46 protein-coding genes and 1 pseudogene (2 of these 47 running past the window's edge) are annotated in these 57671 nt (G+C 72.0%); 22 read left to right on the top strand and 25 right to left on the bottom strand.

Annotated elements, in window-relative coordinates; genetic code table 11:
• Positions 1-239: the 5' end (the start) of an ABC transporter substrate-binding protein gene (locus P3H78_RS04715; RefSeq protein WP_276107482.1), read on the bottom strand. Its footprint begins 715 nt before the window's first position; the window shows 239 of its 954 coding nt (coding positions 1-239); it begins with the start codon at positions 237-239; the stop codon falls past the left edge of the window.
• A gap of 553 nt (positions 240-792) precedes the next feature.
• Here P3H78_RS04715 and P3H78_RS04710 point away from each other — a divergent pair.
• From P3H78_RS04710 to P3H78_RS04695, 4 genes are all read left to right on the top strand, one after another.
• Positions 793-2016 (top strand): NAD(P)-dependent malic enzyme, encoded by a 1224-nt coding sequence (locus tag P3H78_RS04710; RefSeq protein WP_276107481.1) that lies wholly within the window; start codon positions 793-795, stop codon positions 2014-2016.
• 188 nt (positions 2017-2204) lie between these two features.
• The gene (locus P3H78_RS04705; protein ID WP_276107480.1) at positions 2205-3170 is read left to right on the top strand and encodes a zinc-binding dehydrogenase; all 966 of its coding nucleotides are present in this window, start codon (positions 2205-2207) and stop codon (positions 3168-3170) included.
• A 131-nt stretch (positions 3171-3301) separates the two neighbouring features.
• Entirely contained in the window at positions 3302-3511 is a 210-nt protein-coding gene (locus P3H78_RS04700; protein WP_276107479.1) for a helix-turn-helix domain-containing protein, read from the top strand.
• Positions 3511-4077: a Clp protease N-terminal domain-containing protein gene (locus tag P3H78_RS04695; RefSeq protein ID WP_276107478.1), complete on the top strand. Its 567-nt coding sequence runs from the start codon at positions 3511-3513 to the stop codon at positions 4075-4077. The genes P3H78_RS04700 and P3H78_RS04695 overlap by 1 nt, the downstream gene beginning before the upstream one ends.
• 30 nt (positions 4078-4107) lie before the next feature.
• Here the strand turns inward: P3H78_RS04695 and P3H78_RS04690 are convergent, their stop codons facing one another.
• From P3H78_RS04690 to P3H78_RS04660, 7 genes are all read right to left on the bottom strand, one after another.
• Entirely contained in the window at positions 4108-5178 is a 1071-nt protein-coding gene (locus P3H78_RS04690; RefSeq protein ID WP_276107477.1) for a PadR family transcriptional regulator, read from the bottom strand.
• Position 5179: 1 nt separating this feature from the next.
• Positions 5180-6043 carry a DUF4097 family beta strand repeat-containing protein gene (locus P3H78_RS04685; protein WP_276107476.1) on the bottom strand — a complete coding sequence of 288 codons (864 nt, stop codon included), beginning with the start codon at positions 6041-6043 and terminating at the stop codon, positions 5180-5182.
• A 275-nt stretch (positions 6044-6318) separates the two neighbouring features.
• Positions 6319-6507, bottom strand: coding sequence for a DUF6104 family protein (locus P3H78_RS04680; protein ID WP_030709801.1), 189 nt, complete (start codon positions 6505-6507; stop codon positions 6319-6321).
• A 160-nt stretch (positions 6508-6667) separates the two neighbouring features.
• Positions 6668-10480, bottom strand: a complete 3813-nt coding sequence (locus P3H78_RS04675; protein WP_276107475.1) for a multifunctional oxoglutarate decarboxylase/oxoglutarate dehydrogenase thiamine pyrophosphate-binding subunit/dihydrolipoyllysine-residue succinyltransferase subunit — start codon at positions 10478-10480, stop codon at positions 6668-6670.
• Between the two features lie 281 nt (positions 10481-10761).
• Entirely contained in the window at positions 10762-11871 is a 1110-nt protein-coding gene (locus P3H78_RS04670) for a HAMP domain-containing sensor histidine kinase (protein WP_276107474.1), read from the bottom strand.
• Complete coding sequence (locus P3H78_RS04665; RefSeq protein ID WP_276107473.1) at positions 11868-12605, bottom strand: response regulator transcription factor; 738 nt, start codon at positions 12603-12605, stop codon at positions 11868-11870. The genes P3H78_RS04670 and P3H78_RS04665 overlap by 4 nt, the downstream gene beginning before the upstream one ends.
• Before the next feature lie 112 nt (positions 12606-12717).
• Positions 12718-13446, bottom strand: coding sequence for a spermidine synthase family protein (locus P3H78_RS04660; RefSeq protein ID WP_276107472.1), 729 nt, complete (start codon positions 13444-13446; stop codon positions 12718-12720).
• 196 nt (positions 13447-13642) lie between these two features.
• Between P3H78_RS04660 and P3H78_RS04655 the strand changes: the two genes are divergently transcribed.
• Entirely contained in the window at positions 13643-14566 is a 924-nt protein-coding gene (locus P3H78_RS04655) for a rhomboid-like protein (RefSeq protein WP_313884382.1), read from the top strand.
• 174 nt (positions 14567-14740) lie between these two features.
• Complete coding sequence (gene lon / locus P3H78_RS04650) at positions 14741-17212, top strand: endopeptidase La (protein WP_276107471.1); 2472 nt, start codon at positions 14741-14743, stop codon at positions 17210-17212.
• A gap of 213 nt (positions 17213-17425) precedes the next feature.
• On the opposite strand, the gene P3H78_RS04645 is transcribed toward lon, so the two are convergent.
• Positions 17426-18244: a lysozyme gene (locus P3H78_RS04645; RefSeq protein WP_276107470.1), complete on the bottom strand. Its 819-nt coding sequence runs from the start codon at positions 18242-18244 to the stop codon at positions 17426-17428.
• Between the two features lie 264 nt (positions 18245-18508).
• On the opposite strand from P3H78_RS04645, the gene P3H78_RS04640 reads away from it, so the two are divergent.
• Entirely contained in the window at positions 18509-19000 is a 492-nt protein-coding gene (locus P3H78_RS04640; RefSeq protein ID WP_276107469.1) for a MarR family winged helix-turn-helix transcriptional regulator, read from the top strand.
• A gap of 171 nt (positions 19001-19171) precedes the next feature.
• Here the strand turns inward: P3H78_RS04640 and P3H78_RS04635 are convergent, their stop codons facing one another.
• The gene (locus P3H78_RS04635; protein WP_276107468.1) at positions 19172-19960 is read right to left on the bottom strand and encodes a protein phosphatase 2C domain-containing protein; all 789 of its coding nucleotides are present in this window, start codon (positions 19958-19960) and stop codon (positions 19172-19174) included.
• Between the two features lie 414 nt (positions 19961-20374).
• On the opposite strand from P3H78_RS04635, the gene P3H78_RS04630 reads away from it, so the two are divergent.
• The 5 genes from P3H78_RS04630 to P3H78_RS04610 are packed head-to-tail and all read left to right on the top strand — an operon-like array spanning position 20375 to position 26101.
• On the top strand, positions 20375-23263 hold the full coding sequence (locus tag P3H78_RS04630; RefSeq protein WP_276107467.1) for a sensor histidine kinase: 2889 nt from the start codon (positions 20375-20377) through the stop codon (positions 23261-23263).
• Complete coding sequence (locus P3H78_RS04625; RefSeq protein ID WP_276107466.1) at positions 23260-23763, top strand: roadblock/LC7 domain-containing protein; 504 nt, start codon at positions 23260-23262, stop codon at positions 23761-23763. Before P3H78_RS04630 ends, P3H78_RS04625 begins: the two co-directional genes overlap by 4 nt.
• A complete protein-coding gene (locus P3H78_RS04620; RefSeq protein ID WP_276107465.1) occupies positions 23760-24173 on the top strand; it encodes a DUF742 domain-containing protein in 414 nt (137 codons plus the stop codon). The genes P3H78_RS04625 and P3H78_RS04620 overlap by 4 nt, the downstream gene beginning before the upstream one ends.
• Entirely contained in the window at positions 24154-24795 is a 642-nt protein-coding gene (locus tag P3H78_RS04615) for a GTP-binding protein (protein ID WP_276107464.1), read from the top strand. Before P3H78_RS04620 ends, P3H78_RS04615 begins: the two co-directional genes overlap by 20 nt.
• A 40-nt stretch (positions 24796-24835) precedes the next feature.
• Positions 24836-26101, top strand: coding sequence for a styrene monooxygenase/indole monooxygenase family protein (locus tag P3H78_RS04610; RefSeq protein ID WP_276107463.1), 1266 nt, complete (start codon positions 24836-24838; stop codon positions 26099-26101).
• Here P3H78_RS04610 and P3H78_RS04605 read toward each other — a convergent pair.
• The 4 genes from P3H78_RS04605 to P3H78_RS04590 all read right to left on the bottom strand — a co-directional run bounded on the left by P3H78_RS04605 (position 26062) and on the right by P3H78_RS04590 (position 29524).
• Positions 26062-27396, bottom strand: a complete 1335-nt coding sequence (locus P3H78_RS04605) for a C40 family peptidase (RefSeq protein WP_276107462.1) — start codon at positions 27394-27396, stop codon at positions 26062-26064. The two genes, P3H78_RS04610 and P3H78_RS04605, sit on opposite strands and share 40 nt — an antisense overlap.
• A 112-nt stretch (positions 27397-27508) precedes the next feature.
• The gene (locus P3H78_RS04600) at positions 27509-27835 is read right to left on the bottom strand and encodes a DUF8847 domain-containing protein (RefSeq protein ID WP_276107461.1); all 327 of its coding nucleotides are present in this window, start codon (positions 27833-27835) and stop codon (positions 27509-27511) included.
• Between the two features lie 10 nt (positions 27836-27845).
• A complete protein-coding gene (locus P3H78_RS04595; RefSeq protein WP_276107460.1) occupies positions 27846-28502 on the bottom strand; it encodes a TetR/AcrR family transcriptional regulator in 657 nt (218 codons plus the stop codon).
• Positions 28503-28585: 83 nt separating this feature from the next.
• Positions 28586-29524, bottom strand: a complete 939-nt coding sequence (locus P3H78_RS04590; protein WP_276107459.1) for an AurF N-oxygenase family protein — start codon at positions 29522-29524, stop codon at positions 28586-28588.
• A gap of 124 nt (positions 29525-29648) precedes the next feature.
• Between P3H78_RS04590 and P3H78_RS04585 the strand changes: the two genes are divergently transcribed.
• Positions 29649-30755: a ferritin-like domain-containing protein gene (locus P3H78_RS04585; RefSeq protein ID WP_276107458.1), complete on the top strand. Its 1107-nt coding sequence runs from the start codon at positions 29649-29651 to the stop codon at positions 30753-30755.
• A gap of 38 nt (positions 30756-30793) precedes the next feature.
• Here the strand turns inward: P3H78_RS04585 and P3H78_RS04580 are convergent, their stop codons facing one another.
• The 5 genes from P3H78_RS04580 to P3H78_RS04560 all read right to left on the bottom strand — a co-directional run bounded on the left by P3H78_RS04580 (position 30794) and on the right by P3H78_RS04560 (position 36889).
• Positions 30794-32263, bottom strand: coding sequence for a penicillin-binding transpeptidase domain-containing protein (locus P3H78_RS04580; RefSeq protein WP_276107457.1), 1470 nt, complete (start codon positions 32261-32263; stop codon positions 30794-30796).
• Positions 32264-32282: 19 nt separating this feature from the next.
• Positions 32283-33644, bottom strand: a complete 1362-nt coding sequence (locus P3H78_RS04575) for an FtsW/RodA/SpoVE family cell cycle protein (protein ID WP_276107456.1) — start codon at positions 33642-33644, stop codon at positions 32283-32285.
• A 227-nt stretch (positions 33645-33871) separates the two neighbouring features.
• Positions 33872-35209, bottom strand: a complete 1338-nt coding sequence (locus P3H78_RS04570; protein ID WP_276107455.1) for an ATP-binding protein — start codon at positions 35207-35209, stop codon at positions 33872-33874.
• The gene (locus P3H78_RS04565) at positions 35206-36024 is read right to left on the bottom strand and encodes a hypothetical protein (protein ID WP_276107454.1); all 819 of its coding nucleotides are present in this window, start codon (positions 36022-36024) and stop codon (positions 35206-35208) included. The genes P3H78_RS04570 and P3H78_RS04565 overlap by 4 nt, the downstream gene beginning before the upstream one ends.
• Before the next feature lie 346 nt (positions 36025-36370).
• On the bottom strand, positions 36371-36889 hold the full coding sequence (locus P3H78_RS04560) for a protein-tyrosine phosphatase family protein (protein ID WP_276107453.1): 519 nt from the start codon (positions 36887-36889) through the stop codon (positions 36371-36373).
• Positions 36890-36985: 96 nt separating this feature from the next.
• Here P3H78_RS04560 and P3H78_RS04555 point away from each other — a divergent pair, with 96 nt between their 5' ends.
• Positions 36986-37789, top strand: a complete 804-nt coding sequence (locus P3H78_RS04555; protein WP_276107452.1) for a nuclease-related domain-containing protein — start codon at positions 36986-36988, stop codon at positions 37787-37789.
• Between the two features lie 32 nt (positions 37790-37821).
• Here the strand turns inward: P3H78_RS04555 and ligD are convergent, their stop codons facing one another.
• Complete coding sequence (ligD, locus tag P3H78_RS04550; protein WP_276107451.1) at positions 37822-38703, bottom strand: non-homologous end-joining DNA ligase; 882 nt, start codon at positions 38701-38703, stop codon at positions 37822-37824.
• Positions 38704-38774: 71 nt separating this feature from the next.
• Here ligD and ku point away from each other — a divergent pair, with 71 nt between their 5' ends.
• Positions 38775-39974 (top strand): non-homologous end joining protein Ku, encoded by a 1200-nt coding sequence (gene ku / locus P3H78_RS04545; protein ID WP_498073041.1) that lies wholly within the window; start codon positions 38775-38777, stop codon positions 39972-39974.
• Positions 39975-40390: 416 nt separating this feature from the next.
• On the opposite strand, the gene P3H78_RS04540 is transcribed toward ku, so the two are convergent.
• A complete protein-coding gene (locus P3H78_RS04540; protein ID WP_276107449.1) occupies positions 40391-42133 on the bottom strand; it encodes a beta-ketoacyl-[acyl-carrier-protein] synthase family protein in 1743 nt (580 codons plus the stop codon).
• A gap of 372 nt (positions 42134-42505) precedes the next feature.
• On the opposite strand from P3H78_RS04540, the gene P3H78_RS04535 reads away from it, so the two are divergent.
• The 5 genes from P3H78_RS04535 (at position 42506) to P3H78_RS04515 (ending at position 48153) form a co-directional block, all read left to right on the top strand.
• A complete protein-coding gene (locus tag P3H78_RS04535) occupies positions 42506-43237 on the top strand; it encodes a DUF7873 family protein (RefSeq protein WP_276107448.1) in 732 nt (243 codons plus the stop codon).
• 878 nt (positions 43238-44115) lie between these two features.
• Positions 44116-44289 (top strand): hypothetical protein, encoded by a 174-nt coding sequence (locus P3H78_RS04530; RefSeq protein WP_276107447.1) that lies wholly within the window; start codon positions 44116-44118, stop codon positions 44287-44289.
• A gap of 498 nt (positions 44290-44787) precedes the next feature.
• Positions 44788-44991 carry a cold-shock protein gene (locus P3H78_RS04525; RefSeq protein WP_007502648.1) on the top strand — a complete coding sequence of 68 codons (204 nt, stop codon included), beginning with the start codon at positions 44788-44790 and terminating at the stop codon, positions 44989-44991.
• A gap of 87 nt (positions 44992-45078) precedes the next feature.
• Positions 45079-46788, top strand: coding sequence for a DEAD/DEAH box helicase (locus P3H78_RS04520; RefSeq protein ID WP_276107446.1), 1710 nt, complete (start codon positions 45079-45081; stop codon positions 46786-46788).
• A gap of 684 nt (positions 46789-47472) precedes the next feature.
• Entirely contained in the window at positions 47473-48153 is a 681-nt protein-coding gene (locus P3H78_RS04515; RefSeq protein ID WP_276107445.1) for an LAETG motif-containing sortase-dependent surface protein, read from the top strand.
• Between the two features lie 1099 nt (positions 48154-49252).
• On the opposite strand, the gene P3H78_RS04510 is transcribed toward P3H78_RS04515, so the two are convergent.
• The 4 genes and pseudogenes from P3H78_RS04510 to P3H78_RS04495 form a co-directional block, all read right to left on the bottom strand.
• Positions 49253-49744 (bottom strand): DUF6023 family protein, encoded by a 492-nt coding sequence (locus P3H78_RS04510; RefSeq protein ID WP_276107444.1) that lies wholly within the window; start codon positions 49742-49744, stop codon positions 49253-49255.
• Between the two features lie 458 nt (positions 49745-50202).
• Positions 50203-50724: pseudogene (locus P3H78_RS04505) on the bottom strand (transposase family protein); the annotation flags it as partial.
• Positions 50725-50734: 10 nt separating this feature from the next.
• Complete coding sequence (locus P3H78_RS04500) at positions 50735-51832, bottom strand: hypothetical protein (RefSeq protein WP_276107443.1); 1098 nt, start codon at positions 51830-51832, stop codon at positions 50735-50737.
• 97 nt (positions 51833-51929) lie between these two features.
• The gene (locus tag P3H78_RS04495) at positions 51930-52391 is read right to left on the bottom strand and encodes an SUKH-4 family immunity protein (RefSeq protein WP_276107442.1); all 462 of its coding nucleotides are present in this window, start codon (positions 52389-52391) and stop codon (positions 51930-51932) included.
• A gap of 769 nt (positions 52392-53160) precedes the next feature.
• Between P3H78_RS04495 and P3H78_RS04490 the strand changes: the two genes are divergently transcribed.
• Both P3H78_RS04490 and P3H78_RS04485 read left to right on the top strand, forming a co-directional pair.
• Complete coding sequence (locus tag P3H78_RS04490) at positions 53161-56631, top strand: helicase-related protein (RefSeq protein WP_276107441.1); 3471 nt, start codon at positions 53161-53163, stop codon at positions 56629-56631.
• 80 nt (positions 56632-56711) lie between these two features.
• Positions 56712-57671 carry the start of a DUF1156 domain-containing protein gene (locus P3H78_RS04485; protein ID WP_276107440.1) on the top strand. It continues 1902 nt past the right edge of the window, so 960 of the gene's 2862 nt are visible here — the first part of the coding sequence; it begins with the start codon at positions 56712-56714; the stop codon falls past the right edge of the window.

The following is a 57671-nucleotide window of genomic DNA, read 5'->3' as shown; positions in this document are numbered from 1 at the left end:
TTGAACTCGACCGGGGCATAGGCGATGTCGGAGCCGACCCGGATGACGCCCTTCTCGCGGACCGACGCCGGGAGCTTGTCCGCGAGGGGGGCGCTGGACGAGCTGCCGGAGCCCGTGTCCTTGTCCTTCGTCTGGTCACCACAGCCGCTGAGCAGCAGGGCGCCGGCGACCGCGATCGCACCGACCGCGGCTGTCCGGGAGTGCGCGGCGGTCGTACGACGGGTGGAGCGTGCGGTCATGGTGGGTTCCTCCGGCGGATGGGTGGAGCTGCCGATGGGTCGACGAGAACACACACCTTCGGGTGTCGCGACCTCGTGTTATTGACCGCATCTTGCCATTGGGATTGCGCTGTTCAGGGGGCTCGCAATGTCAAAATCGGATAACGGGTGCATCCCGTGCGGTATGCAGCCGGTCCGTCAAGACCGCATCATCTGCGGGAATCTCTCCTTCCGGCCGGAAGACCTTCGGCGCCTCTCCCGGCGCGGCCTACGCGCCCGTCGCCTTCGGGGCCGCTTGAGCCCCTGTCGAGCGATCGACGAGGACTTGTCCCCATATTGGGCCAAGTGCCGGGCCGACGTCATGTGACCTTCGCGTTACCGACTCGTCGTCGGCCCCATCCGTCCGGTATGAAGGTTCTTTACACCCCTCATCCGGGGCTCAGGGCGCGTGTGCGGCGCGCCCGACGCGCAGGTGCCCGATCCGATCCCCGAAACCAGGTCCTGCGCGGTCCCGCCCACCCCTCAACCAGGAGTGGCCACCCTCAAACCATGAACAATTAAGGGGTAAAACCAAGTGGCAGCGGAGATCGTCAATCCTCGCAGCGACAACAGTGCGGACCAGGACGCCGGGGCCGAGCCCCTCGATTCCTTCGATCCGGCATTCGCGCTGCACCGCGGCGGCAAGATGGCCGTGCAGGCCACCGTGCCCGTCCGCGACAAGGACGACCTGTCCCTGGCGTACACGCCCGGCGTCGCGCGGGTGTGCACCGCCATCGCCGAGCAGCCGGACCTGGTCCACGACTACACGTGGAAGTCGTCCGTGGTCGCCGTCGTGACCGACGGCACGGCCGTGCTCGGCCTCGGTGACATCGGTCCCGAAGCCTCCCTTCCGGTGATGGAGGGGAAGGCGATTCTTTTCAAGCAGTTCGGCGGTGTCGACGCGGTGCCCATCGCGCTCGACTGCACGGACGTCGACGACATCGTCGAGACCGTGGTCCGGCTGGCCCCGTCCTTCGGCGGGGTGAACCTGGAGGACATCTCGGCACCGCGGTGCTTCGAGGTCGAGCGCCGGCTCCAGGAGCGGCTCGACATCCCGGTCTTCCACGACGACCAGCACGGCACCGCGGTCGTCACGCTGGCCGCGCTGCGCAACGCGGCGCGACTGAGCGGCAGGGCGCTCGGCGACCTGCGCGCGGTCATCTCCGGAGCGGGCGCGGCCGGTGTCGCCATCGCGAAGATGCTGGTCGAGGCCGGGATCGGCGATGTCGCGGTCGCGGACCGCAAGGGCATCGTCTCCGCCGACCGGACCGACCTGACCCGGGTCAAGCAGGAGCTGGCGTCCTTCACCAACAAGGCGGGCCTGGCCGGTTCGCTGGAGGAGGCGCTGGCCGGCGCCGACGTCTTCATCGGCGTCTCCGGCGGCACGGTCGCGGAGCCGGCGGTGGCGTCGATGGCCGAGGGCGCCTTCGTCTTCGCGATGGCCAACCCGAACCCCGAGGTGCACCCCGAGGTCGCGCACAAGTACGCGGCCGTCGTGGCCACCGGGCGCTCGGACTTCCCGAACCAGATCAACAACGTGCTGGCCTTCCCCGGGATCTTCGCCGGCGCGCTCCAGGTGCGGGCCTCCCGGATCACCGAGGGCATGAAGATCGCGGCGGCCGAGGCGCTGGCCGGGGTCGTCGGGGACGACCTCGCCGCGGACTACGTGATCCCGTCGCCGTTCGACGAGCGGGTCGCCCCCGCGGTGACGGCGGCGGTGGCCGCCGCCGCCCGTGCGGAGGGTGTCGCACGCCGCTGACGTGACACGGACGCGCCGCCCGGCGCGAGACCGACGGCCCCGCCCCTGAAGGGCGGGGCCGTTCGCGTGTGCGGGTGCCGGGGAGCGCCGGGCTTCGGGCCCCGCGGTCCGGACCCCGGGTCAAGAAGACGTGTGTCACAGAGGTCTGTGGTTCCGTCCGCCGGGGGTGCGCCCCTATCGTCAAGGTCATGTTCGCTGCCTACGCCGCCCGAATCGACCGCGACCGGCCGCTGAGCGGTCTGGAGTTGGGGGAGCGCCCGGCTCCCGAGGCCCGACCCGGCTGGAGCACGGTCACCGTCAGGGCCGCCTCCCTGAACCACCACGACCTCTGGTCGCTCCGCGGCGTGGGGCTGCCCGAGGACAAGCTGCCCATGATCCTCGGCTGCGACGCCGCCGGGATCGACGAGGACGGCAACGAGGTCGTCCTGCACTCCGTGATCGGCCAGAGCGGACACGGCGTCGGCCCGAAGGAGCCCCGGTCCATCCTGACCGAGCGCTACCAGGGCACCTTCGCCGAGCAGGTCGCCGTGCCGACCTGGAACGTCCTGCCGAAGCCGAAGGAGCTCTCCTTCGAGGAGGCCGCCTGCCTGCCCACGGCCTGGCTCACGGCGTACCGCATGCTCTTCACCAACGCCGGTGTGCGGCCGGGCGACTCGGTACTCGTCCAGGGCGCCGGCGGCGGGGTCGCGACGGCCGCGATCGTGCTCGGCCGGGCGGCCGGACTGCGGGTCTTCGCCACCAGCCGGGACGAGGCCCGGCGCAAGCGGGCGCTGGAGCTCGGTGCCGTGGAGGCGCTGGAGCCGGGGGCCCGGCTGCCGCAGCGGGTGGACGCCGTGATCGAGACGGTCGGCGCGGCCACCTGGTCGCACTCGGTGAAGTCGCTGCGGCCCGGAGGCACCCTGGTGATCTCGGGTGCGACCAGCGGCGACCGGCCCTCGCACGCCGAGCTGACCCGCATCTTCTTCCTGGAGCTCAAGGTCGTCGGCTCGACGATGGGCACCAAGGACGAACTGGAGGACCTGCTCTCCTTCTGCGCCGCCACCGGTGTGCGGCCCGTCATCGACGAGGTCCTGCCGCTCGACCGCGCCCGGGAGGGCTTCGAGCGCCTGGCCGCGGGTGACCAGTTCGGCAAGATCGTCCTCGTCAACTCCTGACCCGCACCTCCCTCTTCCTCCGCGACGGCGGGCCCGGTTCTCCGGGCCCGCCGTCGCGTGTCAGGGGCCCGGAGCGAATCGCCCTGTCAATCAAGGTTGACAGGGCGGCCGTGTCAACTTACGTTGACATCATGACCGACGCAACGGATCTGGCAGAGCGCGCGGGCGACCGCGATCCACGGATCGGGCTGCGGGCCGTCGCCGCGCTGCGCCGGCTGCTGGAGCAGCTGGAGGCGGTGCAGGTGCGCAGCGCACGCCGGCAGGGCTGGTCGTGGCAGGAGATCGCCGCCGAACTCGGCGTCAGCAGGCAGGCCGTCCACAAGAAGTACGGGAGGCAGTGATGTTCGAACGGTTCACCCGGGACGCCCGCGCCGTGGTGCGGGGAGCGGTCGAGCACGCCGAGCGCACCGGAGCGCGCTCCGTCGACGCCGGGCACCTGCTGCTCGCGCTGCTCGACCGGGACGCGGGCCGTGCCGCCTCCGCGCTGGCGGCTCTCGGACTGGACGGACGCCGCGAGGAGGTGCGGCGGGCGCTGGACGAGACGCGGCGGCACGCCGGGCTGTCCCGGGCCGACACCGACGCCCTCGCGGGCCTGGGCATCGACGTCCCCGACCTGGTCGCCCGGGTGGAGCGCGACCACGGGGTGGGCGCGCTCTCCGGCGACCGGGGCGGCGAGGGTGGCCGGGGCGCGGGCCGCCGGGGCCTCGACCGGGACGCCAAGGACACGCTGGAGAAGGCGCTGCGACTCGCGGTGGCCCGACGCGACGGGCACATCGGGGACGAGCACATCCTCCTCGCCCTGAGCATCCGCCCCGGAGTGCCCGGAGAGGTCCTCGCCGACCACGGTGTCACCCACGCCTCCCTGATGCGTGTGCTCCACGGGGACGGGCAGGCCCAGGCCGGCTGACCCGCCGCGCGGGCCGCCCGCAGGTCCCTCTCAGCTCTCCGGCCGGCGCAGGGCGGCTCCGATGCGGGCCGCCGCCGCCGACAGATGACGGCGGGCGTCTCGCAGCTGGTCGGACGTGACCCCGTGGTCGCGGGCCGCGTCGCGGATGTCGTCCCGGAAGCGGTCGAGCAGCCGGTCGAGGTCGCGGGACGGGTCGCCGGTGGGGGCCTCGTGGGCCCAGGCCGGCTCGTACGCGGCGGGGAAGTCCGCCGGGGTCCGCGTGTACTCGGGGCCGGTTGCGCCGGACCCGGAAGCACCGGCGGCCGGGCCGCCGGTGGGCGCGGTCCCGGAGGGCGCGCCCTTCGCGCCGCGCCCGAAGCCGAACTCCTTGCCGAAGTCGCCGAACTCCTTCGCCAGTTCGGTCAGGCCGTCGCGCACCCCGGACGGCCAGTCGCCCCGCGCGAAGTGGTCCTGCACCTGCTCCTGGACCCGCCGGGCGATGCGCTGCACCTCCTCCTGCGCCTGAGCCCGGGCCTGCTCCTGGGCCTCCTTGGCCTGGCGCCGGGCGCGCTGGGCCTCGTCCCGCGCCCGCCGGCTCTCGTCCTTGGCACGCCGGGCCTGCTCCTTCCACTCCTGCTTGACCCGGCGCATCTCCTCCTTGGCGGCCGCCCAGGCCTCCTTGTCGGAGGAGTCGCCGGAGCCGCCCCGGCCCGCGGCGCCCGCTCCCGCGCCCTGCCCCGCCCGGGAGGCCGCCGCCCGCATCTCACGCCGCAGGTCGCCCGCCGCGCCCCGCACATCGGCCCGGATCTCGGCCGCCAGCTCGGCGACCGACTCGCGGATCTCCAGCTCCAGGTCGGCCAGTTCGCCGCTGCGGGCGGCCAGCTCGGCGCGGCCGGCGTCGGTGATCGCGTACACCTTGCGGCCGCCCTCGGTGGTGTGGGTGACCAGGCCCTCGGCCTCCAGCTTGGCCAGTCGCGGGTAGACGGTGCCGGCCGAGGGCGCGTACAGCCCCTGGAAGCGCTCCTCCAGCAGGCGGATCACCTCGTAGCCGTGGCGCGGTGCCTCGTCGAGCAGCTTGAGCAGGTACAGCCGCAGGCGGCCGTGGGCGAAGACGGGAGGCATGTCAGAGCACCTTCTTGTCGGTCGTCGTGCCGTCGGCCGGGGCGCCGCGGCCGTCCTCCGACGGCGGGCGCCGCAGCAGGGCGATGGAGCCGGAGACCGTCGTGGCCCTGAGACTGCCGTTGCCCGCGCCGAGGCGGCCGGTGATGCGCTTGGCGCCCCACTGCCCGCTGACCCGGAGGTCCTCGAAGGCGTTGGACACCCGCCCGCTCGCCGTGTTCGCCTCGACCTCCGCGTCCGCGGGGTGGGGCAGGCGGATCGCGATCTCCCCGGACACGTTGGTGAGACGGACGTCGGTCGGGCGGTCCGCCGGTCCGAGGTCCACGATCATCGACCCGCTCACCGAGTCGGCCTTCACTGAGGAGCCGGCGCACTCGACCACGGTCAGGTCGCCGGAGACGGAGTGGAACCGGAGGTCGCCCCGGAGGGCCTGCGCCTCCACGCTCCCCGAGACGGTGTGCGCGTGGACCGGGCCGGAGAGCGCCACCAGGGTCGTGTCGCCGGTGACCCCCCGCACCTCCGCGGGGCCGTCGATCCCGGAGACCACGGCCGCCGCACCGACCACCCCGACCTCGACGTGTGTGCCCGCGGGGACGGCCAGGGACACCACGGCGCTGCGCCGCCAGCCCTTGTGGTCGAGCCACTTGAGGAAGCCCTTCCAGGGGAGGTCCTCGTACGCCACCGTCAGGGTGCCGCCCTCCTGGGTGACGATCAGGGGCGGGCCCTCGATCTCGGACACCTCCAGGCGCGCGGGGCCCTCGTCGGTGCCCACCACGTTGACCGTGCCGTTGACGATGCGGACCTGGAGCGCGGACACGGGGGCGTCGAAGGTGAGCTTGCTGGGCTCGCCGACGGACCACTCGGACATGGGGCTGACCTCCTGGGACGGACCGGGCCGTGCGCACGCGCGGGACCGGGGACGAGGGCCGGACGGGAACACGACACGTCATATCGCGTCCTGTGTCATTCACGATATATCGCGGCCCGGGAAAGTCAAGACACCCGATGCGGTGACGGCGCCGCCACGCAGACTGCCCGGCCCCCGGTCGGGTCCGGGGCCGGGCAGTGACGTCCTGGAGGGCCGGGGCGCGCGTCCTGGAGGGCCGGGCGCGCCGGTCGCGGCCGGCCGCCGGCGGGCCCGGCCTACTCGTCCGCGTCGTCGTCCTCGTCGTCCAGGCGGGCCAGCCACGTGGCCAGGCGCTCCACCGGCACCTCGAAGTCCGGGTTCAGGTCGACGAAGGTCCGCAGCTGCTCGGCGAGCCACTCGAAGGTGACCTCCTCCTCGCCGCGCCGCTTCTCGAGTTCCTCGATGCCTCGGTCGGTGAAGTACACGGGTGCGCTCCTGGTGCTGGGCCGATCGGCCGCGGGACGTGACCCCTCCAGGTTATGCGGCACCGGGCAGGCCCCCGTACACGCCGAAGGGCCCGGCCCCGAGCGGGAAGCTCGGGGCCGGGCCCTGCCGTCGGACGGCCCTCGCGCGCGGCGCGGGGACTCAGGCGTCGAACACCTCGTGCACCAGCTGCTCCTGCTCCGCCTGGTGCCGCTTGGCGGACCCCACGGCGGGGGACGAGCCGTGCGGACGCGAGATGCGGCGCAGGCGCTCGCCGGCCGGGATGTCCGCGCCGACCGCCAGGTCCAGGTGGTCGATGAGGTTCAGGGCGATGAACGGCCACGCGCCCTGGTTCGCGGGCTCCTCCTGGGCCCACAGGTACTTCTCGGCGTTCGGGTACTTCTTGATCTCCGCCTGGAGCTCGGCACCCGGGAGGGGGTAGAGGCGCTCGATGCGGATGATCGCCGTGTCCGTGACGCCGCGCTTCTGCCGCTCGGCCTCCAGGTCGTAGTAGACCTTGCCGGCGCAGAAGACGACCTTGCGGACCGCGGCCGGGTCCACCGAGGAGTCGCCGATGACGGGGCGGAACTGACCGCTGGTGAACTCCTCCGCCGTCGAGGCGGCGGCCTTCAGGCGCAGCATCGACTTCGGGGTGAACACCACCAGCGGCTTGTGGTGCGGGTTGTGCACCTGCCACCGCAGGAGGTGGAAGTAGTTCGCCGGGGAGGTCGGCATCGCGACCGTCATGTTGTTCTGCGCGCAGAGCTGCAGGAAGCGCTCCGGGCGGGCCGAGGAGTGGTCCGGGCCCTGGCCCTCGTAGCCGTGCGGGAGGAGCAGGGTGACGCCGGACGTCTGGCCCCACTTCTGCTCGGCGGAGGAGATGAACTCGTCCACGACCGTCTGGGCGCCGTTGACGAAGTCGCCGAACTGCGCCTCCCACATCACCAGCGCGTCCGGGCGGGCGAGCGAGTAGCCGTACTCGAAGCCCATCGCCGCGTACTCGCTGAGCAGCGAGTCGTAGACGTTGTAGCGGGCCTGGTCCTCGGACAGGTACAGCAGCGGGGTGAAGTCCTCGCCCGTCTCACGGTCGATGATCACCGCGTGCCGCTGGCCGAAGGTGCCGCGGCGGGAGTCCTGGCCGGACAGCCGGACCGGGACGCCCTCCAGCAGCAGCGAGCCGATGGCCAGCGTCTCGCCCATGCCCCAGTCGATGGTGCCGTCCTCGACCATGGCCGCCCGGCGCTGCAGCTGCGGCAGCAGACGCGGGTGGACGGTGATGTGGTCGGGGATGTTGACCTGGGACTCGGCGATCCGCTTCACGACCTCCGCGGAGACGGAGGTCGGGACGGTGACCGGGAAGCCGTCCAGCGGCTGCTGGGCGTCCGAGGCGGCCGGCTGCGAGGTGGCCTCGCGGACCTCGGTGAAGACCTTCTCGAGCTGGCCCTGGTAGTCCTGCAGCGCCTGCTCGGCCTCTTCCAGGGTGATGTCGCCGCGACCGATGAGGGACTCGGTGTACAGCTTGCGCACCGAGCGCTTCTTGTCGATCAGGTCGTACATCAGCGGCTGGGTGAAGGCCGGGTTGTCCGACTCGTTGTGACCGCGGCGGCGGTAGCAGATGAGGTCGATCACCACGTCCTTGTTGAACGCCTGGCGGAACTCGAAGGCGAGCCGCGCGACGCGCACGACGGCCTCCGGGTCGTCGCCGTTCACGTGGAAGATCGGGGCCTCGATCATCCGCGCCACGTCCGTCGCGTACATCGACGAGCGGGACGACTCCGGGGCGGCGGTGAAGCCGACCTGGTTGTTGATGACGATGTGGACCGAGCCGCCGGTGCGGTAGCCGCGCAGCTGCGACATGTTCAGGGTCTCGGCCACCACGCCCTGGCCCGCGAAGGCCGCGTCGCCGTGGATCGCCACCGGCAGGACCGTGAAGTCCGTGCCGCCCTTGTTGATGATGTCCTGCTTGGCGCGGGCGACGCCCTCCAGGACCGGGTCCACCGCCTCCAGGTGGGACGGGTTCGCGACCAGGGAGACCTTGATCTGCTCGCCGTCGAGGCCGGTGAAGGTGCCCTCGGCGCCCAGGTGGTACTTCACGTCGCCGGAGCCGTGCATCGACTTCGGGTCGAGGTTGCCCTCGAACTCGCGGAAGATCTGCGCGTACGACTTGCCGACGATGTTGGCGAGGACGTTCAGGCGGCCGCGGTGGGCCATGCCGATGACGACCTCGTCCAGGCGCGACTCGGCCGCGGAGTCGATGACCGCGTCGAGCAGCGGGATGACGGACTCGCCGCCCTCCAGGGAGAAGCGCTTCTGGCCGACGTACTTCGTCTGCAGGAAGGTCTCGAAGGCCTCCGCGGCGTTCAGCCGGCGCAGGATGCGCAGCTGCTCCTCGCGCTCCGGCTTGGAGTGCGGGCGCTCCACCCGGTCCTGGATCCACTTGCGCTGCTTGGGGTCCTGGATGTGCATGTACTCGATGCCGGTGGTGCGGCAGTACGAGTCGCGCAGCACGCCGAGGATGTCGCGCAGCTTCATCATCGACTTGCCGGCGAAGCCGCCGACGGCGAACTCGCGCTCCAGGTCCCACAGGGTGAGGCCGTGCTCGGTGATGTCCAGGTCGGGGTGCTTGCGCTGCTGGTACTCCAGCGGGTCGGTGTCGGCCATGACGTGGCCGCGGACCCGGTAGGAGTGGATCAGCTCGAAGACGCGCGCGGCCTTCGTGACGTCGTCGTCGTGGGACGCGTCGATGTCCTTGAGCCAGCGGACCGGCTCGTAGGGGATGCGCAGCGCCTCGAAGATGTCGTCGTAGAAGCCGTTCTCGCCGAGCAGCAGGGTGGCGACCTGGCGGAGGAACTCGCCGGAGGCGGCGCCCTGGATCACCCGGTGGTCGTAGGTCGACGTGAGCGTCATGACCTTGGAGACACCGAGCTTGTTGAGCGTGTCCTGGCTGGTGCCCTGGAACTCGGCCGGGTAGTCCATGGAGCCGACGCCCATGATCACCGACTGGCCGGGCATCAGGCGGGGCACGGAGTGGACCGTGCCGAGGCCGCCCGGGTTCGTCAGGGAGACGGTGACGCCGGTGAAGTCGTCCATCGTCAGCTTGCCGTCGCGGGCGCGGCGGACGATGTCCTCGTAGGCCTGCCAGAACTCGAAGAAGTTCAGGGTCTCGGCCTTCTTGATCGCCGCGACGACGAGCTGGCGGTCGCCGTTGGGCTTGACCAGGTCGATCGCGAGACCGAGGTTCACGTGCGGCGGCTTGACGAGGGTCGGCTTGCCGTCCTTCTCGCCGAACGCCCAGTTCATCGACGGCATCGCCTTGATGGCCTGGACCATCGCGTAGCCGATGAGGTGGGTGAAGGAGATCTTCCCGCCGCGGGCCCGCTTGAGGTGGTTGTTGATCACGATGCGGTTGTCGAACAGCAGCTTCACCGGGACCGCGCGCACGGACGTGGCCGTGGGCAGCTCCAGGGAGGCGTTCATGTTCTTGGCGACCGCGGCGGACGGACCGCGCAGCGTGATGAACTCCGGGCCCTCGGGGGACGCGGCGGCGGGTGCGGCCTTGGCCTGCGGCTTGGCGGCCGCGGCGGCGGGCTTGGCGGCCGCAGGGGCCTGCGCGGCGGGCTTCGCCGGAGCCGGGGCGGCCTGGGCCGGAGCCGGCGCGGATGGCGCGGGCTGCGCGGCGGCCGGGGCCTGCGTGGCGGGCTTCGCCGGGGCGGCGGGCGCCGCCGGAGCCGTGGGGGTGGTCTCTGCGGCCCCCGCGGCCACAGTGCCCGCCGGAGCCGGCGAGGCAGCGGCCCCCGGCTTGTAGTCGGCAAAGAAGTCCCACCAGGCGCGGTCTACCGAATTCGGGTCCTGGAGGTACTGCTGATAGATCTCGTCGACGAGCCACTCGTTGGGACCGAACGCGGCCGCGGGGTTCTTCCCGGCTTGGTCGGTGTCGGTCGAGATGCTCGAGTTACTGGGGGACTGTGGCGACACGGCGGCAACCGCCCTCTTCCGCTTCACAAGGTGATGGACAGCGGAAATAAAGGCTACGCCCCCGGGACGGTGAAGGTCAGGTCGGGCCGGTTCATCGTCGCGTAAGTCACATCGAAAGCTGTGTTTCGGGGCTTGAAATGGCGGGAAACAACCGTGGTTCCGCTGCATCCGGGAAGGCGGTACCCGGGCCCGACCCGGGACAGGTGCGGCCCCCCGCCTGATCACACGGGTCCGCCTGCGGGGACCTTCGTCGATCTTGTGGTTCCGGGTCGAACTTTACGTCAACTTGGCACGGAGTCGAGCCCCGGAAGGGTGACCTGGATCCGGCAACCCCGCTCGGATTCGGCCACACCGATCCGGCCTCCGTGCAGGTCGACCGCCCAGCGGGCGATGGCCAGCCCCAGGCCGGTGCCGCCGTCGCTGCCGGGGCCGTGCGGACGGCTCACGGCTCCGCGGTTGAAGCGCTCGAAGACGCGGTGCCACTCGGACCGGGGGATGCCGGGCCCCTCGTCGAGGACCTCCAGCTCCAGGGACTCCGGGAGGGTCCCGCGCCGGGCCCGCACCGTCACGCGGCCGTGCGGCGGGCTGTGCTTGACGGCGTTGTCGATGAGATTCGCCACGACCTGGTGGATGCGCTCGGGGTCCGCGTGCGCGGTCAGCTCCGGCGGAGAGACGTCGAGGTGCAGGTGGACGTCCGTGCGGGTGTGGCTGCCGGAGCCCGAGGCGATGCCGGCGCGTGCCGAGGCGACCATGTTGGCCTCCTTCAGGACGCCCGACAGGTACGGCCACACCTCGAACCGGCGGCGTTTGAGCGGGACCACGCCGTTGTCCAGGCGGGAGAGGTCCAGCAGCGTCTCCACCAGCCGGCCCAGCCGCTCGGTCTGCTTCAGCGCCGTGCGCATGGTCTCGGGGTCGGCCTCGGTGACCCCGTCCACGATGTTCTCCAGCACGGCGCGCAGCCCGGCGATGGGTGTGCGCAGCTCGTGCGAGACGTTGGCCACCAGCTCCTTGCGCTGGTGGTCCTGCGCCTCGAGCTCGTCGGCCATCCGGTTGATCGTCTGGGCCAGGCCGCCCAGCTCGTCCCGGCGGTTCTCCCGCACCCGGCGGGTGTAGTCGCCCTGCGAGATCGACCGCGCCACCGTGTTCATCTCGTCCAGCGGTGCGGTGAGCGAATGCGCCACGAACTGCGTAATGAGCAGTGTGGCGATCATCGAGAACACCATGATGAAGCGCAGCTCGGTCTTGGTCTGCACCGCGATCATCGACAGCCCCGTCGTGATCAGCACGGAGATCACGACGAGTGCGCCCAGCTTGGTCTTGACCGAGAACGGCCGCACGCCGCCCCAGGGCTCCCGCCGGGGGCTCCTCCGCGCGGCCGGCCCGTCGCTCATGGGGTCGGCGTCTCCAGCGCGTAGCCCACGCCGTGCACCGTGCGGATGCGCTCGGCGCCGATCTTCCGGCGCAGCGCCTTGATGTGGCTGTCGACGGTCCGGGTGCCGGAGGCGTCCGCCCAGTCCCACACCTCGGCGAGCAGCTGCTCGCGCGAGAGGACGGCGCGGGGGGTGTTCGCCAGGCAGACCAGCAGGTCGAACTCGGTGGGGGTGAGGTGCACGTCCTCGCTGCGCACCCGCACCCGGCGCTGCGCGTGGTCGATCTCCAGCTCGCCGAGGCGCAGGATGCCCGAGCGCGGCGTGGAGGCGGCCACCGCCGCGCGCTCCACCCGGCGCAGCAGCACGTGCACGCGCGCGGCCAGCTCCCGCATCGAGAAGGGCTTGGTCATGTAGTCGTCGGCGCCGACCCCGAGCCCGACCAGCATGTCGGTCTCGTCGTCGCGCGCGGTGAGCATCAGCACCGGCACCGGCCGCTGGGCCTGCACGCGGCGGCAGACCTCCAGGCCGTCGAAGCCGGGCAGCATGATGTCGAGGATCAGCAGGTCCGGCTGCCAGGCCTCGGCGGTGTCGACGGCCGACGGCCCGTCGCCCGCCGTCTGCACGACGAACCCCTCGGCGCGCAGGCGGGTGGCGATGGCGTCCATGATGGTCGTGTCGTCCTCGACCACCAGAACCCGGCGCTGTGCGCCCGGGGTCGCCGCCGTGCCGTTGTGCGCGGTGTGTGTCTGCTCCATCGCCCGCCCCTGAGGTGTGCTTCCCGGATCCGTGGGGTGATCCCATGACTGCGATTGACGCTTGAATGATCGGCGTCAGGAAAGCAGCGTACGGGGAGTCACCTCGCCTTTGCTATCCAGGGCGGATGCCGAGGTGCACGACGTCGGGAACGCCCCGGGCAACGGGGATCTCTTCGGTGCGCACCTGTTGGAATCCGACATTCCGCATGCTTCCTTCAAATTCCGGAGACGGCTGGGCGGACCACACCGCGAGGACCCCTCCGGGCCTCAAAACCCTTGCGCAGCCTGCCAGTCCGGCTGTCGCGTACAGGTCGCCGTTGCCGTCGGTGACCGTCCAGCCGGGGCCGTTGTCGATGTCGAGGCACAGCGCGTCGAACGTGGCGGATGTCTCATTGACGTAGTGCACCAGGTCACTTTCGACGATCGCCGTGCGGGGATCCGCGAGCGCCCGCGCGGTCAGCGCCGAGAGCGGGCCGCCGCGGTGCCACTCCACGACGGCGGGCTCCCGCTCGACGACCGTGATCCTGCCCCACCGGGCGTCGGCCGCCGCGTGGGCCAGTGAGAAGCCCACGCCCAGGCCGCCGATCAGCACCTCCGGCCCCGGCCGCCCGTCCAGCGCGGCGAGGGCGGCGTCGACCAGGAGCCGCTCGGAGCGGCCGTCGGAGGTGTCCATCAGGAAGCACCCGTTGGCGATGATCTGGAGCAGCGTGCCGTGCCGGCGCAGCACGACCTCGCCGTGGGCGCCCTCCCGCCGGTCCAGCACCACCGGCGGCTCGTACGGATCCTGCGCGCCGGGCGCGCCCGTGCCGTACGGGGTGGTGGTGCCGTGCGGGGCGGTCATGGGGACATCCTGCCCCAACGGCCCCTTTCCGCCACCTGAATTACGGGTGAAGTGCGGGGCCGGCGCGCGCCTCCCGGGCGGTCGGACGCCCGCGGAAGGTCAGAAGTTGCTGTGAATCGGCTCCCGGGTGGCGTCGGTCATAGACAGCGGCCGGTGCGCCGCCAAGGGTGGGGCGGGACGGAAGGAGCGCTCCCCCTTGGAACGGACTGCGACGGCCGACGCCGCGGCGCCCCCGGGCGCTCCCCTTCCGCCGGCGGACACCGGCCCGGCGTCCGCCGGCTCCGCGCTCACGGACGTCTCCGACCTGCTGGACGGCATGCCCCAGCAGCGTGGCGCCGCGACGGACGCGCCCCCCGGCGGACCGTCCGGCCCGGACGACGGCGTGACCTGGGCGGTCGCCGCCCCACGGCTCTCCAGCGCCGCGTTCCTCCGCTCCGCCGCGGCGCGCGCCGCCCGACTGCTGCCCGCTCCCGGCGGTACCCCCTTCACCTTCGGCTACGCGGGGGTGCTGGCCGGCACCTCGCTGATCGCCCTGTACGCGCCGGAGGGGCCGGTCGACGCCCTCCTCCAGGGCTCCAGCACCGATGTCGCCCACCTCGTGCACACCCCCCTGCTGGTGCTCACGTCCAGTGCCCTGTGGGTCGCCGGCGGGATCGCCTCGCCGTACATGGTGCTCTTCCTCCTCGTGCTCACCGCGCTGGAGCGCCGGCTGGGCGGTCTGCGTGCGGCCGGGGTCTTCCTCTTCGGGCACGTGACCGCCACCCTCGCCACCGAGGCCACCGTCGGGGTCGCGGTGCTCGCGGGCCGGCTGCCCGACACCTCGCTGCACCGCCTCGACTACGGCATCAGCTTCGGGGTCGCCGCCGGCGTGGGCGCCCTGTCCGGCCTGCTCCCGCCCTGGCTGCGCTGGCCTCTGCTCGGCGGCTTCCTCACGCTCGTGCTCCAGGACCTCCTCGCCTACACCGACCCCATGACGAGCTGGGGCCACCTGCTGTCCGTCGCCCTCGGCACGGCGATCTGGCCGCTGGTCCGCCGCTGGCACCGGGAACGCCGGGAGCAGCGGGAGCGCCGGGCGTGCGGCGCCGGAATCGAACGTCCCGCTCCGGTCGTTGTGGGCTGAGGGCGCTCCCCACCGGGCCGTTCCCGGCCTCGGGTCCCGTGCAGGGGCTGCCCGTTGCGGCCGTTCCCCGGCCGTCCTCCCATGATCGCTCAGAGCGAACAGCGGACCGGGAACATCCGGGGACTCGGCAGCATTGAGTCGGCATAGCTCAACTTGACTGCCGAAGGGGAGATCATGGCTGCTGAGTCCACGGCGTTCACACCGCTCGTCCTGCCCGTGCTGCCGCTCGACGACGAGGTCGTGCTGCCCGGCATGGTGGTCCCGCTGGACCTGAGCGACGCCGAGGTGCGGGCCGCGGTGGAGGCCGCCCAGGCCGCCGCCCGGTCGGAGCCCGGGAAGCCCAGGGTCCTGCTGGTGCCGCGGATCGAGGGGACGTACGCCCGGACCGGCGTGCTGGGTGCGGTCGAGCAGGTCGGCCGGCTCGCCGACGGGGATCCGGGCGCCCTGATCCGCGGTGTCGTCCGGATCCGGATCGGCGCCGGGACCACCGGCCCCGGCGCGGCCCTGTGGGTCGAGGGGACACGGGTCGAGGAGAGCGTGCCGGACGCCTCCCCGAGTTCCCCGTCCCGTTCGAACGGGGGAGACTCCTACCCCGGTCAGGTCGCCGAACTGGTCACCGAGTACAAGGCGCTGGCCACCAGCTGGCTGCGCAAGCGCGCCGCCTGGCAGGTCGTGGACCGGGTCCAGGCCATCGACGACGTCTCCGCCCTTGCCGACAACTCCGGCTACTCGCCCTTCCTCACCACCGCGCAGAGGGTCGAGCTGCTGGAGACCGCCGACCCGGTGGAACGCCTCCGCCTCGCCACCCGGCAGCTGCGCGACCACCTCGCCGAGCAGGACGTGGCCGAGACCATCGCCAAGGACGTCCAGGAGGGCGTCGACCGGCAGCAGCGCGAGTTCCTGCTCCGCCGTCAGCTGGAGGCGGTCCGCAAGGAGCTGCGCGAGCTGAACGGCGAGGAGGGCAAGGACGCCGCCGAGGAGTCCGACGACTACCGCGCCCGGGTCGAGTCCGCCGGGCTGCCGGAGAAGGTGCGCGAGGCGGCCCTGAAGGAGGTCGACAAGCTGGAGCGGTCCTCCGACCAGTCGCCCGAGGGCTCCTGGATCCGCACCTGGCTCGACACCGTGCTCGAGATGCCGTGGAACGAGCGGACCGAGGACGCCTACGACATCCGGGGTGCCCGGGCCGTCCTGGACGCCGAGCACGCCGGTCTGGACGACGTCAAGGAGCGCATCACCGAGTACCTGGCGGTGCGCAAGCGGCGCGGGGACCGCGGCCTCGGCGTGGTCGGCGGACGGCGCGGCGGCGCCGTGCTCGCGCTGGTCGGGCCGCCCGGCGTCGGCAAGACCTCGCTCGGCGAGTCGGTCGCGCACGCCATGGGCCGCACGTTCGTCCGCGTCGCCCTCGGCGGCGTCCGCGACGAGGCCGAGATCCGCGGCCACCGGCGCACCTACGTCGGCGCGCTGCCCGGCCGGATCGTGCGCGCGATCAAGGAGGCCGGCTCGATGAACCCGGTCGTCCTGCTCGACGAGATCGACAAGGTCGGCTCCGACTTCCGCGGCGACCCGGCCGCGGCGCTCCTGGAGGTCCTGGACCCGGCGCAGAACCACACCTTCCGCGACCACTACCTGGAGGTCGAACTCGACCTGTCCGACGTGGTGTTCCTGGCCACGGCGAACGTCCTGGAGGCCGTCCCGGAGGCGCTGGCCGACCGCATGGACGTCGTCCGCCTGGACGGCTACACCGAGGACGAGAAGGTCGTCATCGCCCGCGACCACCTGCTCCCGCGCCAGCTGGAGCGGGCGGGCCTGCGCGCGGACGAGGTCGTGATCGAGGAGGGCGCGCTGCGCCGGCTGGCGGGCGAGTACACCCGCGAGGCCGGGGTCCGCACCCTGGAGCGGACCCTCGCGCGGCTGCTGCGCAGGATCGCGGCCCAGCACGAACTGGGCGAGCGGGAGCTGCCGTTCACGGTCACCGACGGCGATCTGCACGGCCTGGTCGGACGGCCGCGCCATGTGCCGGAGTCCGCCCAGGACCCGGCCGAGCGGCGCACGGCGGTGCCGGGCGTGGCGACCGGCCTCGCGGTGACCGGAGCGGGCGGTGACGTGCTGTTCGTCGAGGCGTCCCTGGCCGACCCGGAGACGGGAGCGGCGGGGCTGACGCTGACCGGCCAGCTGGGCGACGTGATGAAGGAGTCGGCGCAGATCGCCCTGAGCTTCCTGCGCAGCCACGGCGCCGAGCTGGAGCTGCCGGTGGCGGACCTGAAGGACCGGGGCGTGCACATCCACTTCCCGGCGGGCGCGGTCCCCAAGGACGGCCCGAGCGCGGGCGTCACCATGACGACGGCACTCGCCTCGCTGCTGTCCGGCCGCCCGGTCCGCACCGACGTGGCGATGACCGGCGAGGTGTCGCTGACCGGCCGGGTCCTGCCGATCGGCGGGGTCAAGCAGAAGCTGCTCGCCGCGCAGCGCGCCGGGGTGACGACGGTCGTCGTCCCCAAGCGCAACGAGGCCGATCTGGACGACGTCCCGGCCGAGGTGCTGGAGCGGCTCGACGTGCACGCCGTCACCGACGTCCGCCAGGTCCTGGAGCTGGCGCTCGCGCCCGCGACGAGCGGCGCGGCGCCGGAGGTGCCCGCGGCGGCGTGACGGACGCCGTGGGCGGGGCAGGGCCCGGGTTCCGTGAGGGAGACCCGGGCCCCGGTCCTGTCCGGGATGCGGGCCCGGGCCCCGGTCCGCCGCCGGGCCCGGGTCCTCCGCCTCCGCCGGGCCGGAGCCGCCGAGGGGGCCGAGGGGCGGCCCGACGGGCGGTCCGGGGTCCGTCGGCCACGGACCCGCGTCCGGCCGCCGGCGAGCGGCCGGTCAGCCGTTGGCCAGCGCCTGGACCCGGTCCAGGGCCCCGTTGAACCGGTCGTGGTCGCCGACGGTCGGGCCCGTCGAGGTGTACTGCCACATCGTGTAGTAGCCCCAGCCGGCCGGCAGCGTGCCCGGATCGGCGGCATAGCGGGCGATCCACAGGGGGCTGGCGGAGGCGAAGCCGGCGTGGTCGCCGGTGCACTGGGTCCACCAGCTGGTGGCCGTGTAGATGACCGCGTCCCGGCCGGTGCGCGCCCGGTAGGTGGCGAGGAAGTCGGCGATCCAGCCGGTCATCGCGCTCGCCGTCATGCCGTAGCAGGCGTCCCCGTACGGGTTCCACTCGACGTCGAGCACGCCGGGCAGGGTCCTGCCGTCCGCGGACCAGCCGCCGCCGTGGTCCACGAAGTAGTTCGCCTGCGCCGCACCGGTGGTGGTGTCCGGGGTGGCGAAGTGGTAGGCGCCGCGGATCATGCCGACGCCGTAACTGCCGTCGTACTGCTGGCCGAAGGACGGATTCGTGTAGTAAGTCCCTTCGGTGGCCTTCGTGTAGGCCCACCGGACTCCGCTGTTCCACAGCGTCGTCCAGTCGACGCTGCCCTGGTAGCTCGCGACGTCGACGCCCTCGGTCTGGACGGCCGCCGTGGCCGCGGGCGCCCCGCCCCGGCCGTCGTGCGCGGCGACGCCCATGCCCATCCAGGCGGAGCCGCGGGCGGGTGCGGCCGAGGCCGGGGAGGGCAGGGCGAGCAGGAGCGCGAGGGCGGTGAGCAGGATCCCCGCGGCGGGCAGCCGCCGGGGTCGGGCCGTACCGGGTCTGCGCACGGGCACGACGTGCCTCCGGGAATCGGTGGTGCACGGTGGGGGAACCACGGGGCAGGCCACCGGACGGGGAGCGCGGACCCGCCGGAGTCGCCAGTCTGGCGTGGGCATGCCATTCCGGGCCCGTGGGAGAAGCTACGCACGTAGACCGAACGGGGGGAAGGGGTCCGGCGGCTGCCGTTGGTCTACGCCTGCGAAATACTGACGGAGCTGCGGATACGGCGGCGCCGGGCGGAAACTCTCACCACCCGGAAAACCGAGGCAGGGACTGACGTGCACGAAGAGGCAGAGGGAGACGCGCGCCGGGGCGCACCCGACGCGGTACCGACCGGCGCGGACCGTGAATTCCTCTCCCTGGAAAGGGAGCTGACGGTCCTTCTGCGCAGGGCCCGCGCCAACCAGGGGGAGATGGCCCGTGAGGTCCACCCGGACCTGGAGCCGGCCGCGTACGGGCTGCTGGTCCGCCTCGACGAGTGCGGCGGCCGCCGCGCCACCGACCTCGCGGCGTACATCGGCGTCGGCAAGGCCACCATGTCCCGCCAGCTGCGCGCCCTGGAGGAACTCGGCCTGGTCGCCAGGGAGCCGGACCCCGCGGACGGACGCGCCTGGCTGGTGGCCCTCACCGACGAGGGCCGCCGCCGCGTCGGCCGCGTCCGTGACGCCCGGCGCGCCCGCTACGTCAGCCAGCTCGCCCACTGGGACCGCAGCGAGGTGTCCGAGCTGGCCCGGCTGCTGCACGAGCTGAACGACGTCATGGAGAAGTAGGCACTGTCCCGTCGTCCCCGGCGGGCGCACGACGACGGCCACGGCACCTCGCCGCGCCGACGGATCGTCCGGACACGCCCGGTGCGCGAACGTCCCCCCGGCCTGCGGCGCATCCGGCGCGGCGCGCCGATCCACGGTGGACGACGGGACGCCCCCCGGGCCCGCCGCGGCTCACAGCTCCGCGAAGACCACCGTCGCGTCGTCGTGGGTCTTGCTGCGCCGCAGGTACGCGCGCTCCTCCCGGTCGGCCTCCTCCAGGGCCCGCACGCGGTGCACGAGGGACCGGGCGCCCTCCTTGCGGACCAGGCCCACGCAGTCGGTCCAGTCGCCCTCACCGAACTTCTCCACCCAGCGCGCCGCCCCGTCCGTCAGCGCGGTCAGGGACCGGATCCCGGCGCGCGGCAGGGTGCCCGAGACGGCGCGGTCGGCCACAGACGGGTCCGCGGCCGCGGTGAAGAAGCCGCCCTCCTTGTTGCGCACGGTGGCGTCGATGAGGGCGTCCGTCGCGAGGGAGGCCCGGGGCAGGCGCGCGAGCCGGTCGTCGAGGACGGCCGTGACCGTCCCGTCCGCGCCCTCCACCAGGAGCGCGGAGTCGGACAGGACCAGGTACTCCACGGTCTGCGGCGACCAGCGGGCGAGGACGACGGTTGCCTGCGGCGTGCGCGAGTGAGAAAGGTCACAGGTCCCGGCGTGTGCGTCCGCGGTGCGCCGCAGTGCGCGGGCCAGGATGCCGGACAGCGTCATATCTCGGCCGGAAACGGTCAGTTCGGTCAGAGCGCCGCCCAGACGGGCGGTGAACCAGGGGACCGAGTGCACGCATCCCGTCTCCGTCCGCGGTGGTGTCACCCCGTCCAGGACCACCAGGCAACCGCCCTGACCATGGGCCGGGAGCCCGACGGCCGCGAAATCCTCGGTGGGGCGGTCCGCGAGGGCGGGCTCCGAGACGACTTCAGTTCGCATCCGGCCAGTCTGCACGACCCCTTCACAAGGTTTGCGAAAGGCTGTCATTCGCCCGGAGATTGATGCAGCGCACCAGGTCACACGCCTGTTTTGGGTTGGAATGGATCACTCCGGGAAAGCGTGGTGGCGAATACTGCCAAAGCCTGACCCGGACGTCCAACCGGCCCACCGCGGAGGGCTGTCACGGCCCCGCGGAGAACTTGCCCGCCAACTCCCCTCCGATGTTCACTCCTTCGGGTGGCCGGCCGGACGATGCGGGACCACTGCCCACCGGCACTGGGAGGGTCGGGAACCGACGCAGGTCCCCCCTGGTCGAGCGGAATCGAGAGCTCGGAGAGGGTGTACGTACCGTCAAGCGGTTGACGGGCCGCCACCCGGGCCCATGAGTACACGAGTACAGGAATGCGAGCACCGGTGCAGAAGACGCGGACTCGGCGCACAGGCAAGCGGAAGGCCTCCGCAGGAGGTCCGGAGCAGTCGCCCGCGACGCCCCCCGTCGGCAGGGGCCGCCCCACCCACGTACGCAATCGGCTGATCGCCGCGGTGGCCGTCGTGGCCGCGGCGGTGGCCGGAGCCGGCGCACCCTCGGTGGTCGCCGCCTCCGGGCAGCTGAGCGACGCGCAGGGCCTGGTCACCCTCTCCGGGCAGACCCAGGACGCCCTCGCGCTCGCGCACGCGCTCGCGGACGAACGGGACGAGGTCACCTCCTACGTCGCCGCCGGGCGGCCCCAGGACAAGGCGCCCTCCGAACAGCGCAGCACCCGTGTCGACCGGCAGGTCGACGAGCTGCGCGCCGAGCCGGGCCTCCCGTCCTGGCTGCGCACCGACCTCGACGGCATCGCCGCCGTGCGCCGGGCCGCGCTCACCGGGCAGAGCACCGCGCTCCAGGCCCACCAGGCCTACTCGGCCGCCATCACCGAGCTGCACCGGCTCGCCGAGGAGCTCGCCGACCGGATGCCGCCCGGCACCGACACCGGCACCCACGCCCTGGCCGCCCTGGACACCGCGGTGCAGCAGGCCGCGTCCGCCCGGGGCCTCCTCCTCGCGGCGCTCAGCGTGCCGCGCGCCACGCAGACGGCCGTCGACCCGGCCACCGGGCTGCCCACGACCGCCGGCTCCGGCGAGACCGAGCAGCGCGACGCCCTCAGCGCCGCCGCCCAGCAGGCCCGGCTGCGTTCCGACGCCGCCCTCGCCGACTTCCGCGACACCGCCCCCGACGCGGCCCGCGGCTCCTACGACTCCACCGTCACCGGGCCCGAGGTCAACTCCGCCGTCAAGTACCTGGCGGCGCTGACCGGCCAGCCGACGTTCTCCGAGCACGACCTGAACATCAGCCTCAAGAAGGCCGACGCGGCGCTCAGCGCGCGGGTGGACCTGATGCGCGGCGCGGAGTCCTCCCTCTACGACCACCGCACCAAGGACCTGGCCAGGCTCCGCGACGACGACGTCACCGCGCTGGAGCTGCGGATCGCCCTGCTCGGCGCCCTGCTCGTGGTGGCCCTGGGCGTCGCCACCGCCCTGGCGCGCACACTCACCCGTCCCCTCGCCGTGCTCCGCCTGGGCTCCGCGCGCCTGGCCGGCGCCGAGGACCCCGCGGCCGAGGACGTGCTGAAGTTCACCGGCCGAAACGACGAGTTCGCGCAGGTCGTGCGCTCCGTCAACGCGCTGCACACCCGGGCCGCCGCCCTCGGCGAGCGCGTCGCCACCCTGGAGACCGACCGCAAGCACCTGGTCGGCCAGCGCCAGCGGATGGCCGACGCCCGCGAGGAGCTGCGCGCGGAGCTGACCGCGTCCGCCGCCCAGATGGAGCGGCTGCGGACCAGCATCGGCGGCACCTTCGTCAGCCTGGCGCTGCGCACCCTGGGCCTCGTCGAGCGGCAGCTCGCCGTCATCGAGAGCCTGGAGGAGCGGGAGCAGGACCCCGAGCGCCTGGCCACCCTCTTCAAGCTCGACCACTTCGCCACGGTCATGCGCCGGCACAGCGAGAACCTCCTGGTCCTCGCCGGCACCGAGCACCTCCAGCAGAGCGCCGGGCCGGTCCCGCTCGTCGACGTGGTCCGCGCCGCGGTCAGCGAGATCGAGCGCTACGAGCGGGTGCGCATCTCGGCGCTTCCGCCGCACGCGCACGTGGCCGGCTTCGCCGCGGACGACCTCAGTCACCTGCTGGCCGAGCTGATGGAGAACGCGACCGCCTTCTCCCCGCCCGACCAGCCGGTCGAGGTCTCCGGCTGGCTCCTGGAGAACGGCGAGGTCATGCTCTCCGTCCAGGACGAGGGCATCGGCATGACCGGACAGCGGATGAACCGTCTCAACACCCGCCTCTCCACGTTCGACCCGGAGGCCCCCTACGACCAGGAGTCCGACGACGGACTCGGTCTCGGCCTCTACGTGGTGGCCCGCCTCGCCCAGCGGCACGGTGTGCGGGTGCAGCTGCGCGAGCAGAAGCAGGGCGGCATCGCCGCCGTGGTCGTGGTGCCGCAGTCGCTGCTGGCGGCCGCCCCGGCCGCCGCCGTCGCCGCGCCCGGACCGGTCACCGAGGGCGCCCAGGGCTTCTCCCTGCCGGGAGCGGCCGCCGAGGTCAACTCCAACGTGCTGTACGGCCGTGCCCAGGACGGCGACCCGCTGGTGGCGCTGGCGGAGAAGGCGGTCCGGCGCTCGGAGGAGGCCGGCGACGCCCGGTCCGGGCAGCCCGCCAGGCACGCGGCACCGCAGCATGCGGCACCGACCCCCCCGGCCGCCGCACCGTCGGTGCCCGCGCAGTCCACGCCCCTGCACGCGGCGCACGAGAGCCCGGCCGAGAGCACCATGGAGCTGCGGCTCCCCAACCCGGCGTCGGAGCCGGACCCGCAGGCCTTCCGCCGCACCCCCGAGGCGGACCCGGCCCACGCGCGTCCCGCTGCCCGCACCCCGGCCGAGGCGCCGTCCGCCCCGCACGGGCCGACCGCGTACGGCCAGGGGACCCACACCGACGGCACCGGCGGACCCCACGCGGGAACCGCCGGCGACGGCGGCCCGGAGCACGGGCGGGTCCCGGACGAGGCCGAGGACTCGGTCACCGCCAAGGGCCTGCCCAAGCGCACCCCGAAGATCACCGCACCGGCCCAGGCCCCGCGCCAGCGGACCGGGTCGGTGGACGCCGAGGCACTCCGCCGCCGCCTCGGCGGCTTCCGCAGCGGCGCGCAGGCGGGCTACCGCGAGGTCGAGGCGGAGATCGCCGAGCACACGTCGCAGAGCCGCCGGCCGGCCGCGGACGCACATGCCGAAGAAGCCACGGGGGGCACCGTCGAGGAGGCAAGCAGTTGACCGCGCCCAGTACCTTCGGGCTGAGCAGTGAAGCCCGCAACCTGCATTGGCTGCTGACCAACCTCGTCGAGGAGGTGCCCGGCATCCTCTCCGTCGCGGTGGTCTCCTCCGACGGTCTGCTGCTGCTCTCGTCCGATCCCGGTCGCAACGACGAGGCCCGCGAGGGCCTCGGCGCCCGGCGCGCGGGCCCCCGCGGATCCTCGGCGGACCTCGCCACGATCGTCTCGGGCATCGGAAGCCTCACCATCGGCACCGCCAAGCTCATGCGCTTCGGCGGGGTCAAGCACACGATGGTCGCGATGGACGAGGGAAGCCTCTTCGTCATGTCGATCAGCGACGGCTCGCTGCTCGGCGTCCACGGCAACGCGGCGTGCGACATGAGCGTGGTGGCCTACCACATGGCGCTCTTCGTCGGCCGCGCCGGACACGTCCTGACGCCCGAACTCCGCAGCGAGCTCAGGAAATCCCTGGAGTCCCAGTCGGCGGGGAGCGCCCGATGACCAGTCCGTCCAAGCACCACCTCCCGGTCCGCGGCGGGGGTCGCAAGCCCGCCCGGGTCCGGCCCTACTCGCTCACCGGCGGCCGCACCCGCTTCGGCCACGTCCTCCTCGTGGAGACCTTCGTGGCCGCGCTGGAGGCCCCGCCGGAACGCAAGGAACTGACGAACGGCTCGCTCACCACCCGGGTCATGCCGGAGATGCAGGCCATCGTCGAACTGTGCCGCCGGATGCGTACGGTGGCCGAGATCGCCGCGCTGCTGAAGATGCCGCTCGGTGTGGTCCGCGTGCTCCTCAGCGACCTCGCGGACCAGGGAAAGATCCGTGTGTACGGAACCGGAACGGGCCACGGTGTGGGCCGCCCGGACCGCGCTCTGCTGGAAAGGGTGCTGAGTGGACTCCGCCGTCTCTGACGCCGCCTCCTTCGGTGTCTCCCCGCTCCTCGACGAAGAGGACCACCCGCAGTCCTGGCAGACGGACCGCAACCGCGCCCCCATCGCCACGAAGATCGTGGTGGCGGGCGGGTTCGGCGTCGGCAAGACGACGCTGGTCACCTCCGTCTCCGAGATCACGCCTCTGCAGACCGAGGCGCTGATGACCGAGGCGAGTGAGGAGACCGACGACCTCACGGCCACGCCGGACAAGTCGACCACCACGGTGGCCATGGACTTCGGCCGCATCACGCTCGACGACGACCTGGTGCTCTACCTGTTCGGCACGCCGGGCCAGCAGCGGTTCTGGTTCATGTGGGACGACCTGGTGCGCGGTGCGATCGGGGCCGTGGTGCTGGCCGACACCCGCCGCCTGAAGGACTGCTTCCCCGCGCTCGACTACTTCGAGAGTTGCGGGCTCCCCTACGTCGTCGCGGTCAACCACTTCGACGGCACCGAGATGTTCGAGCCCGAGGATGTGCGCGAGGCTCTCACGATTCCCCCGCACATACCTGTCATGATCATGGACGCGCGGCGCAGGATTTCGGCCATCGAATCCCTGCTCGCCCTCGTGGCTCACGCACTCGAGCACACACCCGCGTAATCCGCGAGTAGCCCAGCAAGACATAGGAGACACCACCCGCATGCGGAAGATACTCGTCGTGGGGGCCGGCCAGTCCGGCCTCCAGCTCGCCCTCGGCCTCCAGTCGCACGGGTACGAGGTCACCCTGATGTCCAACCGGACCGCGGACGAGATCCGCGCCGGCCGGGTCATGTCCACGCAGTGCATGTTCGACACCGCGCTGCAGCACGAGCGCGACCTCCAGCTCAACTTCTGGGAGTCCCAGGCCCCGAGGATCGAGGGGCTCGGCGTCTCCGTCGCCGCCCCCGGCTCCTTCGACCCGGGCCCCTCGCAGCGCGCCATCGACTGGGTGGGCCGGCTCGACGGGTACGCCCAGTCGGTCGACCAGCGCGTCAAGATGGCCGGCTGGATGGAGACCTTCGCCCAGCGCGGCGGCCAGCTCGTCATCCACGGCGCGGCCGTCGGCGACCTGGACTACTTCTCCCGGACCTACGACCTCGTCCTCGTCTCGGCGGGCAAGGGCGAGCTGGTCTCCATGTTCGAGCGGGACGCCTCCCGCTCCCCGTACACCGACCCGCAGCGCGCCCTCGCGGTGGCCTACGTGCACGGCCTGGGCCCGCGACCGGAGCACCCGGAGTTCGACGCGGTCCGCTGCAACCTGGTGCCCGGCGTCGGCGAGCTGTTCGTCATGCCGACGCTCACCGTCTCCGGCCGCGCCGACATCCTCTTCTGGGAGGGCATCCCCGGCGGTCCGCTGGACGTCTTCAACGGCGTCAAGGACCCCTCGGAGCACCTCTCCCTGACGCTGGAGCTCATGGAGAAGTTCCTGCCCTGGGAGTACGCGCGGGCCACCAAGGTGGAGCTGACCGACGCCGGCGCCACGCTGGCCGGCCGCTACGCCCCGACCGTGCGCAACCCGATCGGCCGGCTGCCCGGCGGCGGTCTGGTGCTCGGTGTCGCCGACGTCGTCGTCGCCAACGACCCGATCACCGGTCAGGGTTCGAACTCGGCGTCCAAGTGCGCCGCCGCGTACCTCGCCTCCATCACCGAGCACGGCGACCGGCCGTTCGACGAGGCCTGGATGCAGCAGACCTTCGACCGCTACTGGAACACGGCGCAGCACGTGACCAAGTGGACGAACGCCATGCTCGCCCCGCCGCCGGAGCACATCCTGAACCTGATCGGCGCCGCCGGCCAGCTCCAGCCGGTCGCCGACCGCTTTGCCAACGCCTTCAACGACCCGGCCGACTTCGAGAACTTCTTCTACGAGCCGGCCAGGACCGAGGCCTACCTGGCCGAGGTGGCGGGCGCCGCGGGCGCCGCGTAGAACCCCGCGTCCGGCCCGCCCGGCGCATCCGGGGGGAGCACCGGCGGCGTGTACCGCCGCAGGGGCTCCCCGCCCGGGTCGGGCCGCACCGCGCCCAGCACCGGGTTGGCCGCTACCGGTGAGACCTTCACGCGGGTGCCGGGCCGCGGTGCCTGCACGACCAGCCCGCCGCCGAGGTAGAGGGCGACGTGCGTGGCCTCGTGGAAGTACACGACGAGGTCGCCGGGCCGCAGGTCGCTGAGCGCGACGCGCGGCAGCCGCGCCCACTGCTGCTGGCTGGTCCGGGGGATCGGGGTGCCGGCGTACCCCCAGGCCTGCGAGGTCAGCCCCGAGCAGTCGTACGCCTGCGGACCCTGGGCGCCCCACTGGTAGGGCTTGCCGAGCTGCCGCACCGCCCAGCGCACGGCCCGCGCGCCCGCCTCGCTCGGCGCCCGCCCCCCGGCCGCTCCGGGCACGCCCGGCGCACCCGGAGCAAGCGGCGCACCGCCGCCCGCCAGTGTCCCCGCACCGCCGGACGCCACGGCCGCGGCCGACGGCCCGGCGGCGACCCCGGGCGCACCCCCCGCACCCGCGGATACCGAAACCCCGGGTCCCGAAGCCCCGGGCGCCTGCGGTGCCCCGGTGAGGCCGAGGGCGCCCGAGGCGAGGAACTCCCGCTGGGCGTCGGCGATCCCGCGCTGCTCGAGCGCGGCCAGCGCCGCCAGTTGCGCGGGGGTGAGCGAGGACAGCAGCCGCTCCACGCCGGACAGCCGGCCGCGCACGTCGTCGCGCGCCGTGCGCTGCCTGGCCGCCAGCCGGGTCCGCGCGTCCAGTGCCGCACGCGCCCGCCGGGCCAGCCCGTCCGCCGCCCGCTCCCGTCCGGCCAGCCGCCCGACCGTCTCCGCCTGCTCCCGCGCCAGCTGCCCGATGAGGTGCCCCTCCTCCAGGGCGTGCTGCGGATCGCGCGCCAGTAGCAGCCGGACGTAGGGGGAGAGGCCGGTGCTGCCCTGGTACTGCCGGCGGGCGAGCCGTCCGGCCGCGCTGCGGCTGTCGCGCAGGGCGGCCCGCGCCCGGGTCAGCTCGGCCTCCAGCAGGGCCGCCTCGGCGCGCTGCTTCGTCAGCCGCTCCGCGGTGGCGTCGTAGGCCTCGGTGGCCCGCTCGGCCTGCCGGTAGCGCTGCTGGAGGTCCTTCAGCAGGCCTGCCACGGAGCGCTGGGCCGGCGGCGGCGCGGGCGCGGCCGCCGCGGACACCGGGGCGAGAGCGGCCTGCGCCGCCACCGCCGCCGTACACACCAGACGGAGCACCCGTCCCGCCACGTCATCACCTCCGGTGCCGAGCGGTCTCTCCGCTCCGCACCGCGAGCATGGAACGCGGCGGACCTATCAGATGAATTTCGGCACCCGGTGTGCGCCGTCCGGCGCAGCGAGGTCACCCCTGGGTGCCGTCCGGGCTGCCGTCCGGGGCCGCGACGGCCCCCGTCCCGCCGGCACGCTCCGGCCGCGACCAGGGCCACCGCAGCCCGCCGCCCCGCTTCCCCTCCGGGTCGAACAGGTACTTCCAGCCGGTCGGCACCCCCAGCCGACGGCTGTGGCCGCGGGGGACCCGGCGGTAGACCAGCACGGTGGGCGGGCCGCCCGCGGCGTCCGGGACCGGGATGCGGTACGTCTTCGGGGGATGGCCGGTGGGCCCGAGCAGCACGGGCAGCACCCGGCCGTCCAACGGGCCGCCCTCGAACGGGGTGTCCTGACTCTTCACGGCACCAGTGTCAGCCATCCGCCGGGGGCAGCGCGGCCAGCACGGCCGCCGTCTGGGCGTCCCGCCCCGCGGTCACGCCCAGCACCGCCACGAACTGCTCGACCAGCCAGTCCCGCAGCTCCTCGGCGGGCGGCTGCTTGTCCTCGTCCAGCCAGATCAGCGAGGCCGCCTCGACCGCGGTGATCCACATGCGCACGGTCATCCGCAGCCGGGGGCCGGGGTCCTCGACCCGCAGATGGCTGAGGATGTGCTCCGCCGCGGCCCGCCGGACGCCGTCCACGATGGCGGTCGTCCGCGAGGTCTCCACCACGCTGCCACCCTGGAGGAGCGCGGTGAAGCCGGCGTCGTGCTGGTCCACGAAGGCGAGGTAGCGGTCCAGGGCGCGGGCGAGCCGGGGCAGCAGCGGGCCCTCGCGGGGCTCGTCGAAGCAGTGCCGGAGCTCCTCGGCGGCGGACCGGAGCGCGGCCTCGTACAGCTGCTGCTTGCCGCCGGGGAAGTACCGGTACACCAGCGGGCGGGAGACCCCGGCCGCCTCCGCCACGTCGTCCAGCGACACCTCCTCGGGCGCCCGGTGCGCGAACAGCGACAGCGCCGCGTCGAGCAGCTGGGCCCGGCGTTCCTCGACGCTGAGTCTCCGGTAGGCGGGAGTGGGGGCCTGGGGGGTCATGACCGGCAGCGTAATCGCTGATCCGGCGGCCCGGCGGGTACGCCCGGCGCCGGCTGCGGGCGCCACCGGTGCCGGGCGCGCGATCAGGCCAGCAGGCCGGAGGACTTCCACAGCCGCCGTCCCACCCCGCGCAGCACGCCGATGTCGTCGAGGAAGTCGGTCAGCCGCTTGGCGCCCGTCTGCATCACCTCGCGCCGGTGGCCGCTGGCCTTGACCTGCGCCAGGGCCTCCCGCTTGTCCAGGCCGACGTTCGTGTAGACCTCGGGGTTGACGAAGGCGACCGAGAAGACGCGGGCGAACTCGCCGGAGGTGACCCGGGTGAACTCCTGCGACCAGCGCGGCGCCGTCACCATCTGCCGCCGCAGCTCCTCGCGGGCGTAGCGCACGTGCCGGGCCTCCTCCACGACGTGGATCCGCGTGACGCCGCGGATCAGCGGCTGCACCCGCTCGTCCGGGAAGGTCAGCCGCTGCATCCAGTCCAGGACCTCCTCGCCGAGCAGGGTCGCGGTGAAGGACCCGGGGGTCGTCGAGATCGTCTTGAACAGCCGCCCGAGGTTCTGGTGGGCGCGGCTCACCGGGTACCAGGGCGTGCCGCCGCGCTCGATCACCCGCGCGAACATCTTCGAGTGCCGGCACTCGTCCTCGATCTCCGTCAGGGCGTACCGCACGTGCGCGCTCGTGGCGGCCTTGTCGTAGATGTGCCGGACCAGGAGCTGCATGAGGATCAGCTCGAACCAGATGCCGAGGGAGGCCAGCGCGGCGGCCTCGTGCTGGGAGAGCTGGATCCGCTGCTCCTCGCCCATCCGCTTCCACAGCGGCGTGCCGTACAGCGACACCAGCTCGGGCGGCCAGAACCACTTGCCCTCCTCGAAGGGCGCGTCCCAGTCCAGCTCCTTGTCCGGGTCGAAGGAGTGCTTGGCGGACGAGTCGAGGAGCCGCTCGGCCACCTGCTCGCGGTCCTTGAGCAGGCCGAGCGCGTCCCGCAGTCCCGCGAGCGCGTCGGCTTCCGTCACGGTCGTCATGGCTGTCCCACCTCGTTGCCCGGGGTCACGTGTCCTGGAGTCTTATGAGACTGCTTGTCAGCAAGAGCGTCAATCCCTTGCACATGACTTGTTGACCCGGCGTCTACGTGTGAGCCTGCGGAGTATGCCGACCTACGACCTGTACGCGAAGGATCCGGGCGAGTCCCGGTGGCAGGTGCCCGCGAGCGGCTCCGCGCGCTTCAGCTGGGAGTACGACGACGGCCGCGACCGGCTGCTCGCCCTGTACCAGAAGGGCAAGGACAAGCAGTGGGACGGGCAGAAGCGCATCGACTGGGACCTGGAGGTCGACCCCTACGACGCGCTCGGCACCCCGGAGGAGTCCATGACCCTCTACGGGACCCCGTACTGGGACAGGATGAACGAGCGGGAGAAGGGCGAACTGCGACGGCACTACGCCTCCTGGCAGTTCAGCCAGTTCCTGCACGGCGAACAGGGCGCGATGATCTGCGCGGCGCGCATCGTGGAGTCGGTGCCCGACCTGGACGCCAAGTTCTACTCCGCCACCCAGACCATGGACGAGGCCCGGCACGCCGAGATCTACGGGCGCTTCCTGCACGAGAAGATCGGGATGCTCTACCCGATCAACGACGACCTCCAGGCCCTGCTCGGCGACACCCTCCGCGACAGCCGCTGGGACATGCCCTACCTCGGCATGCAGGTCCTCATCGAGGGCCTCGCCCTGGCCGCCTTCGGCATGATCCGGGACACCACCACCAAGCCGCTGCCCCGGCAGATCCTCGCCTACGTCATGCAGGACGAGGCCCGGCACGTGGCCTTCGGCCGCCTGGCGCTGCGCGACCACTACCGGCAGCTCACCGACGCCGAACGGCGCGAGCGCGAGGAGTTCGTCATCGAGGGCTGCTACCTCATGCGCGACCGGCTGCGCGGCGTGGAGGTCCTGGAGAACTTCGGCATCCCGCGGGCCGAGGCCGAGGAGCTGAGCGAGCGGTCGGAGTTCCTCCAGCTCTTCCGCCGGCTGCTGTTCAGCCGCATCGTCCCGTGCGTCAAGGACATCGGCCTGTGGGGGAAGCGGCTCCAGCAGGCCTACGTCGACATGGGCGTCCTGGAGCTGGGGGACTCCAGCCTCGACCGGCTCATGAACGAGGACGAGGAGATCGCCGAACGCCTCGACGCCGAACGCTTCGCCGCCGAGGAGAAGGCCCGGGTGGCGGAGGTGGCCGAGGCGGTCGAGGAGGGTGCGACGGGCTGAGCCGCCGCACGCTCCCCGGGCCGCCGCCCGGGGCTCCCTCAGCGGGCCGGCGGCGTGTGCAGCACCGCCTCCATCACCGACTTGGCGATCGGCGCCGCCGTCCCGCCGCCGCTGATGTCCCCGCGCCGCGCGGAGGCGTCCTCGACCACCACGGCCACTGCCACCCGCGGTGCCGTGTCCCCGCGGCCCTGCGCCCAGGAGACGAACCAGGCGTACGGCATGCCGGTGTTGCCCACGCCGTGCTGGGCGGTGCCGGTCTTGCCGCCGACCGTCGCACCCCGGATCGCCGCGCTCCGGCCGGTGCCCTCGGTGACCACGTCCGTCATCAGCTCCTGGAGCCGCTCCGCGGTCGACGGGTGCATCACCTGCCGCGCCGACCGCGACCCGGCCGTCGCCACCGGGTCACCGCCGCTGCGGGTGGTCCGCTCCACCAGGTACGGCGTCCGCACCTGCCCGCCGTCGGCCACCGCCGCCGCCACCATCGCCATCTGCAACGGGGTGGCCCGCGTGTTGTACTGCCCGATCGACGACAGCGCGAGCTGCCCCCGGTCCACCGTCGTGTCGAAACTGCTCGGCGCCACCGAGAACGGGATCCGCAGCCCCCGGTCGTTGAAGCCGAAGTCCTGCGCCGCCGCCCGCATCCCCGCCACGCCCACGTCCACGCCCAGCTTCGCGAACACCGTGTTGCAGGAGAACTCGAACGCATAGCGCAGGGGGGCGTCCTCGCAGTCCTCGGCCTCGTTCGCCAGGCGCGTGGTCGTCCCGGGCAGGGTGTAGGGGTCGGGGGAGTCGGTCGGCTCGTCCAGGTCCGTCACCACCCCGCTGTCCAGCGCGGCCGCCGCGGTGACCACCTTGAACGTGGAGCCCGGCGGATACGTCTGCCGCACCGCCCGGTTGAGCATCGGCTGCGCCGGATCGGAGTTCAGCCGGTTCCAGGCCCGCGTCACCGCGGGCCCGTTGCCGGACAGCTCCGCCGGGTCGTACGACGGGGCCGACACCAGCGCCAGGATCCGGCCCGTCGTCGGCTCGATCGCGGCGACCGCGCCCCGGCGCGCGCCCAGCCCCGTGTAGGCGGCCCGCTGGGCGGCCGGATCGAGTGTGGTGACCACGTCGCCGCCCGGGTTCTGCGCCCGGGTGAAGTCGTTCCACAGCGGGAACGCCGACAGCATCGGATCGGTGCCGGACAGCACCCGGTCCTCGGCGTGCTCCAGCAGCGTCGTCCCGTACCGCTGCGAGGCGAAACCGGTGACCGGCGCGTACAACGGCCCCTGCGTGTAGGTCCGTTCGTAGCGCAGCTGCTCGCCGGTGTCCCGGGAGCCGGTGACCGCGCGGCCCCCGACCAGGATCCGGCCGCGCGGCTGCTCGTACCGGGCGATGGTGGGCCGCCGGTTGGCCGGATTGCCCCCGTACGACGGACCCTGCAGCACCTGCAGCCAGGCCGTGTGCACCAGGAGCGCGGTGAGCAGCACCACGCCGAAGGCGGTGGCGTGCCGGATGTACCGGGTCACGACGGAGTCCCCTCACCGGTCACGGCGCCACCGTCCCGTCGTACTGACGGCGCGCCACATCGCTCACCCGGATCAGCAGCGCGACGATCGCCCAGTTGGTGACGACCGACGAGCCGCCCTGCGCGAGGAACGGCATCGCCATCCCGGTCAGCGGGATCAGGCCGGTCACCCCGCCCGCGATCACGAACACCTGCAGGGCCACGATCGAGGCGAGTCCGACGGCGAGCAGCCGGCCGAACGGGTCGCGCAGCGCCAGGCCCGCACGGTAGCCCCGCTCCACGAGCAGCCCGTACAGCAGGAACACCGCGGACAGCCCGGCCAGGCCCAGCTCCTCGCCCGCGGTGGCCAGCACGAAGTCCGACTTGGCCGCGAAGCCGATGAGGATCGAGTGGCCGAGGCCCAGTCCGGTGCCGAGCACCCCGCCCGCCGCGAAGGAGAACAGCGACTGGGCGACCTGGCCCGGGCCCTGGCCCGCCCGGATGGAGGCGAAGGGGTCCAGCCAGTCCTGCACCCGGCTGTGCACATGCGGCTCCAGCCAGCCGACCGCGACCGCCCCGGCACTCGCCAGCAGCAGCCCGACCGCGATCCAGCCGATGCGTCCGGTGGCGACGTACAGCAGGACCACGAACAGCCCGAAGAACAGCAGCGAGGTGCCCAAGTCCCGCTCCAGCACCAGCACCCCGACGCTCAGCAGCCAGATCGCCACCACCGGTCCGAGCACCCGGCCGGTGGGCAGTTGCAGCGGCCCCAGACGGCGGCCGGTGAAGGCCAGCGCACTGCGGTTCGCGGCCAGGTACGCGGCGAAGAACACCGCCAGCAGCACCTTCGCGAACTCGCCCGGCTGGATGGAGAACCCGCCGACGCGGATCCAGATGCGGGCGCCGTTGACCGCCGGGAAGGCGATCGGCAGGGTCAGCAGGGCCAGCGCGGCGACCACGCACACGTAGGCGTAGCGCTGGAGCCAGCGGTGGTCCCGCAGTACCAGCACCACGAGGATGAACAGCGCCACACCCAGCGTCGACCACACCAGCTGGATCGGCGCCGCCCGCTCGCCCGGGGTCTCCAGGTCCAGGCGGTAGATCAGCACCAGACCCAGGCCGTTGAGCAGCACGCCGATGGGAAGCAGCAGCGGATCGGCGTAGGGGGCCCGCAGCCGGACCGCGCCGTGCGCGAGCAGCGCGAGCACGGCGAGCCCGGCGCCGTAGACGGCCGCGCCGGGCGGGAGGGTGCCGTGCTTGGCCAGGCCCACCGCGCAGTAGCCGTACACCGACAGCAGGACGGCCAGGACGATCAGGGACAGCTCGACGCCGCGGCGCCGGGCCAGCCGGACGGCGGGCGCCGGGGGCTGCGCCGTGGACACGGCGGTTCCGGCCTCGGTCATGTCCGGAACCTGCTCATGGGTGACACCTCGTCCGCTGGGGGAGTCAGCGCCGGCGCGGCGCGGATCCGGCGGAGGGTGCGACGGCTGGGGCGGGGGCCGTCACCGCCGGCCGGGTGCGGCGGGAGCGCAGGGGCATGGGAGTACCTCCACCTGGGGCGGCGAGGCCCGCCCGCAGCGGGCGGAACTGACGTACCGCCACCCTAGGAGCGCGGCCCGCCGCCCGCCCGTCACGCTGCGCCATCGGGGACGGCGCCCCCGGGCGGCGGCTCCGCGGCCTCCGCGGCCTCCGCGGGCGGCAGCTGGGGCAGCGTCAGCCGCGCCAGCGCCCCGCCCCCGGCCGCGTTGGCGAACTCCAGCCGCGCGCCCAGCACCTCCGCCTGGCCCAGCGCGATGGTCAGCCCGAGCCCGTGCCCGCGTGCCCCGCCCTCCGTGCGGAAACGCTGCGGCCCGTGCGTCACGAGGTACTCCGGATAGCCGTCGCCGTGGTCCCGCACCGTCACGACCGGCCCGTCCACGGTCAGCACCACCGGCGGCCGCCCGTGCCGCCGGGCGTTGGCCACCAGGTTGCCCAGCACCCGCTCCAGCCGCCGCCGGTCCGTCTCCACGTACACGTCCCGCACCACGTGCACCGTGGCGTCGGCCGTCCGCCCGGCGCCGTCCTCGGCCCCGGCCGCCGACGCCCGCAGCACCCGCTCCGCCAGCGCGCCGAGGTGATCGGTGTCGAGGTCCAGCCGCTCCCGACCGGTGTCCAGGCGGGAGATCTCCAGCAGGTCCTCGGTGAGCGTGCGCAGGGCCGCCACCCGGTCGCGCACCAGTTCCGTCGGGCGGCCCGGAGGCAGCAGCTCCGCGGCCATGTGCAGGCCGGTCAGCGGGGTGCGCAGCTCGTGCGCCACGTCCGCGGTGAACCGCTGCTCGGCCAGCAGTTTGCCCTGGAGCGACGCCGCCATCGAGTCCAGTGCGGCGGCGACCGCGGCCACCTCGTCCTGCGGACGCGTCCCGTCCTTCGCCAGTGGGTCGTCCACCCGGGCGTCCAGATCGCCCGTGCTGATCCGCCGGGCCACCCGCGCGGTCGTGTGCAGCCGCCGGGTCACCCGCGTCACCGCGAAGGAACCCACCAGCAGCGTCGCTCCGATCGCCAGCCCCGACGACCACAGGATCGCCCGGTCCAGGCCCGCGATGGTCCGCGCGCTCTGCAGGTAGTCGACCTCCACCGCCAGCGCCCGCCCGTGGTCGGCCGGCCCGGCCGCCCACATCGTCGGCCGGCCGCGGTGCTGGGCCACCATCGTGCCGCGCTCGCCCGCCGCCGCGAGCCGCCGCAGCGAGCCGGGCAGCCCCGGGGGATCGACACCGGCCCCCGGCAGCAGCGTGTCCCCGGCCTCGAACGCGCTCGTGGCGTCCCGCAGCCGGGCCAGCGCGAGCGCCCGGGCCTGGCCGACGGTCTGGTCGGTCACCGACACGTGCACCAGCACGCCCAGCATGGCGGCCAGCCCGCAGCACATCACCGTGATGAACGCGGCCGACTTCGCGGCGAGCGTTCCGGCCCACCAGGGCAGCGGGAACCTCATCGCAGGCTCGCCGAGGGGGTGGCGGACGGCCGCGGCGAGGGCGCGGCGGAGCCGGTCGGCCCGGCGGGGGAGGGCTCCGGGGAGAACAGTTGCGGGGCCGGCGACGGGGAGCCGGAGGGGTCCTTGGTGCGCGCGTGGGTCGGCTTGTGCTGGCCGGTGCGCAGGAACTCGTCCCGCGAGAACACCATGGCCCGCTGCTCGGGGTCCCACGCCCACGTCGTGCGGTACTCGTAGCCGGCGATCCCCGCGGGCGAGCGGATGATCACCGACCGCCCGGCCAGCTCCACGCCGATCACCGCGTCGTCGTTGGCGAAGACCTGGACGAGCCGGTGCTGCTCGAAGGTGTAGACGCGGACAGCGGTCTGGTTGGTCGGGGAGAGCCGGAAGCCGAGCGTCATGTCCTCGCGCCCGTCACCGGTGAGATCGCGGTAGTACGCCTGCAGCACCGGGCACCGGCTGCGGTCGCGGCCCGGCGCGCAGTCCGCCAGCCGCGCGGACACGTCCCGGTAGGGGGCCTTGGCGCCGCGGTAGTCGTCCGGATGCGCGGCGATCTCCGCCCGCACGACGGCCGCCGGATCGACCCTGCGGATGTCGTCGCCGGGCGCCGTGACACCCTTCACCGTCTCGATCTGGACCTCGTCGTAGGGCCAGGCCGGGCTCGCCGCGGGCTTCAGCGACGGCCACAGCCGGGCCGGGCTGACCGCGGTGGGTGTCGCGCCGGCGCCGCGCAGCCCTCCGGCGTCGTCGCAGGCCGCCACCGTCGCCGTCAGCAGGGCGACGAGGGCGGTGGCGAGGACGGGACGTCTTCGGATCACTGCTCTCCGGTCGGGTGCGGGGCCGTGTGCCTCGTACACCTTATTCGTACGGAAGTCCTTTTTGTTCACCGGCCGGATTACGCCAGACGATGTCCGGCACACCTTACGCACCGCCGGGCGAAACGATTGGCCGGTTGCCCGGAAGGGCCGGTGACGCATCCCGCCGGGCGGTCCCGGCGACATACGCCGCCGCGTCGGGCGGGACGGTTCGGGCAGCGGAACGGCGGTCCTGTGGCGGGCCGTGCCGTGGCGGGCGGACCGACTGCCACGGTCCCGCGGCGCGCGGGCCGGCGCGCGGGCCGGCCGCGGGCGTCCGCACCACCCGGGCCCGGTCCGCCGTCGGCGTCTACTCCGCGGGCTCCTCCGTCAACTCCTCCAGCAGGCGGGCCGTCGGCAGCCCCGTCCGCAGGTACGCCACGAACAGCTCGTTGTGCAGCGCCCAGGGGGAGCGGCGGGCGCGGATCAGCCGGATCGCCTCGTCGGCCCCGCGCCCCCGGCCGACCAGGGCCTGCGCGACGACCAGGCCCGAGCGGTTGTACCCGTGATGGCAGCGGACGAGGACCCGGCGCCCCCGGTCCAGCGCCTCGCCGGCCGCCCGCGCCAGCCGGATCACCCCGGCCAGCTGCGTCCCGTCCAGCGGCCCGTCGGGAATCGGCCACACCTGGTGCTCGACCCCGGGGCCGGGCCCGTGGCCGGACCGCCTGACCAGGGACTGGACCAGGTCGAACTCGTCGCCGACGACGGCGTCCTCCGGCCGCCCCGAGGGGCCCGCGAACTCGTGCCCGCCCATCCACAGGCCCGGCACGACCTCGCTCCACGGACGGTCCGGAACCGGCACGCCCGGCTGCTCTCCGCGGATCCGCAACGCCGCCTCCCTCGCCCTCCCCGGTGCCGTCAAAGGTAGCCAGGTTCTTGCCCCCGGAGCACCCCTCCTGTTCCCTTGGACATGGGGTGATGGTGCATGAGCGGACTGCGCGTCGTACCGGCCGGGCGCCACGGACAGGAGCGGCTCTACGTCTGCCACGCGGACGGCACGAGCGTCGCCTGGTACGACCGTGAGGCGGGCCGGGTCAACCTGCTCGGCGAGGACCGCAGGGAGGACGTGCTGGAGGCCCTCGGGCCCTTCCTCACCGGCCCGGTGACCGTGGGCCCGCCCCCGGTCCCCACGCCCGCGGAGCTGGCCCGGCTCGCCCTCCACCCCGACGACGACCTGGCGCCCAACCGCCCCGGCGAGGCACTGCTGGTCGCCCTCGACCGGGACCCCGGCCCCGCGCACCGGCTGCGCCCCGACCCGCGGCGCAGGGCGCTCACCGCCGAGCAGACCGTCGGGGAGGCCCTGGACCGCCTGGACGGCTCCGGCTGGCACGCCCTGCACTCGCTCCCGCTGCCCGGCGGCGACCGCATCCACCACCTCGTCATCGGCCCCGGCGGCCTCTTCGCCGTCCACGCCCTGCCCGCCCGCAAGCAGCGGGTGCACGTCGCCGACCCCCTGGTCGCCCTCGGCCGCCGCGATCCGGAGCCCCTGCTCCGCCGGCTGCGCGCCGCCGCCGACCGGGCCTCCCACGCCCTCACGGCCGAGGTCCTCCCCGTGCTCGTGGCGGTCGGTGCCGCCGAGGTCCGCGTCACCGCCCCGCCCCGCGGGCTGCGCGTCCTGCAGGAGGCGGACCTGCCGGGCCTGGCACGGCTCGGGGGCGTCCTGAAGCCCGCGGACGTGGAGGGCCTGCACGCCATGGCCCGGGACCGGAACACCTGGCGCCGGGCCTGAGCCGACGTGGCCGACGGCCGTCCCACCGCAGGTCAGGGCAGCGGGCGGGCGTGTTCGGGGTCCAGTAGCGGCGCCAGCAGGTCCCCGTGCTCCCGCACCCGGGGCGGCACGTCCCCGGCCCGGAACTCCAGCCGCTCCGGCTCCCGGCACCGCTCCACCTCCGCCCAGGTGACCGGCGCCGACACCAGCGGCTCGGTCCGGGCGCGCAGGGTGTAGGGCGCCGCGGTCGTCTTCCGCCCCGCGTTCTGGCTCCAGTCGACGAACACCTTCCCCGGGCGCAGACTCCGCGTCATCCGGTGCAGCACCAGATCGGGCATCGCCTGCTCGGCCTCCACCGCCAGCCCCTTGGCGTACGCGGACGTCCGCCCGCTCGACGCGTCCCGCACCGCGGCCAGCAGGTGCAGCCCCTTCGAACCGGAGGTCTTCGCGTAGGCCTCGATCCCGTCCCGCGCGAGCCGCTCCCGCAGCCACAGCGCCACCCGGCAGCAGTCGGCCACGGTGGCGGGCGGCCCCGGGTCCAGGTCGAGGACCAGCCGGTCCGCCCGCTCCGGCGCCTGCACGACCCACTGCGGCGTGTGGAACTCGGTCACCAGGTTCGCCGCCCACATCAGGCTCGGCAGGTCCTGCACCAGCACCATCCGCGCCGGGCCGTCCGACCGCGGCACCTCGGCGGTGGTGACCCATCCGGGGGTGCCCGGGGGCACGTTCTTGGCGAAGAAGACCTCGCCGTCCGGCCCGTCCGGATACCGCAGGAAGGACACCGGCCGGTCGTGCAGATGGGGCAGCAGCACCCCGGCGACGGTCGCGTAGTAGTGCAGCATCTCGCCCTTGGTGAACCCGGCCGCCGGATACAGCACCTTGTCCAGGTTGCTGAGCGCGAGCCGTCGTCCCTCCACCTCCGTGATCGGCGCCATACGATAAGAAAAACATTGATATCGGCTCTATCGCCACGAAACGCCGCACAATGATCCGGAGGATGCTGCCCGTGCGATCCATTTGGAACGGCGCCATCTCGTTCGGCCTGGTCAGCATCCCGATCAAGCTGGTGAACGCCACCGAGAGCCACACCATCTCCTTCCGCCAGATCCACACCGAGGACGGCGGCCGCATCCGCTACCGCAAGGTCTGCGAACTGGAGGACCGCGAGGTCACCCAGGCCGAGATCGGCAAGGGCTACGAGGACGCGGACGGCACGGTCGTCCCCATCACCGAGGAGGACCTGGCCCACCTGCCGCTCCCGACCGCGCGGACGATCGACATCGTGGCCTTCGTCCCGGCCGAACGGATCGACCCGCTCCAGATGGAGCACGCGTACTACCTGGCCGCGAGCGGCGCCCCCGCCGCCAAGCCCTACACCCTGCTCCGCGAGGCCCTCAAGCGCAGCCGGAAGGTCGCCATCGCGAAGTTCGCGCTGCGCGGCCGCGAGCGTCTGGGGATGCTGCGCGTGGTCGGCGACGTCATCGCCATGCACGGCCTGCTGTGGCCCGACGAGATTCGCGCCCCCGAGGGGGTGGCCCCCGACACCGAGGTCCAGGTCCGCGACAAGGAGCTGGACCTCGCGGACGCGCTGATGGACACGCTCGGCGAGGTCGACCTGGACGACCTGCACGACGAGTACCGGGAGGCCCTGGAGGAGGTCATCGCCGCGAAGGCCGCCGGCGGGACGCCTCCCGAGACCCCGGAGCCGGCCGGCGGCGGCAAGGTACTGGACCTGATGGCGGCCCTGGAGAAGAGCGTCCGGGCGGCCAAGGAGTCCCGCGGCGAGCCGGAGGAGACCGCGGGGGAGGCCGAGACGGCGGAGCCGTCCGGACGCGCGCGACGCACCGGCGGCTCGCGGGCGGGCGCGAAGGCCGAGGTCACCCGCCTGCCCGGGGCCACGTCGTCCCGCACGGCCCCGAAGGACACCTCGGGCAAGAAGTCGACGTCGACGGCGAGGAAGGCCACGGCGAAGAAGACGGCGAGCGGCTCCGGCTCCCCGAAGAAGTCGACGTCGAGGGCGACCGGGGGCAAGGAAGGCAGCACGGCCACCGCCGACGGCACGGCGTCGGCCTCCTCCACGTCCTCCCGCACCGGCCGGAACGGTACGAAGAAGACGGCGAAGAAGACGACGAAGACGACGAAGACGACGAAGACGACGAAGACGACGGCGAAGGCGAAGGCAGTGGCGCGCAAGCGCACGGCCTGACCCGCCGCGGCGCCCCGGACGGCCTTGCCGCGCCCGGCTCCCGTCCCGGGGTCGGTGCGCCTCGGGCCGCCCCCTGTCACGGCCTCCGTGCGTCCACCCGGACGGGGCCGCCCGGGTACGGACCGGTCGACGCGGCACCGGAGCGCGCGGACGGGAACCGTCCCGACCCGGCGACCCGCACCCCGCGGGGGCCGGGCCTCGCGGGTGCGTGGGCCGGCCCGTACGCCTGCGGGTGTCGAGCCGTACGCCTGCGGGGCCGGCCGGTGTGTCTGCGTGCAGGGGCCGGCCCCTACGCCTGCGCGGGCCGAGTCGCCCGCCTGCGGGGGCCGACCCGTACGTCCTGTGTGGGCCGGGAGGGGGCCGCACCCGCGCGGCCCGTCCCCGCCCGGGCGGGGCAAGGGCGGCCGCGCCGCCCCCTACCGCACCCTTCGCAGCGCCAGCACCGCGTTGTGCCCGCCGAAGCCGAAGGAGTTGCTGAGCACGAGGTCCCCGTCCTCGGGCAGGGCGCGGGGCGCGCCCGTGACCACGTCCAGCGCGATCTCCTCGTCGACCTCGGTGCAGCCCACCGTCGGCGGCACCAGCGCATGGTGCAGGGTGAGCGCGGCCGCGACCGCCTCCACGCCCCCGGCGGCCCCCTGGAGGTGCCCGAGGTGGCCCTTGAGCGCCGTCACCGGCACCCCGCGCCGCCCCAGCACGGCCCGCAGTGCGCCGGCCTCGGCGAGATCGCCCTCCACGGTGGCGGTGGCGTGCGCGTTGACGTGCACGACGTCGACGACGTGTCCGCCCGCGTCCCGCAGCGCCCGGCGCAGTGCCAGTGCGACCCCGTCGCCGCTGGGGTCGGGGGCGGCCATGTGGTGGGCGTCGGCGGACAGCCCCCAGCCGGCTGCCTCGCAGTAGATCCGTGCCCCGCGGGCGCGGGCGTGCTCCTCGGACTCCAGGACGAGCAGTCCCGCGCCCTCCCCGTTGACGAATCCGGCACGGTCCGCGGCGAAGGGGCGCGAGGGCGACGTCCCGCCGTCGAGTCCCAGCCCGGACAGGGCCCGCATCGCGGCGAAGGACGCCATGATCGCCGGGGTGACCACGGCCTCCGCGCCACCGGCGAGGGCGACGTCCACGCGTCCGTACCGTATGCGGTCGATGGCCTGCCCGATCGCCTCGGTCCCGGAGGCGCAGGCGCTCGTGACGGTCCGGGCCTCGCCCGTGATGTGCAGGTCGAGCGAGATCTGCGAGGAGGCCTGCGAGGGCACGGTCATGGGCGTGGTGAGCGGGGAGACCCCCCGGGGCCCCTTCTCCCGCAGCCTGCGGTCCCCGCCGACGAGCACGGAGGCGTCCCCGAGGATCGCACCGAGGCTGACCCCGACCCGTTCCGGGTCGAGCCCGCTCTCACGGGTGCCGCCCTCGGCGAAACCGGCGTCCGCCCAGGCCTCGCGGGCGGCGAGCACGGCGAACTGGGCGGCCCGGTTCATCCGGCGGGCCTCGGCCCGCGGCAGCAGCCCGGCCGGGTCCACCGGCACCACGCCGGCCACCCGCACCGGCAGGTCCGCGAACTCCTCGTCCACCAGCTCCCGTATCCCGTGACGGCCGTCGAGCAGCCCCTGCCACAGCTCGCCGACGCCGACGCCGAGCGGCGTCACGGCCCCGAGCCCGGTCACGACCACCCGGCGCACCCCGGCCCCCGAGGGCTCGCGTTTCGGGCGCGTGCGGTGCCGTACGACGTAGCCCGCGTGGTCGGCGTCGGCCGCCCAGGCCCGTACGTCGGCGTCGGTGGCGACCTCGGTGCTGCCACCGTCGAGGTCCCGGTGCCACACGCCCCAGCGCCGCTCGTACGTCACCTCGACGCCCGCCGGGTCGACCGCCCGCAGCCGGCTCACCCGGTCCCCGTCGCGGAACACGATCCGGTCCAGCGGCGGCGAGGACACGGCCGGCACGCCCGCCACGTCCACCCGCCGCGAGGCGACGACCACCTCCTGCAGCCGCGCCAGCACCGCCTCGCGGTCGACGCCGCCGAGCGGCGGCCGCAGGGTGAGGCGGATCGACTCCGGTGTCTCGGGCAGGGTGTGCATCACGACACACCACCGCTGCCGTTCGGCGTCCTCGGAGGACAGGGCGACCAGGTCGCCGGGGACGACCTCGGCGGCGGTCACCGCGTGGGGCTGCATGGGGACTTCCGGAATATCGGACGAGTGGCGCATATCCGTACTGCTTCCTGTGACCCGAAGTGGTGTAGGGCGGACCATCCCGAGTGAAAGGGACGAAGGGTCGAAAGACCATGGGGGTAGATAAGGGTCCCAAACAGGACGGATGTACGAATACCCGCAACGGGCGCACACGGGCCACGAGTTGAGGCGAAATTGCGCGCCGGTGTGCCCTACCTCACGAACAAAAAGGACATTTAGCTACATAGCGACATCATTGGGTATGGCTCCAACTGACCGTCCCCGGGCGGCCGCTCCCGCCCGCCGGTCGAAAAAAACCGGGCGACTCCCGCGCTCCCGGTCGGCTACGTTCGACGCGTTCGAAGGGGGAAGGACGTGGCGAAGCTCAATCAGATCATCGCCGTGGAAAAGGGTGTCAAGAGCAAGTCGTTCCAGGACACCACCGCGGCACACCAGCGGATCCAGAAGCCCGCACTGCTGGCCGGCATCTCGCGCACCTACCAGCCGAAGGACGAGGAGGGCGAGCACCTGCCGCCGGAGTCCACGCGGGTGCAGGTCAAGGCCGAGGACGTGCTGCGGGAGACCGCCGCGTCCCTGACCCGGCTGTTCGACGTCACCGCCACCAAGGACTGGGCGAACTGCACGGCCCGCGCCGACGTCGTGGTCGACGGCCGCACCATCGTCGCCGAAGTCCCGGTCGGGCACCTGCTGTTCCTCGAGAAGCAGCTCACGGACCTGCACGCCTTCGTGAAGAAGCTCCCCGTCCTCGACGCAGCCGAGTCCTGGTCGCTGGACCCCTCGACGGACTGGTGGAAGACCGACGCGGTGCGCACGATCCGTACGAAGAAGGTCCCGCGCAACCACGTCAAGGCCGAGGCGACCGACAAGCACCCGGCGCAGGTCGAGGTGTACTACGAGGACGTCCCCGTCGGTTACTGGACCACGGTGAAGTTCTCCGGCGCCCTCCCCGCACGCCGGGTGAACGAACTGCTGGACCGCGTCGAGAAGCTCCAGCAGGCCGTCAAGTACGCCCGCGAGGAGGCCAACAGCGCCGAGGTCGGCGACCAGCGGGTCGGCGACGCGGTGTTCGGCTACCTGTTCGGCTGAGCCGGATACACCCCATGAACGCCCCCGCGCGCGAACGCGGGGGTGCGCCCCAGGGCGCTGACCGGATTGAGGCCCGGCCCGCGCCACGAGCGCAAGCTGAAACTGACGTTCAGCCTGAATACCCGCGGTCACGGTGAAGGTTCGAGTCCTTCCCCCGGCACCACGTGCCGGGGTGGCCCAACCGGCAGAGGCAGCCGCGGTCAATCTCAGACTCTCGCTCAAGCTTCAGCATTCGCCGCCGATCGCCGGATCGACGGAACGCGGACGACCGCCGCCGGATGCGAGTTCGACTCTCGTCTGCACCTCTCCGCGGTGCGGTAGTTCAAAGGAAGAACACGGCGGCCTCATGACTGATCCGCGCTCTTAAACGCCACCGGCGAGCGCACATGGTGGCATCCCAGGGGCCCGGGAGCTGGATACGACTCCCGGGCCCCGCCACGCCTGCCCGGCCATGCCTGCCCCCGCCCGGCCACGCCCGCCCCGGCGCACTCACCTGGCCACGCCTGCCCCGGCTCCGGACGCGCGCTCCGACGCCACCGGCGGTCACACCGCCCGCACGGACGGACACCGACGGGCCGGCCCGCACTCCCAGCGGCCGGCGGCGCCCTGGAAGACTCCCCTCATGTGGCGCGAGCTGGTCCTGTCCCTGGCTGCCGGGGCCGACCTCGGCGCCCCCGTCGACCCCCGCCCTCCTGGACGCGGTGGAAGGACCTGGGCCGGCCACTCCCCGCCGACCTGGCCGCGCTGCTGGGGGAGTGCGACGGGGTCGCCCACGAGGGCGCCGACGTGATCCGGGACGCCGAACGCATCGGCCACGACGACGCGGAGTTCCGGAGCGCCCCGGACTTCCGCGGCCCCACATACCCTTCGACCCGCTGATGTTCTTCGGTGACAACGCCGGCGGCGACCAGTACGCCGTCGTCCACCTCCCGCAGCGCGACGACGTCTTCGTCCGGGACCACGAGACCGACAGCCGCCTCGTGATCACCGGCGGCCCGCGCCCGTACCTCGACCGCATCCTGCGGGAGCCGGGCGGCGACTGGTGGCGGTAGCCGCCGGCGAAAGGCGGCGGTCGCACCCCCTCCGTACGGCGGCCGCGTCCGACGAGCGCTCGCACCCCCTCCGTACGGCGGCCGCGTCGACCGGCCGGCCGGCCGCACCACGCTCCGCTCTGCACCCCGAGCCTGCCCCCCGACCCTGCGACCGGCCCTGGCCGGCCCATTGCGGACTCGGGGGCTGCTGAGGGGCTACCGGACCGGACTGCCCACCCCTGACCTGGGGAAACACAGTGAGGCCCGGGGCATTGCCAGGACGGGTGAGCGGGGCCGCGGCCGGGCGAGCGCGATGATCACCGACCGGCTGAGGCGCCCGCACCCCGGAACGTGCTCCGCCGCCCCACCGCCGGCCGCCGAGCTGTGCTACGGTTCCCGTGTTGCAGTTGTGGTACCCATGAACCCATGTGCGCCTGACAGGAATGCATTTCCTATGGGCGCATTAGTTGTTTTCCCGGCATCTCCGGATGGGGCCTCTGCCTACAGAAGGAGAAAATCATGGCACAGGGAACCGTGAAGTGGTTCAACTCTGAAAAGGGTTTCGGCTTCATCGAGCAGGACGGCGGCGGCCCCGACGTCTTCGCCCACTACTCGAACATCGCGACCCAGGGCTTCCGTGAGCTGCAGGAGGGCCAGCGGGTCTCCTTCGACGTCACGCAGGGCCAGAAGGGCCCGCAGGCGGAGAACATCGTCCCCGCCTGATAGCCGGACGCGTATTCACTCACCGGGGTCCGCACCGTCACGGTGCAGACCCCGGTTTGTGCTGTATCCAGGAAGGCAGATAACTGCATGTCCCGCAGGCCCCAGAAGCCGAACCGGCGCGCCTCGTCCCCCTCACCGTCCCCGTCGTCGCCCAGGGAATTCCGGCTGCCGGAAAACACGACGCCCGCACTTCCCGCCGTCGAGGACTTCGCCGCCCTGGACATGCCCGCGGGACTGCTGAAGACCCTCACCGCACAGGGCGTGACGGCACCCTTCCCCATCCAGGCCGCCACGCTGCCGAACTCCCTCGCCGGCCGTGACCTCCTGGGACGGGGCCGCACCGGCTCGGGCAAGACCCTCGCGTTCGGGCTCGCGCTGCTGGCCCGCACGGCCGGACTGCGCGCGGCGCCCAAGGCACCCCTGGCCCTCGTGCTGGTGCCCACCCGTGAGCTCGCCCAGCAGGTGACGGACGCGCTCACCCCGTACGCGACGGCGGTGAACCTCCGGATGGCCACCGTGGTCGGCGGGCTGTCCATCACCAAGCAGGCCGGCACGCTCCGGCGCGGCGCCGAGGTGGTCGTGGCCAGCCCCGGCCGGCTCAACGACCTCGTCGACCGGGGTGACTGCGTCCTCGACGACGTACGCATCACGGTGCTGGACGAGGCCGACCAGATGACCGACATGGGCTTCCTGCCGCAGATCACCAAGCTGATCCAGCAGGTACGGCCCGACGGCCAGCGCATGCTCTTCTCGGCCACCCTGGACCACAACATCGACCGCCTGGTGCAGCGGTTCCTGACCGACCCCGTGGTCCACTCGGTGGACCCGTCCGCCGGAGCAGTGAGCACGATGGAGCACCACGTGCTCCACCTCCTGGACGAGACCGACAAGAAGGCCGTGACCACGCGCATCGCCGCCCGCGACGGCCGGGTCATCCTCTTCCTCGACACCAAGCGGTCCGCCGACCGGCTCACCAAGCGCCTGCTCGCCGTCGGTGTCCGCGCGGCGGCACTGCACGGGGGCCGCTCCCAGCCGCAGCGCAACCGCACCCTGGAACAGTTCAAGAACGGCCAGGTCACCGCGCTGGTGGCGACGAACGTCGCGGCCCGCGGCATACATGTCGACGACCTCGACCTCGTCGTGAACGTCGATCCCCCCACCGACCACAAGGACTACCTCCACCGGGGCGGCCGCACGGCCCGCGCCGGCGGTTCCGGCAGCGTGGTCACGCTGGTCCTGCCCGACCAGAAGCGGGACGTCACCCGGCTCATGTCACACGCGGGCATCCGCCCCCGGACGGCCCGCATCACGTCGGGCGACACGGAACTGGCCACCATCACCGGCGCCCGCGAGCCGTCCGGCGTGCCGGTCACCATCGAGATCCCCCAGCCGGCCACCCCGACGGCGTCCCGCCCGGAGCGGAAGCCCGGCACCAGGCCCGCCCGCCGCTCCGGCCCCCGACGCCGCAACGGAGACGGCGGGGGAGCAGCGACCGGCGCAACGACCGGCTCGGCCGCCGGCGCGGGCAGCCGATCCGGGGCAGACGGCCGCTCCGGGACGGGTGGCCGCGGCTCCACCCGCCGGGCGGCAGCCGGCGGGACCACCGGCGGCGCCGGCGGCACGAGCGGCCGCGGCTCCAACCGCAGCGCCGCCTCCGGAGCCGCCTCGAACAAGCCCACCGGCGGATCCACCCGCCGAACGGCGACCGCCAAGACCACCGGCGGCACCACCGGCACCACCGGCACCACCGGCCGCAACCCCGACCGCCGGGGCGGCCGCCGCATCTCGGCCCCGTAGTCAGGGGTATTGATGTAGTCAGGCGTATTGATCACGAGCGCTGTGGGCAGCCACGGCTTGATCATGGCGAAGACCCCCAGTGCGGTGGAGCCGTCCAGGGCTGCACCGCACTGGGGGTCTTCGCGTTCCACCGGCATGCCCGACTGGCCGTTCACGGCAGGCAGATGATGATCAAGGTTCCTTGAGAGTCGAGACGACGCGCTTCACGATGACGTCGGGTGTGCCGCTCCACGATTCGCGTCCGAAGGTGCACAGGTCATGGCGGTGGGGCGGCGGAAGGTCTGGTCTGGCCCGGAGCCGTCCACGCGTCGACGTCGACCGCACGGACCTGAAACCGCGTGCCTGTCCGTGGCGGTGACCCTGGAGCGGTCCTGTTCGGCCTGCACGGTGACATCGACGAATTCCTTGCTGCCCCGACCGTCGATCAGGGGCAGTGGCCGAATCCTGCTGCCGACGGCCGCTCACGGGACCGGTGGTCCATGACGCGGCCTCCCGCACCCGCGCGATGGGGAGTCGTGAACCGCAGCCGGGGGCGGCTGCGTTGACAGGCCGTCAAGGTGCGATGATGAGCCGCTTCGCCCGGGCCCCCGGGCCCCGAAGCTTCTCGCGGGTGTGCGCCCGCGGCGAGCGTGGTCCCGCATCCGGGACCAGGCTCGCGCCACATTCCCTGGGGAGGGTCCTGTGATGTCCAAGCGCGCTGTCACCGCTGTCACCGCCGCCGCCACGGCTGCTGTGCTGCTGAGCTCCGGCGGAGCCTATGCCTGCAGCATCCGCGACTTCACCGCGAAGGCGACATGCGACACCAGCACGGGTGAGGCACGGGCCGCCATCACGGTCACGGACAAGGACCCCTCCGGCACGCCCGCGGACATCACCGTGCGGATGCGGATGGCGGTCGGTACCGACGGCGAGACCGTCGGCACCGGGAAGATCGACCACCCCACCGCGGCAGGTGCGAGCACGACGATCCTGGTGCCGTGGCTCCAGGGCTACCAGTGGAACGTCTCGGTCACCGCCGGCGACCTCGTCGACGAGCGCCTGACGGACCTGCCGATCTCCCCGGACACTCCCTGCTCGGTTGCCACCTCCCACCCGTCCGGCACTCCGACCGCCACGGCGTCGCCGGCGCCCGGCGTGACGCCGAAGGGCAGCGTGACGCCGACCGCCACCGCCGTCGTGCCGGCGGCCTCGACGTCTCCGGCCCCGTCGACATCCGCAGCGTCGCCCGTGGCGGGAACCGGGCTCGCCGAGACCGGAGGCGGCAGCGGTACCGCGCTGATCGTAGGGTCGGCCGCCGCGGCGATCGCCGCCGGCGCAGGCGTGCTGTTCGTGATGCGCCGCCGCACGGCACCCGGACGGAAGTGACCGCGGACCCGCGCCTTGCCGAGCGCCAGGGGGCGCACGCGTCTGACGATGCGTACGCCCCCTGCCCGCCGACCACCGACCTGTGCAGGCCCAAGCGACAGCCCGTGACGGGAACCACTCACGGAGTTCAGGCCGGGCCCATGGTCCCGCGGATCGTCCGCCACACCGGGCCGCCATTGGCGCTGAAGCTCCCCCATCGTCATCCCGCCACGCTGATCACGCCGGATCACCGCATACAGCTCGGCCTTCGAAACGGCTCACCCGCCACGATCCCTCAAGATCCCACCCCACCCACAGCCCGTCCACGGACCCCGACACGCCCCACCCTGGACGGCCTATGTCTCACATGCGCGAAGACCCCGGCTTCAGAATTTCCGCTGGTGACGGGCCTTCAGACACCTCATGGCGGGTGACCCGGCAGGATCTGAACCTGGGCACACGGCTCCGGCGCCCAGGTGAGGTCAGAGGGGCTCTACCTCTCTGGCCTGCGGCGCAGCCGATCCTGGCCCGCCCCACGCGCCGAGAATCTACTTGCCGGCGTGAGCTACGTCCGAGGCTGGGGCCAGGCTCGACGCGGGGCCGACCGGCTCGCCGAACAACTTGCCGCATTGGGGCGGGAGGCGGACTTCCCGGGGCTCACGGCGGACGTGAACGTGCGCGGTGACGGCTTGGTCCGCCTCGGCACGGTGACCCCGGAAGCGGCCTTGCTGCCGGCACGGCTTATCGAGACAGACTTGGAAGCGAGGCGCCGTAAAGGGTGTCGCTCAGGGCCTGCATTGCCGTAAGCAGAAGCGTGCCTACAGCGCGAGTCTGGCCAGGTGGCCTGCAGTTCGGCCGGGACCGGCCCCAGCGCCGCAGCCCGGGCGGACAGCAGGCCACCTCGGGTGCGTCATCGGCCTGGAGAGCTGCGATCATCCGGGGCTTGATGCGACGCTGAGCTGGGTGAACCAGGGGAATGGGACATCGTCGCACCCTGCTTCGTCGCACCCTGCTGACTTCGCCGTGGCTCTCGTTCTGTTCGCTGCGGCTGTGGTGTGGCACATCGGAGGCGGCTCGGTCGGGCCGAGCCGCCTCGTGGTGGCGCAGCCTTCGGATTCGATCAGATGGTGTCGATCTGCCAGGCGATCACGCCGGTCGAGCCCTTGGCGCCGTCGACATCGATGCGTACGTGATCGCGCGCGGTGATGCGTTGCTGCACGACTGTCTGATCGCACGGCACCTTGGTCTTGGGACCAGCCTTCACCGGCGTCAGTGTCACTTGTGCGCTGCCACTTCCTGCACACACCAGGTTGAGTCTGTATGTCTTGCCTCGACTCAGAGTGGGCTCCGTGTGGATGCCGTCGGTCACGCGCTCCGCGCCACCCTCGACCATCGTGCCGCTCTGCACGGCGGCCAGGGCCGCCTGCGCCTGGTTCGTGAGCTTTTCCTCCTGTGCCTTGGCGGCAGCCTGAGATGCGCTCGCCGCGGGAGGGGGAGTGGTGGCGTGTGCAGCCCTACTGTCACCACCGCCGGAAGTGCAGGAGGTGAGCAGCAATACCGACGCTGCCGCAGCGCATCCAGCGAACAGAGTTCGCGGGCCCAGGTGGGTCATGAGGCAGATTCCCAGTACTTCCAGCCGGTCTCGGACGTGGGCAGGGTCGCTGATCCGTGACCGATCTCGACGCCACCACAGTTCCTGCCACTGCCGGAACGGTACTTCTTCCAGGTCACCTTGTAACCCCACGAACCGTACTGCAGATGGCCGTACTTGTTCTTGGTGATGTTGCGGGAGTAGGTGTGTCCGGTGGTGACGGTCACACTGGCGCCGATCTTGACGCTGACGCTGGCCTTGGCCTTCCAGATGACGCCGCTGACCTCGAAGTCGCCGGTGCCCGTTACGTCGGCGGAGATGGTGCCCCCCTTGGTCACCACCACGGTCATGGTGCCGCCCGGGCCGTCCTTGTACTTGGTCCCGTTCCACCACGAAGGAACGTGGACGGCCTGCTTCGAGGTGATGCTGTACCAGGTGGACGGCGTGTCGCACATGGCCGGCATATTGTCGCTGAGCGGCTGAGCGGCGGCGTCGTCCCAGTCTGCCCGGTTGCCGGGCAGGGGCCGGCCGACCACCACGACCAGGCGGGTGTCGGCGTCCATGACCACCTGATGGGTCGTGGAGTAGCGGTAGTTCTTCGACTGCTCGGCGATCGTGTGGTCCCGGGTGGGCACCAGGGTGCCGTCCACGATGAGCACGGTGTCCTTGCGGAACCGCTTGCGCGGCTGGAGCGCGAGCATCGGCCCGAGGTGGTCGGTGATCCTGTCCGCGGCCGACTTCGAGATCCCGAAGAGCGGAGCCAGCTGGCGCACCATCAAGTTCGTGCGCCAGTACGCCGCGAGCAACAGAACGCGGTCCTCCAGCGTCAGCCCCCAAGGGTGTCCCCGGTGCGTGTCCACTGCATGCTCACGCCGAACCGCAGACACCAATTTGCCGAAGCAGCGCGGGCTCAGCCCGGTGAACGGACCTATCCAAGACGGTTCCGACGCCGTGAGCACACCAGCCGCACCAAGATCATCTAACCCCTGACCAGGGGTCACGGGACAGCCCTTAGCTGCTCACACCAGTGAGATCCGTGAACGCGGCCGTGCCTGAGTATCCGATCAAGAAGCCGATGAGCACTCCGCCCCAGAAATCCTCCACTGTGATGAAGGACTGCGCCTCAGACTTCCGTGCAGCGAAGACGATCGCAGCACTGCTAAGGATGACGGCGAGCACGAGTGAGCTGATGGCTGGTCCTAGTTGCTGATGGGCCAGAGTGCTAAAGCTGTGCGCGTCCTGGAGCGAGCGGGCCACACTTCCCACCATGCCGCCGAGCGCACCACCGGTCATAACGTTCCATAGTGCTGCTTTGAGGGGCACTGTGAGGGCGGTGGTATTGGAGAAGACCCGGCGCCGTTCGGAGCCTTCGCCCTGCACATTCGGCGTTGCCTTCGGGTCATTAGCGTTGGGGGCCGGCGTTAGGCCGTAGACGACAGTGATCTGCAGTCGGTAGCTGGCGGGGATGAAAAACGGGCTGCGATCGGTGCCGAGGCGGATAGTCCAGACGTCAGTGCATCCAGGCTCCAACGCCGCACCGGACGGCAGGGAGCCCACGAGCGGGACCCGCTCCCGATCGCTCACGGCTGGGTCGTGCACGATGACGGTCGAATTATCGCTTGCCGTGATGTGCATCTGCTGGGCCGTGCTGTGGAGGTTGACCGTCGCCCTGTCCGAGACGCTCAGGTGCAGCTTCCCTGTGCTGCCGTGCAATCGCCCTAGGTCAATCTCGTTCGCACGGTCCAGTTGAAGGACTTCCTCCTTGATCCGAATTGTTTCGTCGAAGTCGGCCGGTTGGAGACCTTTCAGCTCGCTCAGAAGCGAGATTTTGCGGGCCGACCTTGCTCGTATCGCCTCCCGCAATGCATCCGCGTCCGCCGCGGATAGGCCTCCAGAGTCCGAGTTCTCTGATGATTCGGACACCCGCCAGTACAGCTGGGTCGGCAGGCTCAGCTCCACCGCATCGATCCAAACGGGCACAGCGAACGGGTTCTTGACGTGTAGATAGACCGTGAAGTCTGTTCCTGAGTACACCTGTGGAACGGAGAGATCGACCGTGAGGTCGAGCAACCCAAGTTGGGCCGGCGGCCCCGACAGCTCAGTGATCACCCGCTCAGGCTACTGAGTCGTTCAGAGACGCGGGGTCGCTTTGCAGCAGCTGGGCGCCCCGTAGGCCGCGGATCTCGGACTGGCCGATCGTGCGTGGTCACACACTCATGCCGTAGCCCAGTTCCTCAGCTCCGATGTGCCAGAAGGCGTTCTCGTCGGCAACGGCCTCGGCATCAAGCGCCCGGAATCGTTCCAGCAACGCTTCTGTGAGCGCGTCGGCGGCCTGCTCGGCCAGGTCCACGGTCTCGGCGTCGCCCAGACCGTCGCCGGGCCCCTCGTATGCCGCGGCCTCGGCAGCGGCCTCCTCATAGGCGCGGTTGAAGGCGACGAATGCTTCAACGCTGGAGTTCACCAAACCGGGAGCGCCGTCCTGCGGCAGGCACCACAGTGAGCCGTCGTCACGCCGTACGCCGAGCGCGCTCAGCCCTGCGTCGACAGCGACCAGGACGTACCGCGCACCGTCGACCATGCGTTCCGCGAAAGGGGAGCCCTGCCACACCCCGGGGTACGGACAGCGAGCACATCCGGCCAGGAGTGAGACGAGTTCAGCGTCGATCATGCCGAGAACCTAGCCCGTGCCGCCGACACTTCACCGTCCCTGTGAACCTATGCGGTCACAGCACTGGGCAGTCCAGCGTCGGCTTCGCAGGGGGCTCTTCCCGCGTGCTGCCCCATAGTCGCGCAGGGGCGATCCGCTGGTCCATCCGTCTCGCCTCGCTCGTACTGACGATGCGTGTCGGAGATATGTCGCGGACACTGAGAGACAATGAGAGCGGGCGGGCGTCAATGAGACTGACTCCCGCCCGCTTCTGTAGGCATCCGCCCTGGTCAGCGCTTGATCCTTGCTGATCCTCGGCGAGTGCCCCCGGCAGGATTCGAACCTGCGCACACGGCTCCGGAGGGCGCTTCACGCTCCAGGAAAATCGCAGCTCACAATCTCAAGTGAGCCGGATTGCGGCGCGCTCGTCCACGAATGGTCCATGGGCGTCAGTGGCGTCCAACAGCGGTCCGATTGTCGCGACTGGCCTAGTTCCATCATTGTCTGGTGCCACCATCGCGACATGCCCGTGTCCCTCCGCACTCGCCTGCGGCGGCTGTACCTCCCAGCTGACCCGGAGTCGACCCATCAGTTGGCGGCGTCGCCTCCGACCTGATCTCCGCGAGGATGTGAAATTTCCATGGAGAAGATGGTTGAATGCTACACGTGCCGTGTCCTCGTTGTGCTCGTCAGTGACGTCGGACACGGATGACTGCCTCGCGAGGAAGCATCGACCTCAAGGGCAGTCGACGCCGAAAGCCCTCGGCGCTTGGTTTGGGGGAGGGGTCCTATGCACGCCGATGATGTCGAGCCTGGGGTTCGCCTGACCGGATTGGCCTCGGGGTCGGTCACCGTCGTGGCTGCCACGCCGATCGGTGACGCCCTTCAAGTCACGGTCCGCGACGACTCCGGGCACCTGTTCGATCAGGTGCTCTTCCCCGAAGACATAACCGGGCTGCGGCGTGAAGCACCGAGGTCCCGGTGGTCGTTCGACGCCGAGCCTGAACAGTTCCGTCTTGCGGCTGAGGCGCTGCGCATGCGGCACGCGGGTCTGTCGGACCCGATGCTGGCAGTGGAGACCAGCGACATCGACCCGTTGCCCCACCAGATCCGCGCCGTCTACGGCACCCTGCTGGCCCAACCTGGCTCCCTGCGCTTCCTGCTGGCAGATGATCCTGGCGCAGGAAAGACGATCATGGCGGGTCTGTATCTCAAAGAGTTGCTGCTGCGTGGAGACGTGCAGCGTTGCCTGATCGTCGCCCCCGGCGGGCTGGTCGAGCAGTGGCAGACCGAACTCGCGGAGAAGTTCGGGATCGAGATGGCGATCTTGACACGCGATCTCGCGGAGGCCGACCGCGACGGCGACCCGTTCCGGCGCAACCCGATGCTGATCGCGCGCATGGACCAGCTGGCCCGCAACGAAGAGTGGCAGACCATACTCGCGGAGTCGGAATGGGACCTCATCGTCGTGGACGAGGCCCACCGCATGAGCGCCTCCTGGTTCGGCAACGAACTCAAGCGGACCCGCCGCTATGAGCTGGGTCAGTTGCTCGGCAGGATCACCCGGCATTTCCTGCTGATGACCGCGACCCCTCACTCGGGGTCGGAGGCCAACTTCCAGACGTTCCTCGCTTTACTGGACCCTGACAGGTTCGCCGGGCAGTACCGCCAGGGTGTGCACTCCACCAACACCACCGGACTGATGCGCCGGATGATCAAGGAGGACTTGCTCACCTTCGATGGGAAGCCGCTGTTCCCCGAGCGGGTGGCCGAGACCGTCGAGTACACGCTCTCCCCACTGGAGATGCATCTGTACGAAGAGGTCACCGAGTACGTGCGCACGGAGATGAACCGGGCCGAGCGAGCCGACGGCAGACGACGCACCGTCGGCTTTGCGCTCACGGTCATGCAGCGACGCCTGGCGTCGAGCCCGGAAGCGATCTACCAGTCGATCCGGCGCCGTGCCGTGCGTCTGCGCGCCCACCGCGAGCAGATCCTGGCGGGCCCGTTCGTTCCCCCGCCTGAGACGCTGTCGTTCAATCCAGACGACTTCGACTCCGACGAGCTGGGTGCCGCCGAGCTGGAGCAGTTGGAGAGCGAGGTCCTGGACGTCGCCACCGCCGCGCGCACGGCGGCCGAGCTGGACGCCGAGCTCGTGGTCCTGGCACGTCTTGAAGAGATCGCCCAGCAGGTCCGTGCCTCGGGTGAGGATCGCAAGTGGCAGGAGTTGCGTTCCCTTGTCCTCAAGGCTCGCGAAGATGGTCTGAGTAGTGACCGCCAAGCGCCGCACAAGATCATTGTGTTCACCGAGCACCGTGACACCCTCGACTACCTTGCAGGCCGGATCACCACCCTGCTGGGCGGTGATGAGGATGCGGTGTGCACCATCCACGGTGGCACCGCGCGACAGGCTCGTCGGGAGATCCGCACCAAGTTCACCAACGACCCTCGCTGCCACGTGCTGATCGCCACCGACGCCGCCGGCGAAGGACTGAACCTTCAGGCCGCGCACCTGATGGTGAACTATGACCTCCCCTGGAACCCCAACCGAATCGAGCAGCGCTTCGGGCGTATCCACCGCATCGGCCAGCGCGAGGTCTGCCGCCTGTGGAACCTCGTGGCCTCCGAGACCAGGGAGGGCCAGGTCTTCCAGCGTCTACTGACCAAGATCGAGCAGCAGCGCCGCGCCTACGGCGGCAAGGTCTTCGACGTCCTGGGGGAGAACGCCTTCGCGGACGAGCCGCTCCGTGACCTGCTCGTGCGAGCCATCCGCTACGGTGAGCAGCCCGAGGTTCGCGCCTACCTGGACCAGGTCATCGACAAGTCCGTAGCCGACGGCCTCCAGGAGCTGATCAAGGAACGCGCACTGGCCACCCCGGAGATCGGGCTGGAGGAGCTGGCCGAGTTGCGTCGGCAGATGGACGAGGCCCGCGCCCGGCGCATGCAGCCCCATTTCGTGCAGGCTTTCGTCATGGAGTCCCTGCGTGCCCTGGGTGGGCGGGCCTCCAAGCGGGAGAAGGACCGGTTCGAGCTGACCCAGGTGCCCGCCGTGCTGCGCGAAGGTCGGCGTACCATCAGCCCGCGCTATCGGCGCATCACCTTCGAACCCTCGGCCGTGGTGATGGTTGGCCGCCCGGACGCCGAGCTCATAGCGCCCGGTCATCCGTTGATGGACGCGATCATCGCCGAGATCCTGAACAGGTACGGCGACACCCTGACCCGTGGATCAACCTTCCTGGACCGGGCCACCACCACTCCCCGGCTCGTGTTCGCACTGTTGGAAGAGCTCTCGGACGGACGCGGCACCGCAATCAGCAAGAGGTTCGAGTACGTCTCCGTGCTGCTGGACGGAACCGCCCAGCCGGCAGGCCCCGCCCCGTACCTCGACCTGTCACTGCCCGCAGACTTGAACCTTGAGCAGCACACCGCACTGGCCCTTGCCATTAACTCCGAGCTGTCCTCTCCCTGGCTTGCCGACGGCGTTGAGAAGATTGCTCAGAACTGGGCAATCCAGCATGGCCTGCCTGAACACCGGGCCGACGTCGTCGCTCGCGTCGTCCCGGCTGTCGAGCGGACGCGCAAGCTGGTACGTCAGCGGCTGCTGGCTCAGATGAACTACTGGGACGGCGAGTCGATCAAGCTTGCCGAGGCACAGGCGGCAGGCAAAAAGATCCGTATCTCACCGGCGACAGCACGTGACCGCGCCCGTTCCCTGGAGGCTCGACTCGCGCGCCGCCAAAGCGAGCTGGACCTCGAGGCTCAGGTCACCGTACATCCGCCGACGATCATCAGTGCAGCGCTCGTTCTGCCCGCCGCGGTAGTCCCGGGCATCGCCGGCGAACAGCCGACGCCGGACAGCTTCGCCCTTGACACCACCGTCACCGAGCGTCGTGCCGTAGATGCCGTACTGGCTGCCGAGCGTCGGCTCGGCCGGGTGCCTGAGGAGATGGCTCACTCCAACAAGGGCTTCGACGTCTGTTCCCGAAAGCCCGACGGCCACCTGATCTTCATAGAGGTCAAGGGGCGTGTGCTGGGCGCTGACAACTTCACTGTCACCACCAGCGAGGTCGGCTACGCCAAGAACGCCGAGCCCGACTACCGGATCGCCCTGGTCGCCGTCGACCCCGACACCCCTGACGGGTCGAACGACCAGGTTCGCTATGTGCTCAACCCCTTCGCCGACCTGGTCCTGGACAAGTACGTCGACGACCTGCGCCGCAACTGGAAGGCGGAATGGGGCCGTGGTGTAGAGCCCCTCTAACACACAAGATCCACACGCTTTCATCCGCTCGAACGCCACCCGAGGCACGGTTCGAGCGCCTCGGAATCTAGATTGAGTAGGTGAACACCGCAGTGCAGCCCGGAACGACGTCAGGTTCTGTCCCCCGACGCAAGCTCATCGAGGTCTCCCTCCCGCTGGAGGACATCAACGCCGAGTCCGCCCGCGAGAAGTCGATCCGCCACGGGCACCCTTCGACGCTGCATCTGTGGTGGGCTCGCCGACCGCTGGCGGCGGCGCGGGCTGTTCTGTTCGCTCAGCTCGTCGACGACCCGTCTTCGCATCCGGAACTGTTCCCCACGGAGGAGGAACAGAAGGCGGAACGCGAGCGCCTGCATGGGATCATCCGACGGCTGGTGGTCTGGGAGAACATCAACGACGAGGGCTTGTACCGGGAAGCTCGCGAGGAGATTTTCAAGAGCACTGGAGGAAACCCGCCAGCAATCCTGGATCCGTTCGCGGGCGGTGGGACGATCCCGTTGGAAGCGCAGCGCCTGGGACTGGAGGCTCACGCCAGCGACCTCAATCCGGTACCCGTACTGATCAACAAGGCTCTGATCGAGATCCCGCCGAAGGTCGCGGGACAGCCGCCCGTCTTCCCGGGGGCTGCGGAGAGTCGATTGGGGCCTTGGCCGCGCGCCACCGGTCTGGCGGAGGACGTGCGCCGCTATGGCACGTGGATGCGCGACCGCGCCCAGGAACGTATGGGGCACCTATATCCCAAGGCGCAGGTGCCTGTGCTGGGTGCCGACGGTGAGCCCACCGGGAAGACCACAGAGGCCACTGTCATCGCCTGGATCTGGACTCGGACGGTGATTTGCCCGAACCCAGCGTGCGGTATTCGAATGCCACTGGTGCGTTCTTGGTGGCTAGGGAAGAAGAAGGGCAAGGAATCGTACGTTGTCCCGGTGGTAGTAGACGACACCGCAGCGCCCGGAGGGCGGCGTGTGAAGTTCACGATCGGGCACGACCCGAAGCAGGCACCGACGAAGGTGAACGACGGAACAATGGCTCGAGGCGCC

Origin of the sequence: Streptomyces tropicalis (genome assembly GCF_029269835.1) — a bacterium.
Lineage (GTDB): Bacteria > Actinomycetota > Actinomycetes > Streptomycetales > Streptomycetaceae > Streptomyces > Streptomyces tropicalis.
The sequence above is the reverse complement of the archived record's forward strand: the minus strand, read 5'-3'. Positions and strand labels throughout refer to the sequence as shown.

Coding starts and splice junctions, on each gene's coding strand:
- P3H78_RS04705 (WP_276107480.1), top strand. CDS start 2,205: ATGTTCGCTGCCTACGCCGCCCGAATCGACCGCGACCGGCCGCTGAGC.
- P3H78_RS04700 (WP_276107479.1), top strand. CDS start 3,302: ATGACCGACGCAACGGATCTGGCAGAGCGCGCGGGCGACCGCGATCCA.
- P3H78_RS04695 (WP_276107478.1), top strand. CDS start 3,511: ATGTTCGAACGGTTCACCCGGGACGCCCGCGCCGTGGTGCGGGGAGCG.
- P3H78_RS04690 (WP_276107477.1), bottom strand. CDS start 5,178: ATGCCTCCCGTCTTCGCCCACGGCCGCCTGCGGCTGTACCTGCTCAAG.
- P3H78_RS04685 (WP_276107476.1), bottom strand. CDS start 6,043: ATGTCCGAGTGGTCCGTCGGCGAGCCCAGCAAGCTCACCTTCGACGCC.
- P3H78_RS04670 (WP_276107474.1), bottom strand. CDS start 11,871: ATGAGCGACGGGCCGGCCGCGCGGAGGAGCCCCCGGCGGGAGCCCTGG.
- P3H78_RS04665 (WP_276107473.1), bottom strand. CDS start 12,605: ATGGAGCAGACACACACCGCGCACAACGGCACGGCGGCGACCCCGGGC.
- P3H78_RS04660 (WP_276107472.1), bottom strand. CDS start 13,446: ATGACCGCCCCGCACGGCACCACCACCCCGTACGGCACGGGCGCGCCC.
- lon (WP_276107471.1), top strand. CDS start 14,741: ATGGCTGCTGAGTCCACGGCGTTCACACCGCTCGTCCTGCCCGTGCTG.
- P3H78_RS04635 (WP_276107468.1), bottom strand. CDS start 19,960: ATGCGAACTGAAGTCGTCTCGGAGCCCGCCCTCGCGGACCGCCCCACC.
- P3H78_RS04620 (WP_276107465.1), top strand. CDS start 23,760: ATGACCAGTCCGTCCAAGCACCACCTCCCGGTCCGCGGCGGGGGTCGC.
- P3H78_RS04610 (WP_276107463.1), top strand. CDS start 24,836: ATGCGGAAGATACTCGTCGTGGGGGCCGGCCAGTCCGGCCTCCAGCTC.
- P3H78_RS04595 (WP_276107460.1), bottom strand. CDS start 28,502: ATGACCCCCCAGGCCCCCACTCCCGCCTACCGGAGACTCAGCGTCGAG.
- P3H78_RS04590 (WP_276107459.1), bottom strand. CDS start 29,524: ATGACGACCGTGACGGAAGCCGACGCGCTCGCGGGACTGCGGGACGCG.
- P3H78_RS04585 (WP_276107458.1), top strand. CDS start 29,649: ATGCCGACCTACGACCTGTACGCGAAGGATCCGGGCGAGTCCCGGTGG.
- P3H78_RS04575 (WP_276107456.1), bottom strand. CDS start 33,644: ATGACCGAGGCCGGAACCGCCGTGTCCACGGCGCAGCCCCCGGCGCCC.
- P3H78_RS04570 (WP_276107455.1), bottom strand. CDS start 35,209: ATGAGGTTCCCGCTGCCCTGGTGGGCCGGAACGCTCGCCGCGAAGTCG.
- P3H78_RS04555 (WP_276107452.1), top strand. CDS start 36,986: ATGAGCGGACTGCGCGTCGTACCGGCCGGGCGCCACGGACAGGAGCGG.
- ligD (WP_276107451.1), bottom strand. CDS start 38,703: ATGGCGCCGATCACGGAGGTGGAGGGACGACGGCTCGCGCTCAGCAAC.
- P3H78_RS04540 (WP_276107449.1), bottom strand. CDS start 42,133: ATGCAGCCCCACGCGGTGACCGCCGCCGAGGTCGTCCCCGGCGACCTG.
- P3H78_RS04530 (WP_276107447.1), top strand. CDS start 44,116: ATGTTCTTCGGTGACAACGCCGGCGGCGACCAGTACGCCGTCGTCCAC.
- P3H78_RS04525 (WP_007502648.1), top strand. CDS start 44,788: ATGGCACAGGGAACCGTGAAGTGGTTCAACTCTGAAAAGGGTTTCGGC.
- P3H78_RS04520 (WP_276107446.1), top strand. CDS start 45,079: ATGTCCCGCAGGCCCCAGAAGCCGAACCGGCGCGCCTCGTCCCCCTCA.
- P3H78_RS04515 (WP_276107445.1), top strand. CDS start 47,473: ATGTCCAAGCGCGCTGTCACCGCTGTCACCGCCGCCGCCACGGCTGCT.
- P3H78_RS04510 (WP_276107444.1), bottom strand. CDS start 49,744: ATGACCCACCTGGGCCCGCGAACTCTGTTCGCTGGATGCGCTGCGGCA.
- P3H78_RS04495 (WP_276107442.1), bottom strand. CDS start 52,391: ATGATCGACGCTGAACTCGTCTCACTCCTGGCCGGATGTGCTCGCTGT.
- P3H78_RS04490 (WP_276107441.1), top strand. CDS start 53,161: ATGCACGCCGATGATGTCGAGCCTGGGGTTCGCCTGACCGGATTGGCC.